The sequence below is a fragment of the Amycolatopsis thermalba genome (genome assembly GCF_003385215.1).
Taxonomy (GTDB): domain Bacteria; phylum Actinomycetota; class Actinomycetes; order Mycobacteriales; family Pseudonocardiaceae; genus Amycolatopsis_E; species Amycolatopsis_E thermalba.
Map to the genome: position 1 here is coordinate 56,309 of NZ_PQHW01000011.1, position 43,089 is coordinate 99,397.

Below are 43,089 nucleotides of genomic sequence, written 5' to 3' on the forward strand. Positions count from 1 at the left end.
GATCGCCTGGGCCCGGTTCACCGAGGTGTTCGCCACGCCGGTGTACTACGGCAGCGACGAGCACGAGTGGGCGTTCCTGTCCGGCCGCGTGGACGAGGTGGCCGACCCGGTGGGGACGATGATCGCCCACCTGGACGGCTTCACCCCGGCGACGCTGGACGCGGACACCCTGCGCGGGTCGACCGTGGTGCCCTACTCGCTCAGAGCTTGCGCCCCGCCTGGACGCGGTGCGTGACCGACCGCTCCGCGACGAACGACAGGAACGGGATGGTGCCCGCGAGCAGCACCAGGATCGTGCCCTTGATCGACCACCGCGCCTTGAGCGCCAGGTCGACCGCGAACACCAGGTAGACCATGTAGAAGATGCCGTGGCTGACACCGGCCCAGCTCATCATCCCCGGCGAGTCGAACGCGTACTTGAGGATGAAAGCCGCCGTGAGCAGCAGCAGCGCGATACCGGTGGCGTAGGCCAGCACGCGGTAGCGCAGCAGCGGTCCCCGCAGGGCCGGCGCGGCCTTCGCGGCCGGGGCGCCTTCGCGTTCGTCCGTGTCCACCATCAGGTCTGCCTTTCTAACTCTCGCGCTGGTCGCGGGCGTGCAGCTCGGCCAGGTAGCGGTTGTAGGCGGCGAGCTCGGGGTCCTCGTCCTCGGCCGGGAGCTGCCGCCGCACCCGGGGCGCCGGCACCTCGCGCACCGGCTGGTGGCCCCACTCGGCACGCGACTCCTCCGGCCGGGCGTCCTCGTCGGCCGCCTCGCGGCGCAGCTTCCAGATCCGCCACACCAGGAACGCCGGGAACACCCCGAACAGCGGCCACTGCAGCACGTAACCGAGGTTCTGGAACGAGCCGCTCGCCGATTCGAACCGGTTCCACTGCCACCAGGCCAGCCCGCAGCACACCGCGAACGCGGCGACGCACAGGACGCCGATCGCGATCCGGCGCGGCGTGAACAGACCCGTGGGCACACCACGACGCTAGCACCCGCGGGTCAGGAGACCTTGACGACCTGGGCGGCCTTGGCGTAGGCGTCGGCCAGGCCGAACACCTTCTGCGCGTAGTCGACCGAGTTGTTGTACGACAGGATCCCCGACCACCAGCCGTTCGCGCTGGCCATGTCGCGGCTGCCGACGCACAGGTACTTGGCGGCGGCGAGCGCGGCGGCGTCGATCTGCTGCGGGTTGTAGCCGCCGCCGTAGCGGGCCCACGTGCTGGGCAGGAACTGCATCGGCCCGACCGCCCGGTCGTACACCGGATCGCCGTCGAACCGGCCGCCGTCGCTGTCGCCGATCGCCTTGATGCCGGGCGAGCCGTCCAGCGGGACGCCGACGATCGCCTTCGACGGCAGCCCGTTGGCCTGCAGCACCGCGCCGCCGTACTGGCCGTGGTTGGACTCGACCCGGCCGATGCCGGCGAGCGTGGCCCAGGACAGCCGGCACTTCGGCTGCGTGGCCCGCATCTCCAGCTCGGCGTTGCCGTAGGCGACGAGCGCGCGGGCCGGGATGCCGGTGACGTCGGCGACCTGGGCCGCCCACCGCGAGAGCAGGTCCCCGCCGCCGGACTGCTGTTGCTGCTGGGGTTGTTGCTGCGGCTGGGTCTGCGCGGCGGGCGTGCCCTCGACGGTCACGCTCACCGGGGCGGCCGAACCGGGTTCGACCTGCGCCGCGGCGTTGGCCAGGTCGGGGATCTCGGTGGTGGTCTCGGTGCGGCCGGGACGGGTGACCGCGCTGGTCGTCCAGATCCCGCCGACGGCCGCGGCCAGCACCAGCACCACGACCGCGAGCCTGCCGAGCATCGCGGGCGCGGCCCGGGCGGGCCGGGCCGCGGGATCGTCACCGGTGGACACGTCCGCAGGGTCGTGCTCGATCTGCTCCGTGTCCAAGAACCTTGCCTCCCACCTGTCGCCCGCACGCTTCGCGCGCCGACGATAGGTGCGCCGGTGTCAAGCGAGCGCTAAAGCCTCACCTGACCAACGAGGCCGCGTTTCCTGACGTTACGCGGCCACGACGGTCAGCTGGCGCGCTGGCGGGCGAGCCGGGCGACGCACCAGGCCGGGGCGCTGCCGCGGCGCAGGTGCTGCAGGACCGTCATCGGGCCGAGACGACGGGACAGGTCGGACGGGGTGAGGCCGGCGGACCGGTAGTCCAGGGCGCGCTGGTCGAGCGGGCTGATGCCGGCGTCCCACCAGGCCTTGGCCTCCTCGATGTCGCCGACCATCTGCCACCAGCCGGCGGCCGCGACGAGCAGGTCGACCGGCACATCGGGCAGCCGTTCCTGCATCGCGTCCAGGTAGTCCGGGTCGGCCGACTCGACCGGCTTCCACGTGCGGGTGCCGGTGCGGGCGCGCTGGCCGGGGATCCCTGGTGGTTGCTGCGGCAGTTCGGCGAGCCAGGCGGAGGCGATCCGGTCGGCCTCCATCTCCTCGGGCGTGCGCTCAAGCTCGGACGCCCACTGGGCAATCACCGCATCCACCCCGGGATCTCCGGTCATCCCTGCCTCCTTGTGCCCCAACTGAAAGCCACCATCGAACGGCGATGATCGAAGCGATCGACCGTTTCGCCGGTGAGAACCGGCCGGTCACGCAATGTGAGCACCGTAGGGGGAATTCGGGCCGTCGCGCCAGAGGTTCCGGGCAAGGAATTCGGCGACCAGCGCGTTAATCACGGCAATCCACCCGGATGGTCGAACAGTGCCCCTCTGATGCCAGGATTGATGACTTTGCGTAGTTGTCCGCGGAACGCGCACGGCCACGGCCGGCACCGCGGCGAGGCGGTGCCGGCCGTGGCCGGATGGGGTCAGGAGAAGAGGCTGCGGACGAAGGTCACGATGGCTTCGGCACCGTCCCGGAGCCAGCCCAGCGCGCTGCGCACCACCTCGGCGGACTCGGTGGGACGGGTGATCAGGAAGAACAACACGAGCGCGACGACGGCCACGATGACGATCTTCTTGGTGTTCGCCGACATGGCCGTGTTCCCCTCGCTGCACTGGACCCGCGGGCCTGGTTCCCCCCGATCAACGGCAATCCTGCCGTCACCGGGACGTTTTCGACACCCCTTCACACGGATGGCTGGGCGTTGTGACGCTGCGTGCCCAGCCGGGACGTGTGACCACTCTAAACGATCTGTCGCACGCGCGTCAGGAGGCGATCACCCCCGCCTGCCGCAGCGCCGCGACACCGTCGGTGTCATACCCGAGTTCGGCCAGGACATCCTCGGTGTCCGCCCCCTTTTCGTGCGGTGGTTCCGGGGTGGCGGGCGGGGTGCGGTCGAACCGCGGCGCCGGGGCGGGCTGCACCACGCCACCGATCTCGACGAACGTGCCGCGCGCCGCGTTGTGCGGGTGCGCGGCCGCCTCCCACGGGCTGAGCACCGGCGTCAGGCAGGCGTCCGTGCCCTCCGCCCGCGCCACCAGCTCGTCGCGGGTGTACTTGCCGATCGCCGCCGCCAGGATCTCGCGCAGCCGCGGCCACTGGTTCCAGTCCAGGTGCACCGGCAGCTCCGCCGGGTCCAGTTCGAGCACCTGCACCAGATCGCCCCAGAACCGCATCTCGATCGCCCCGACCGCGACGTACTTGCCGTCCGCGGTCTCGTACGTGTCGTAGAACGGCGCGCCCCCGTCGAGGACGTTGCCACCCCGCTCGTTCGGCCACATCCCGGCCGACCGCATCCCGAACAGCTGCGTCATCAGCAACGCCGCGCCGTCGACCATCGCCGCGTCCACGACCTGCCCGCGCCCCGAGGTGGTCCGCTCGTGCAGCGCGGCGAGGATGCCGAACGCCAGCAGCATCCCGCCGCCGGCGAAGTCACCCACGAGGTTGAGCGGCGGCACCGGCCGCTCCCCCGCGCGCCCGATCGGTTCGAGCGCGCCCGCGACGCTGAGGTAGTTGATGTCGTGCCCGGCCGCCGACGCCAGCGGCCCGTCCTGGCCCCACCCGGTCACCCGGCCGTAGACGATCCGCGGGTTGCGCCCCTGCACGTGCTCGGGCCCCAGACCCATGCGCTCGGCCACGCCCGGGCGGAAGCCCTCGATGAACACGTCGGCCCGCTCCGCGAGCCGCAGCACGACCTCGACGCCGTCGGGGGTCTTGGTGTCCACGCCGATGGTCCGGCGCCCGCGCGTGAGCGGGTCGCCGGGCACGCCGAGGACGTCCGCGCCCGGCTTGGCCCGGTCGACCCGCACCACGTCGGCACCGAGGTCGGCCAGCAGCGTGCCCGCGAACGGCGCCGGGGCCAGGCCGGCGAGTTCGACGACCTTCAGCCCGGCGAGTGGTCCCGCCATCACAGCGTCCGCGAGATGACTTCGCGCATGATCTCGCTGGTCCCGCCGAAGATGCGGGAGATGCGCAGATCCGTCCACGCGCGGGCGATCGGGTACTCGGTCATGTAGCCGTAGCCGCCGTGCAGCTGGACGCAGTCGTCGACGACCTTGTTGGCGCGCTCGGTGGTCCACAGCTTGACCATCGCCGCGCCCTGGACGTCCAGCTCGCCCTTGAGGTGCCGTTCGACGCACTGGTCGAGGAACGCGCGCGCGACGACCGCCTCGGTGGCCGCGTCGGCGAGCTTGAACTTGCTGTTCTGGAAGTTGTAGACCGGGCGGCCGAACGCGGTGCGGCCCTTGGTGTACTCGATGGTGAGGTCGATCGCGGCCTCCATGCCTGCCACCGCCGTGACCGCGATGATCAGCCGCTCCTGCGGGAGCTGCTGCATCATCTGGATGAAGCCCTGGCCCTCCTCGCCGAGCAGGTTCGCCGCGGGCACGCGCACGTCGTCGAAGAACAGCTCGGCGGTGTCCTGGCCCTTGAGGCCGACCTTGTCCAGCACGCGGCCGCGGCGGAAGCCCGGCCGGTCGGTCTCGACGACGATCAGCGACACCCCGGCCGCGCCGGCGTCCGGATCGGTCTTGCAGGCCAGCACGACCACGTCGGCCATGCCGCCGTTGCTGATGAAGGTCTTGGCGCCGTTGATGACGTACTCGTCGCCCTCGCGCACCGCGCGGGTCTTGATGCCCTGCAGGTCGGAGCCGGTGCCCGGCTCGGTCATCCCGATCGCGCCGACCCACTCGCCGCTGGCGAGCTTGGGCAGCCACTCCTTCTTCTTCTCTTCGGTGGCGTAGTTGAGCAGGTAGTGCGCCACGATGCCGTTGTGCACGGACACGCCCCACGAGCCGTCCCCGCTGCGGGCCTGCTCCTCGTAGAGCACGGCTTCGTGCGCGAAGGTGCCGCCACCGCCGCCGTACTCCTCGGGGATCGAGATGGCGAGCAGCCCGACCTCGCCGGCCTTCGTCCACAGCTCGCGGTCGACGGACTTCTGCTGGTTCCACCGCTCCTGGTGCGGCACGAGCTCCTTCTGGCAGAACGAGCGGGCCAGTTCGCGGAACTCGCCCAGGTCCTGCGCCCAGGAACTCTTCGGTGCGGGCAACGGCATCGGTGACCTCCAGCAGTGGAAAACATTACGGACGGAATGTAAGTTCCAGGTGGAATGTACATCCGGCGGGAGCGCCGGTAAAGGAGGCGACGTGACCGCGCGGGGGCACCGCACACAGGCGCAGCGCCGGGAGCAGACCCGGACGGCCCTGCTCGACGCGACCATCGAGTGCCTGGTCGAGCTGGGGTATGCGCGCACGTCGGTGCAGGAGATCTGCGCCAGGGCGGGGGTCTCGAAAGGCGCAGCGCAGCACCATTTCGCGGACAAGGCCGAGCTGATGGCGGCCGCTGTGGCGCATCTCACGGCCCGGCGGACGGAGGCGCTGTCGGAGTCGTTCGCGGACCTGCCGAGCGGCGAGGAGGCCATCCCGGCGGCGATCGACCTGCTGTGGGCGGGTTACTCGGGCACGCTCGCCGCGGCGGCGACGGAACTGTGGATCGCGGCGCGCACGGACCCCGTCCTGCGGGCGGCGATCCGGCCGGTCGACCGGGCGCTGGGCCGGGAGACGCTGACGCAGATCCGGAACCTCGCGCCGGACCTGCCCCGGGAACGCGTGGAAACGCTGTTCTGGCTGACGGTGAACTTCACGCGAGGACTGGCGCTGGACGCCGAACTGGGCGGCGCACCCGCACGGCGAAAGCAACTACTGGAGGAGTGGAAGCGACTCGCGGTGGCCGCCTACCGGGGCGACACGGAGGCTGACTGAAGGCGAGCGGTCGCGCCGGGCGACGCCGAATCTCCACGGAACGGACCTCCGAGATGGGCAGCCTGCCGGCACCAGGCGAAACAGGCCGCGGGCGCAGCAAGCGCCTGCCGCCCCCGCGGGGGCGGCGCCGGCCACATGCCCGCCCCCGGCGGAACGGGTCCCGCGTACCGGCCCTGCACCGCGATCAGGGGTGGGCGCCGGGGAGTGAGTGGCCGGCCCGGCCCTCGCCCGGGCCGGCCGCTCACTCTTGAGACGTGTGGATCTCCGAATGTGACGTTCGCGAACGGAAAGGGTGTGCCGCCATACCGGCGGTATGCTGTACTCGCCGGTAACGTTGCCGACCAGTGCCAGGAGGGCCGATGACCAGCACCACCGCGAGCACGGGCGAGGCTTCGACGGGGCCGAACACCGTCGGCGGCATCGTCGGTGCGCCCACCGCCGCCCGGGCCGCCCAGCTCGCCCGCCGCGCCGAAGGCGGTCAGGACTCCGCCCCGGTCGAGATCACCGCCCCGTTCACCGGGCTGCCGACCGCGACCCTGCCGCAGGCCACCGACGCCGACGTGCGTGCGGTGTTCGCCGAGGCCCGCAAGGCGCAGCGCGCCTGGGCCGCCCGTCCGGCGACCGAGCGGCAGCGCGTGCTGAAGCGGCTCGGGGACCTGATCCTCGGCCGCCAGGCGGAGATCCTGAACCTGGTGCAGCTGGAGGCGGGCAAGGCACGCATCGACGCGTTCGACGAGGTCAGCGCGACGGCGCTGGTCGCGGGCTACTACGGCAAGCACAGCGCGAAGTTCCTCGCCGCCCGGCGCGCCGCCGGGGTCATCCCGGTCGCGACGAAGGCGGGCGAGATCCGGCACCCCAAGGGCGTCGTCGGGGTCATCTCGCCGTGGAACTACCCGCTCGCGCTGACCGCCATGGACGTGCTGCCCGCGCTCGCCGCCGGGAACGCGGTCGTGCAGAAGCCGGACAACCAGACCGCGTTGTCCGCGCTGTGGCTGCACGAGCTGGCCGAGGAGGCCGGGCTGCCGTCGGGCGTGTGGCGGATCGTGCTGGGGCGGGGCTCGCGCATCGGCGACGCGCTCGTCGAGGAGTCGGACTACCTGTGCTTCACCGGGTCGACGCCGACGGGCAAGGCGCTGGCGGAGAAGGTCGCGAAGCGGCTCACCGGCTACTCGCTGGAGCTGGGCGGCAAGAACCCGATGATCGTCCTGCCGGACGCGAACGTCGCCAAGGCCGCGGCGGGCGCCGTCTCGGCGTGCTTCTCCTCGGCGGGGCAGTTGTGCGTGTCGGTGGAGCGGATCTACGTGCACGAGAACATCCGCGCGGAGTTCACCCAAGCGTTCGTGGCGCGGACGAAGGCGTTGAAGCTGGGCGCCGAGCTCGGGTTCGGCGCGGACATGGGTTCGCTGACGAGCGCCGCCCAGCTGGCGGAGGTGAGCGCCCACGTGGAGGACGCGCGCGCCAAGGGGGCGACGATCCTCACCGGCGGCCGGGCCCGCCCCGATCTGGGGCCGCTGTTCTACGAGCCGACGGTGCTGACGGACGTGACCGAGGACGTGGCGCTGTTCCGGGAGGAGACGTTCGGCCCGGTGGTGTCGATCTACGGCTACACGGACCTGGACGAGGCGATCGAGCGCGCGAACGACACCGAGTACGGCCTGAACGCGAGCGTGTGGTCCGGCAGCGCGGCGGCGGGATGGGCGGTGGCGTCCCGGTTGAAGGCCGGGACGGTCAACGTGAACGAGGGCTACGCCGCCACTTTCGGGACCGTCGGGCTGCCCATGGGAGGCATGAAGGAAAGCGGCTTCGGGCGGCGCAATGGCAAGGAAGGGCTGCTGAAGTACACGGAGGCGCAGTCGATCGCCGTGCAGCGCGGCATCCGGCTGCGGCCGCCGCGGGTGGTGCCGGGGAAGGTCTGGGCCCGGGGGATGACGGTGGGGCTTCGGTTGCTGGGCAAGCTGCCGGGCCGCTGATTCTCCTTGTGCAGAAGCGTTCGGCCGACGTGAGGCGCTTCCACCCGCGGGGCGGGGACTGTTGTCGGCTCACCTCGGGTGGGTGGTCGCTGGGGTCACCGCCGGCGCGTCAAGTCAGCAGGCCCCTGTCGTAGGCGATGGCTACCGCTTCGGCTCTCCGGCTGGCTCCCAGTTTCGCCATCACGCGGGACAGGTGAACGCTCACCGTTTTCTCGCTGATGTACAGCTCTTCGCCGACCTGTCGGTTCGTTCGGCCCAGCGCCACTCGTTCCAGGACGGCTCGTTCGCGTTCGGTCAGCGGGTCGATCGTGGGACGGGTGGCCGGTTTCGGCTCCACGCCCGGGATCTCGATGCGGGCTCGCCGCGCGACCTCCCGCACCGCGTCGCGGAGGGGTTCGGCTCGCAGGCGGTCGGCGACGTCGTGGGCGGCCAGCAGTTCCTTCGCGGCCAGGCCCGCGTCGCCCTGGGCGGCCAACAGCGCTTCCGCGTGGTGCCAGCGGCAGATCGCCTGTTCGTACACCGCCCCGTAGTCGAACGCGGCCACCGCCGCGGCCCACAGCGCCGGGTCGGCCGGGCCCTCCAGTCCGCTCGCGGCGGCTTCGGCTCGCGCCAGCCACGCTCGCGCCTCCGGGCCGAGCGTCTGGGCCCGCGGCTTGCCGTTCTCGCCGGCGTACCGGACGTGCTCGATGAGCTTCCGGCCCGCGATGACCGCCTGCTCGGCCACGCCGTGGTCACCACGCTTCCGGGCGCTCACCGCCCACGCCGTGGCCGCCTCGACCCCCAGTGCGCCGAGGCGGACGGTGCCGAGCAGGTACCCCTCGTCGAACGACAGCAGGAACTCGGTGACCTTCCGCACCCACGCGATCGCCTGCTCGTACTCGCCTTCCCACAACGCCAGTTCGGCGCCCGTCGCGCCGCTCACGACCGCCGTCAGCGGCTCGGCCCGCCAGTGCGGACGCAACTCCCCCAGGTACTTCCGCGCGGTGTCCACCCGGCCCCGCGCGACCGCGAACGGCAGCCAGGACGACGTCATCCGCGCCGCCAGCACACTCGACACACCCCGGGCCGGCGCGTTCGTGCTCGCCATCGCCGGCCAATCGCCGGTGAGATACCGCAGCGTCAGGTGCCGCGCGCGCATCTCCAGCCCGTAGATGCTCCACGTCAGCCCGGTCTGCTCGGCCCGCTCGATGCCGCGCTGGTAGATGTCCATCGCCGGGCCGTACTCGCCCAGGTCCTCGTAGCTGAACGCGAGGAAGCAGAGGGCGCGCAGCTCGACGTTCAGCGCGCCGGAGTCGCGGGCCTTGTTCTCGGCCTCGCGAAGACGCTCGCGCGCCTCGCCCGGCTTGCCCGCGCCGTCGGCCAGCGCGCCCAGCGTCACCAGGGCCGCGGCCTCCGCACCCGTGGCGCCGACAGCCTGCGCGTCGGCGACCGCGGCGTGCGCGTTCCACTGCGAGTCCTCGTGCGTGCCGGCGCTGCGCAGGATCGCGGCCCGGGTGGCCAGCACCCACGCCCGCGTCTTGCTCGGCTCGCCCTCCGCGACCAGCTCCCACGCCCGGTTGATGGCGTTCAGTGCCTCGTGCAGCGTCCCCTCGGCGTTGAGCAGCGCCTCGGCGAGCCGTCGCCACGCCTTGGCCGCCTTCTCCCGTGGCACCCCGTACAGGTTCTGCACCGACGACCGGGCGTAGGCGATCGCGCGCTCCGGCTCCCCCGAGGTGCCCGCGAAGTAGGACGCCTCCTGCAGCAGCCGCAGCTCGCTGATGTCGGCAGGCCGGTCCTCCTTCGGCACCGCGTCCCAGATCTCCAGCGCCTGCTCGGTGTGCCGCAGCGCCGCACCGGGCGCGCCCAGCCGCTCGGCCTCGTCGGCGGCCTGCAGCAACGCGGCCAGCGCCGTCTTCAGGTCCCGGCTGCGCAGGCTGTGGTACGCGAGCTTCGCGTCGTGGCCGCGGCCCTGCGGGATGCGGCGGATGCGTTCGGCGTAGGCCGCGTGCATCCGGACCCGCTCCCCGGGCAGCAGGTCCCCGTACACCGCTTCCTGCAGCAACGCGTGCCGGAACGTGTAGGCGCCCCGCTCGATGACCAGCACGTGGTGGTGCACCGCTTCACGCAGCGCCTCGTCCAGCTCCAGCTCACCCAGCCCGGTGACCTCGGCCAGCGCCGCGTGCGCCACCGAGTCACCGGCCGCCGAGATCGTCCGGACCACCCGCCGGGCCTCGGGCGAGAGCCGTTCCAGCCGGGACAGCAGCACCTCGGCCAGCCCCGCAGGCAGGTCCTCGCAGTCCACCCCCGCGGCCATCAGCTCCTCGGCGAAGAACGGGTTGCCCTCCGACCGCTCCGCGACCCATCCGACGATCTCGGGCGACACCGGCCCGTCGGCCAGCGCCTCGACGAACGCCCGTGCTTCCGCCGTGCCGAACGGCCGCAGCTCGATCTGCTCGACCGCGGGCAGGCGGACCAGCTCCACCAGCATCGCCCGCAGCGGGTGCCGCCGGTACACGTCCTCCTCCCGGTAGCTGCCGACCACCAGCAACCGCTGCCCCCGCAGCCGGTTGAGCAGGAACGACAGCAGGTTCCGGCTGGACGAATCGGCCCAGTGCAGGTCCTCCAGCACGAGCAGCACCGGCCGGTGCGCGGCGACCTGCGTCAGGACGCCCAGCACCGCGTCGAACAGCTGCAGCTGCCCGAGGTCCTGCTCCGGGCGCACCCGGTACGGCACGTCCCGCTCACCGGAGGTGTCCGGCACCAGGTGGTCACCGCTCACCAACGGCGGCGTGGCCCCCTGTGGCAGCAGCCGCGCGAGCGCCGGCCGGACCCGGACGGCCTCGGCGACCTCGGGATCGTCGTCCAGGCTCAGCGGCGACAACGCCTCGGCGAACGGCAGGTAGGGCAGGCCGCCTTCCCGCACGTCCAGGCAGCGCCCGCTGAGCACGAGCGCACCGCGGGACGCGGCGTGCTCGGCCAGCTCGGTGAGCAGCCGGGTCTTGCCCACCCCGGCGTCACCCGATACGAGGACCGCGCCCGCCTCACCCCGCTCGGCGGCGGCGAAGGCGGCACGCAGCCGTCGCATCTCGTCGGCACGGGCGACCAGTGGGATTCCGGAACCTAGGCGGGGCACGACCATCATTCTGTCGCACTCCACCGACAAAACCGGCACACTTTTCACCGTGGGCGGACCCACACCCGCCCCCTACCGGGCCTGTACCAGCTCGGCCGCGCTCGGACGGCGCTGCTCCGGCACGCGGACCCCGGCCTTGTTCCTGGCCCGCCCGAACCAGCGGGGGCCGGGCCGGCTCGCCTTCTCCAGCTGCTCCCGGCGGTAGGCCACCTCGGCCATGACTGCGTCGAACATCAACTCGTTGCGCATCGGGAGTTCCCTCTTCCGGCTCTCTCAGTTCCTCGTGTGAACCTCAGAGTCGTCCTGAGGGCCGCCTCCCGGCATCGGACGATCACCTCGTCCCGGACGCGAAACGACCCCTTACCCCGCCTCATCCCCTGCTCGGCGGCGTAAGGGGTCGTCCGTTCGGCTTACCTCAGGCGCGGTCGAGCGCGCCGACGGCGCGGAGCAGGCCGCGCCAGCTGTCGGCGGACACGTGCAGCTCGCCCGCGCCGGGATTCTTGGAATCGCGGACGCCGACACCTCCGGTGATCATCGCGACCTCGACGCAGTCGTTCCCGCCACCGCTGTGGCTGCTCTTGCGCCACACCGGGGCAAATCGCTCCACATGGGACATTTCTCCCCGCTCCTCACTTCCCAGGCACACGTTGGGTACGGCTCACCGGCAACCGTTATCCGGAAAAACGTTCGGCGGCCGCGGCGATCACCTCGACCGAGTCGTCCGGTTTCAGAGCCGTCGCACGCAAATGATCGAACATGAGGATATAGCGGCGCACATCGGGGGGCAGCTCGAGGAAAAAACCACCCGAAGTGCTGTCCACGTACACCACATCGGGGTCGGCCTGCTCCGGGAATCCGAGGATCAGGAACGGTCCCTCCATCCCCGGGTGGGCGCCCGCCCCGAACGGGACCACCTGGATGGTGACGTGCGGCAGCTGCGCGACAGCCAGCAGCCGTTCGGCCTGGTGCGCCATCACCTCCGGCCCGCCGACGACGCGGTGCAGCACCGCCTCGTCGATGACGGCCCAGTACTCGGGCGGGTTCGGGTCGGTCAGCAGCTGCTGGCGGGCGGTGCGGGCGGCGACCCGGCGCTGGATGTCGGACTCCCCGGCGTCCGGCCGCATGGCGCGGATGACCGCGCGCGCGTACGGCTCGGTCTGCAGCAGGCCGGGCACGAGCAGCGCCTGGAACGCCCGCAGCGAGCTGGCGTCGGCCTCCAGCCCGACGAAGGTGCCGGTGAAGACCTCCTTGTAGGCCTGCCACCAGCCCGGTTTGCGGGCCTCGCGGGCGAGCTGGACGAGCGCTTCCCGCTCGTCACCGGTCATGCCGTACAGCTCCAGCATGTCGCGCGCGTCGCGTGGCGTGACGCCGACGTGGCCGGTCTCGATGCGGCTGATCTTCGACGCGGAACACTCGAGCTTCTCGGCGACCTCGTCGATCGTGAGGTCCGCGGCCTCACGCAACCGGCGCAGTTCACTCGCCAGCCGCCGCCGGCGAATCGTAGGACCCTGACCCCGACTCATGTCCGCTCCTCCACTCCGGCCCGCGCATTCCCCCCGGCGGCTCGTGGACAACCCGTTCCATCTAACCAGCAGAATCCGAAAACCCAGCCGGGGCAGCTCACCCCGTTGAGGTATCTTCGGCGGTTAGCGGTCTGCAAATTGCATAATGCCGCGGTAATCTTGCCCGCGCGAACTGAACTTCCCCAGGAGGCGGCGTGCTCGACCGCGACACCATCGTCGGTCCACTGCAGACGTCCGTGCAGCGCCGGCTGGACGATCTCAGCCGATCGGTGGATCTCGCCGGCTCCGCCCACGAGGTCGACCTCGCCGCCCGGGAGATCCCGCTGCTGGTGGAAGCGTTGCGTGCCACGCTGGCCACGCACGCCCCGGACGCGCGCGGCCACTGCCCGGTCTGCCGCGGCCGCGTGTCGCGGCTGTTCTTCCGCCGCCGCGGGCGGACGCCGTGCCGCGCCTACCTCGCGGCGCAGCTCAGCCTGGGCCCGGGGATCGAGGACGTGGTGCGGCCACGGACGAAGCACCTCCGGCGCCGGCGGGCAGCTTCGCTGAGCCCACTGGGCTGAGGGGCGCGCGGCCGTCGGAGGTGGGATCGAGGCGGCCCCGCTGACCGGCCGACGCGGGAAGGATCACTTTCAGCGCGCACCAGCTCAGCGCAGCCGGGGCACCTCCGGCGATGGCCGGGTGCGCCAGCCTGGTCCGGCCCCTTCGCGGCGGCTCGGTGCGCGCTCGGTGGGGCCTCACACGCCTGCGGTGCCAGCCTCAGTCTCGCTGCGAGGATTGGCCGTCGGGCGGCACGACCCTCAGCAAACCCTCCTGCACGACCGTCGCGATGAGGTGGCCCTCCCGGCTGAAGAAGCGGCCCGTGGCCAGCCCGCGGCCGCCCGAGGCCGACGGGGACTCCGTGTCGTACAGGAACCACTCGTCGGCTCGGAAGGGGCGGTGGAACCACAGCGCGTGGTCCAGGCTGGCGCCCAGCACGCGGTCCAGGTCCCAGTACACGCCGTGCCTCGCCAGGGGCGAGTCGAGCAGGGTCATGTCCGACGCGTAGGTCAGGACGCACACGTGCAGCAGCTGGTCGTCCGGCAGCACGCCGTCCGCGCGCATCCACACCTGGTTGCGGCCCGGCCGCTCGCCGGTCTGCCGGGTCACCCACGGCGGGTCGTTGACGTACCGGATGTCGATCGGCCGGGGACGTTTGCGCACGTCCGGCAGCGCCTGCGGGAACTCGGCGAGCCGTTCGGCGTACGTCGGCAGCGTCTCCGGCTCCGGGACGTCCGGCATCGCGTCCGCGTGCTCCAGCCCCGGCTCCACCTTCTGGAACGACGCGGACAACGCGAAGATCGCCTTGCCGTGCTGCACCGCCACCACGCGGCGCGTGGTGAACGACCGTCCGTCGCGGATGCGGTCGACCTCGTACACGATCGGCACCCGCGGGTCACCCCCGCGGATGAAATACGCGTGCAGCGAGTGCACCCTCCGCTCCGGCGGCACGGTCCGCCCGGCGGCGACCAGCGCCTGCCCGGCCACCTGCCCGCCGAACACCCGAACCGGCGAGTGCGGCGGGCTGACCCCGCGGAAGATGTCCTCCTCGATGCGCTCCAGGTCGAGCAGCGCGACGAGGTTGTCGAGGACGGCCTGCCCGCCGGCGCCTTCCTGGACGTCCAGTCCCGCGGCAGCGTCCCGAGCCAGCTCAGTCATGCGGAGAAGCCTACGGGGCACCCCTCAGGCGTGGTCGTCCTCACCGAGCTTGTGCACGCGGATCAGGTTGGTCGACCCGACGGTCCCCGGCGGGGAACCGGCCACGATCACCACCAGGTCGCCGTCCTGGTAGCGCCCGGTCTCCAGCATCGCGCGGTCGACCTGCTTGATCATGCGGTCGGTCGAGTCCACCGACGGCACCAGCTCGGTGTGGGTGCCCCAGGTCAGCGCCAGCTGGCTGCGCACGCTCTCCTCCGGCGTGAACGCCAGCAGCGGCAGCCGCGTGTGCAGCCGGGCCAGACGGCGGACCGTGTCACCCGACTGGGTGAACGCGACCAGCGCCTTGGCGTTGAGCCGCTCGCCGATGTCCTTCGCCGCGTAGGAGATGACGCCCCGCTTCGTCCGCGGCACGTGCGACAGCGGCGGCACGGCCGGGGTGTCGGCCTCGACGGCCTCCACGATCCGCGACATGGTCTGCACGGTCTCGATCGGGTAGCGGCCCACGCTCGTCTCACCGGAGAGCATGACCGCGTCCGCGCCGTCGAGCACCGCGTTGGCCACGTCGGAGGCCTCGGCGCGGGTCGGGCGCGAGTTGTTGATCATCGAGTCGAGCATCTGCGTGGCGACGATGACCGGCTTGGCGTTCTCCCGGGCGATCTGGATCGCCCGCTTCTGCACCAGCGGCACCTGCTCCAGCGGCAGCTCGACGCCCAGGTCACCACGGGCGACCATGACGCCGTCGAAGGCCAGCACGATCGCCTCGAGGTTGTAGACCGCCTCGGGCTTCTCCAGCTTCGCGATGACCGGGCGGCGGCCCTTGCCCACGCGGTCCATCACCTGGTGGACCAGGTCGATGTCGGCGGGCGAGCGGACGAAGGACAGCGCGATGAAGTCGGCACCCAGTTCGAGCGCGAACTCCAGGTCCTCGACGTCCTTGTCCGACAGCGCCGGCACGGAGACGTCCATGCCGGGCAGCGAGACGCCCTTGTTGTTGCTGACCGGGCCGCCCTCGGTGACCTCGCACACCACGTCCGGGCCCTCGACGCCCTTCACGACCAGGCCGACCTTGCCGTCGTCGACGAGCAGGCGGTCGCCCGGCTTGGCGTCCTTGGCCAGGCCCTTGTAGGTGGTCGAGACCCGGTCGTGGGTGCCGGCGACGTCCTCCACGGTGATGCACACGACGTCACCGGTGCGCCATTCGACCGGGCCGCCCGCGAAGGTGCCGAGCCGGATCTTCGGGCCCTGCAGGTCGGCGAGGATGCCGACCGCGCGCCCGGTTTCGGCGGCGGCCTCCCGGATCAGGTCGTACACCTGCTTGTGGTCGCCGTGGCTGCCGTGGCTGAAGTTCAGCCGCGCCACGTCCATCCCGGCGTCGACAAGGGCTCTCACCTTGTCCGCGGTGGCGGTCGCGGGGCCCATAGTACAAACGATCTTCGCGCGTCGGCTCACGTCCCAATAGCGTAGTCGCTTACCCCGCGCACGTCTGTACCGATCTCTCGAACGGTTCAGGAAACGTTCACCAGTGAGCCGCGTCACGGCTGCTCAGAGGCCGGACAACGGGATCGGAGCCGAGTTCACCCGAACCGGGGAGGTCAGCGGCGGGGCTTCTCGCTGACGCCGACGTGGTCGCGTGCCCACTCGTTGAACGGGCGGACCTGCCGCCAGGCCTTGCGGACCCGGTCCAGGCACGCGCGCTCGTGCAGGGTGTCGTCCGGGTCCCAGGACTTCACGGCGTACAGGGAGCGGTGCTTGAGCAGCTCCAGCCGCGGGTGGTCGTCGGGGTAGCCGCGGGGCTTGGTCTTCATCGCGTCGCCGGTGACGGTCCAGCCGGCGCGGCGCAGCTTCGCCAGGATGTCCTCCAGCGCCTTGCCGTGGATGTCGGTGTCGACCGCCTGCCGGAAGCGGGCCAGCTGGTCGGACTGGAGGTGGAAGCAGCCGCCGCCGACGCGCATCCCCGCCGACGAGACCTCCACGTAGTAGGCGCCGCCGCCGCGGCCCTGCTCGATGACGCCGCCGCAGTGCGTCTTGTACGGGGTCTTGTCGTTCGAGAAGCGCACGTCGCGGTAGGGGCGGAAGACCTTGCCCTCGCCGAAGCCCGGGCCGAACTCCGGGGTGAGCTCGGCGAGCAGCGCCTCCATCGGGCCGCGCACGTCGGACCGGTAGATCTCGACGTGGTCCTCCCAGTACGGCTTGGAGTTGTCGGCGCTCAGGCCGTCGTAGAACTCGACCGCGTGCTCTCCGAATCCGGCGAACTTCGTCACCGCGCCACGATAATCCCCGGCACCGGCACCCCCGGCCGGGTCCGCCACGGGGACGGACCCGGCCGGGCGGGCTCAGGAGTTCATCGCGGTGATGAGCTCGCCGTCGGCGGTGTCGCCGGACAGCTCCCAGAAGAACGCGCCGCCCAGGCCCTGGCTCTTGGCGTAGCTCATCTTCCCGGCGATGGTCGCCGGGGTGTCGTAGCTCCACCACTCCGAGCCGCACTTGGCGTAGGCGGTTCCGGCGATCGTCCCGGTGGACGGGCAGCGCGCCTTGAGGATCTTGTAGTCCTCGACGCCCTGCTCGTACTTGCCCGGCGCCGGGCCGGTCGCGCTGCCGCCCGGGGCCGCCTGGGTGACGCCGGTCCAGCCGCGGCCGTAGAACCCGATGCCCAGCAGCAGCTTGCTCGCCGGCACCCCCTTCGACCTCAGCTTCTGGATCGCCGCGTCCGAGTGGAAGCCGGCGACCGGGATGCCGTCGTAGGAGGTCAGCGGCGAATGCGGCGCGGTCGGGCCGGCCGGGGTGAAGCCGCCGAAGTAGTCGTAGGTCATCACGTTGTACCAGTCGACGTAGCGCGCCGCGCCGCCGTAGTCCGCCGCGTCGATCTTGCCGCCGGACGACCCGTCCGCGGTGATCGCGGCTGTCACCAGCTGGCCGCCGAAGCGCGATCGCAGCGCGGACATCAGGGCCGGGAACGCGCCCGCGCCGCTGGTGTCGCAGGTGGCGCCGCAGGCGTTCGGGTACTCCCAGTCGATGTCGATGCCGTCGAACACGCCCGCCCAGCGCGGGTCGTTGACCAGGCGGTAGCAGGACTCGGCGAACGCGGCCGGGTTCCGCGCGGCCTGGCCGAACCCGCCGGACCAGTTCCAGCCGCCGAAGGACCACAGCACCTTCAGGTTCGGGTACATCTGCTTGAGCTTGCGCAGCTGCCCGAAGTTGCCGCGCAGCGCGCCGGCGTCCCACGTGTCGGCCACACCGTCGACGCTGGTGGCGGCCGAGTAGGCCATGTCGTAGGCGGCGTAGCCGTCGCCCACGGCGCACTGGCCGTTGGTGACGTTGCCGAACGAGTAGTTGATGTGGGTCAGCTTGGCCGCCGACCCGCTGGTGTGGATGTTCTTGACGTAGTACGCCCGGTCGTAGACGCCCCACTCGGCGAAGTAGCCGAGCAGCTTGCCCACGGGCGCCGCGGTCGCGGCGGGCGGTGCGGCGGTGATCGTCATCAGGACCGCGGCGAACAGTCCGCCGAGTGCGAGGCCGAGTCTGCGCATGATGCCTCCCTGAGGGCCGGAGGGGACACCTGCGACGGTAGGAGGTCTGAACCAATCCGACAATGGTTCAGACCACTGAACACGACGAAAGTAGGGGCGCGGCGGTCGTCCGCCGCGCCCCGCGCGATCAGCCGAAGAAGACCTCGGCCTCCTCGTAGCGCTCCGGCGGCACGGTCTTCAGCTCGGCGGTCGCCTCGGCGAGCTTGACCCGGACGATGTCGGTGCCGCGCAGGGCGACCATCGTGCCGAAGTCGCCGTCGGCGACCGCGTCCACGGCGTGCAGGCCGAAGCGGGTCGCCAGCACCCGGTCGTAGGCCGTCGGCGTGCCGCCGCGCTGGGTGTGCCCGAGCACCACCGCGCGCGACTCCTTGCCGGTGCGCGCCGCGATCTCGTCGGCCAGCCAGGTGCCCACGCCGCCGAGCTGAACGTGCCCGAACGCGTCCTTCTCCCCGGTCTTGAGCACCTCGGCGCCGCCCTCCGGCACCGCGCCCTCGGCCACCACGATGATCGGCGCGTACATCTTCTCGAAGCGGCGCTCGACCCACTCCACGACCTGCTCGACGGAGAACGGCCGCTCCGGCACCAGGATGACGTTGGCGCCACCGGCCAGGCCGGCGTGCAGCGCGATCCAGCCCGCGTGGCGGCCCATGACCTCGACGACCATCGCGCGGTAATGCGATTCGGCGGTGGTGCGCAGCCGGTCGATCGACTCGGTGGCGATGTGCACCGCGGTGTCGAAGCCGAACGTGTAGTCGGTGGCGGCGAGGTCGTTGTCGATCGTCTTGGGCACGCCGACCACGCCGACGCCGTCGTCGGTCAGCTTCTTGGCGACCCCGAGGGTGTCCTCGCCGCCGATCGCGATGAGCGCGTCCACGCCCTGCTCGGCGAGGACGGACTTGATCCGCTGCACGCCGTCCTCCTCCTTGTACGGGTTGGTGCGCGAGGAGCCGAGGATGGTGCCGCCGCGGTTGAGGATCTCCTCGACGTCGGCGAGGCCGAGCGGCCGGCTGTCGCCGGTCAGCGGGCCGCGCCAGCCGGAGCGGAAGCCGACGACCTCCCACCCGTGCGTCTCGATGCCCTTGCGGACCACCGCGCGGATCACCGCGTTGAGCCCGGGGCAGTCGCCGCCACCGGTCAGCACGCCGACACGCATCTGATCAGACCTCCGAAAAGTTGTGCTGGTCACACCTGGCGATCGCCAGAGTAGCGGTAGTCACCCTTGATCGGTAAAGCGGCGGGAGCGGGTGCTAGGGTGTCGGACGTGCAGCGCTATTTCTGGTTTAGCGGGCCGGCCCTGGGTGGGCCAGCCGGCGGCCTCGCTGCGCGCTGACCTTCCACCCTGGAGCCGGAGATCGACCGGCTCGTCAGGGACTCGTGCGGGCCGGTCACCGAAAGGAAACCCCCGTACATGTCTCTCAGCGCAGGCCCCGCGGACGTCACCGAAGGCCTCGACAACCAGCGCACCCTCGGCGTCAGCCCGTTGATCTCGCCCGCCCTGCTGCGGCAGGAGCTGCCGGTGGACGCGGCGATCGCCAAGACCGTCGCGCAGGGCCGGGCCGCCGCCGTCGACATCCTGAACGGCGACGACGACCGGCTGATCGTGGTCGTCGGCCCGTGCTCGGTGCACGACCCCGCGGCCGCCCTCGACTACGCCCACCGCCTGGCCGAGCACGCTGCCGGCCTGCGCGACGAGCTGCACGTGATCATGCGGGTGTACTTCGAGAAGCCGCGCACCACGCTGGGCTGGAAGGGCCTGATCAACGACCCGGACCTGGACGGCAGCTACGCCGTCAACAAGGGCCTGCGGATGGCGCGCAAGCTGCTGCTGGACATCTCGGCGCTGGGCCTGCCGGTCGGGTGCGAGTTCCTGGACCCGATCACGCCGCAGTTCATCGCCGACACCGTGAGCTGGGGGTCGATCGGCGCCCGGACCGCGGCCAGCCAGGTGCACCGCCAGCTGTGCAGCGCGCTGTCCATGCCGGTCGGGATCAAGAACTCCACCGAGGGCGACGTGCAGGTGGCGGTGGACGCGACCCGCGCGGCCGCGGCGAGCCACGTGTTCGCCGGGATCAACAACGACGGCCTGGCGGCGCTGTTCACCACGGCCGGCAACCCGGACTGCCACGTCATCCTGCGCGGCGGCTCCGCCGGGCCGAACTACGACGCGGCGACGGTGGCCGACACCCTCGCGCGGCAGGCGAAGGCGGGGCTGCCGGAGCGGGTGATCATCGACGCGAGCCACGGCAACAGCGGCAAGGACCACGTGCGGCAGGGCGTGGTGGCCGGGGAGATCGCGGACCGGATCGCCGCCGGGGAGCGCGGGATCGCCGGGATCATGCTGGAGAGCTTCCTCGAGGCCGGGCGGCAGGATCTCGTGCTGGGGCGGGCCGGGGAGCTGGCGTACGGGCAGTCGATCACCGATGCTTGCCTGGATTGGCGGAGCACTGGGGAGCTGCTGGACCGGCTGGCTTCCGCTGTGGCTGCGCGGCGGTAGGGCGCTACGCGGGTTTCTCAATCGCCGGCTTCGCTTCGCTACGCCCCGATTGGTGCCCTCCCGAACCCGATCTTTCAGTGTTCGGTTGCCGAGAAGTCGCGTCAAGGCGGGAAAGCATGCCTTGACCCGACTGCTCGGCAACCGATTTGGCTGGGGATCGGGTTGCGGGAGAGGGGTGGCTCGGGCGGTTGGTGCTTTGCGTTGCCGGGTGGCGGTCGGGTGGTGGGGTTGGTCAGGCGGGGTAGCCCTTGCGGCGTCGTACCTCGTCGATGATGCGCCAGCGCTCCAGGTTGAAGCGGGCGTCGGCCAGGGCGTCGTGCGCGTTTTGCGGGGGTAGGGGCAGCTTGGGCTTGCCCACGTCCTCCCACCGCTGCCTCAGGTCGCGCGTGAACCGGGGCAGCTGGCGCGGCAGCTCGGGCATCGTGCCCCACAGCTGGGCCAGCGCGACGTGATCGTAAGCCGCGTACCAGGCCCACAGCTCGATCCCGCCGGGCGGGCGCCCGAAGAACTCCAGCAGGTCTTCCCGGATCCGGGCCCGGCTGCGCCACGCCTGGTCCGCCGGCGAGGGCAGCTTCGGCAGGACGTTCTCGCGCACCCACGGGCCGGCCTTGGCGGGGTCGAAGTCGGTGGAGACGGCGTAGAACTCGCGTCCCCGCTCATCCACGACACCGATCGACACCAGGTCGATCGTCACGCCGTCCTCGATGAATTCGGTGTCGTAGAAAAACCGCACCGGAGCACCTTAGACAGGCGCCTAGCCGGCCTTGGTCTGCGGTACCCGGTCGACGTCGGGCACGCCACTCTGCGCCGGCACCACCGCGCGCACCCCGGCGGCCTCGGCGGCCATCAGTTCCTTGGCCCTGGCCGCGTAGATGTCGACGTACTCCTGGCCGGACAGCTCCATCAACGCGTACATGATCTCGTCGGTGATGGACCGCTCGACGAACCGGTCCCCGGACAGGCCCGCGTACCGCGAGAAGTCCAGCGGCTTGCCGAACCGGATCTCCAGCCGGCGCGGGATCCACATCTTGGAACCGATCGGGTTGACCTTGTCGGTGCCGATCATGGCGACCGGGATGACCGGGACACCGGCCTCCAGCGCGACGCGGGCGACACCGGTCTTGCCCTTGTAGAGGCGGCCGTCCGGCGAGCGGGTGCCCTCCGGGTAGATGCCGAGCAGGTTGCCCTCACGCAGCAGCCGGATCGCGGTGTCCAGCGCCGCCTGCGCGGCCGAGCCGCCGGAGCGGTCGATCGGGATCTGGCCCGCGCCGGTGAAGAACCACTTCTTGAGGGTGCCCTTGACGCCCTTCTCGGTGAAGTACTCCTGCTTCGCCGGGAAGGTGACGCGGCGCTTGACGCGCAGCGGCATGAAGAACGAGTCGGCGACCGCGAGGTGGTTGCTCGCGAGGATGGCGCCCCCGGTGTCGGGGACGTTCTCCACCCCGGTCACCTTCGTGGGCCACAGGAGCCGGAGCACCGGCCCGAGCAGCACGTACTTCAGCAACCGGTACAGCACGCGACGTGCCCTCCTACCTGCCCGAACAGCCTGCCGCGTCCAGGGTAGGAAACGGCGTCCAACCGCACAACGGCCGCACCCGCAGTGGGCGGGAGGTCACAGCCGGGGGACGGCGCGCGACGGGCGGTCCCGGAGCGGGCCGGGGCATGCGACGATGGGGCCGCGTTCGGAGGAGAGGGGCGGATGCCATGCCTGTGCTCGCCGGTGCGGAACCGTTCGCGCACACCGGTTCGGCCGAGGTCGGGGTGCTGCTGTGCCACGGCTTCACCGGCACGCCGCAGAGCCTGCGGGGCTGGGCCGAGCACCTGGCCGCGCGGGAGTTCACCGTGCGGCTGCCGCGCCTGCCCGGCCACGGCACGACGTGGCAGGAGATGAACAAGACCGGCTGGCCCGAGTGGTACGGCGCGGTCGAGCGCGAGTTCCTCGACCTGCGGGAGCGCTGCCGGTCGGTGTTCGTGTTCGGTCAGTCGATGGGCGGGACGCTCGCGCTGCGGCTGGCCCAGCAGCACGGGGACGCGGTCGCCGGGCTGGTGCTGGTCAACCCGTCCGTCACGCGGCTGAGCTGGGACACCAAGCTGCTGCCCGTGCTGTCGCGGGTGGTGCCGTGGTCGCGCGGCGTCGCCAACGACATCGCCAAGCCGGGCGTCACCGAGCTGGCCTACGACCGGGTTCCGGTGCGGGCGGCGGCGAGCCTGGCCCGGCTGTGGAAGCTCGTGCGGGCCGACCTGCCCCGGGTGACGCAGCCGCTCCTCCTGCTGCACTCGCTCGTTGACCACGTCGTGGAACCCGAGAACGCGCGCATCGTGCTGTCCGGCGTGCGCAGCCGGGACGTGACGGAAGTGGTGCTGGAGAAGAGTTTCCACGTCGCGACCCTGGACCACGACGCGCCGCTCATCTTCCGGCGTAGTGTCGAGTTCGTGGAAGCGGTCCGTGACCCGGGGCAGGTGGGGGCCCGATGAACTCACGCGTTCCCGATCCCGAGGACGTCGACGCCACCTTCGCGGCGATCGTCGCGGACCTGCGGGCCGAGGGGGTCGGCCTGATCGACGACGAGGCCGAGCGGACGCCCGCGCGGCCCGAAGCGGCCGAGCCGGAGAAACCCGCGGAGCCGGAGAAACCGGTCGCCGACGCGGGCTGGCGCGGTGGCGGCACCCCGTGGGAGGACACCGTGCTGGGCGACGACCCGGCCGGGGACGACGAGCACTACGTGCCGCCGGAGCCGCCGCCGTTGCCGCGGCCGGGCAAGGGCGCTTTCGTCGTGCTGCTGTTCTTCGTCGCCGGGCTGCTGTTGCTGATCGTGCCCGGGGTGGTCGGCGTGAGCACCACCGTCGCGACCCCGCTCGGGATCCTGGCGCTGGCGACCGCGATCGCGTTGCTGCTGCTGCGGGTCAAGCAGGGCCCGCCGGACGGCGACGGGGCGCAGGTGTGACGCGGGTCGTCGTCGCTCCGGACAAGTTCAAGGGCTCCCTGCCCGCCGAAGCGGTGGCCGCCGCGATCGCGGCCGGGCTGCGGCGCGGGCGTCCCGGGGCCGAGGTGCTGGAGTGCCCGATCGCCGACGGCGGCGACGGGACGGTGGCCGCCGCGGTGGCCGCGGGCTTCGAGTTCGTGCCCGTGCGGGCGAGCGGGCCGGTCGGTGAGCCGGTCTCGACGGGTTACGCGCGCCGGGACGGCACGGCGGTGATCGAGCTGGCGGCGGTGTCCGGGCTGGCTCTGCTGGACGAGCTCGCGCCGCTGACCGCGACGACGCTCGGGGTCGGGGAGCTGATGCGGGCCGCGCTGGACGCCGGCGCGTCCCGGCTGGTGCTGGGGCTGGGCGGCAGTGCGAGCACCGACGGCGGGGCCGGGTTGCTGCAGGCGCTCGGTGCGCGGCTGCTGGATTCCGCGGGCGCGGAGCTGCCGCCCGGCGGGGCAGCGTTGCGGCGTCTGGCACGGGTGGACCTGGACGGGCTGGACCCGCGGCTGCGGGACGTCGAGCTGCTGGTGGCCAGCGACGTGGACAACCCGCTGCTGGGTGAGCACGGCGCGGCCGCGGTGTACGGGCCGCAGAAGGGCGCGTCGCCGGAGGACGTCGAGCTGCTGGAGTCGGCGCTGCGGCACCTGGCGGAGGTCGTGCGGGCGTCGGGGCTCGACGTGGCGAACGTGCCGGGGGCGGGCGCGGCCGGCGGCACCGGGTACGCGCTGGCGCTGCTCGGGGCGTCGTTCCGGCCGGGGATCGACGTGGTGCTGGAGCTGACCGGGCTGACGGAGAAGCTGCCGGGCGCGGACCTGCTGATCACCGGCGAGGGCTCACTGGACGAGCAGACGCTGCGCGGCAAGGGCCCGGCGGGCATCGCGGCGGCGGCCGCCGAGCGCGGCATCCCGGTGGTGGCGCTGGCCGGGCGCAACACGCTGTCGCCGGAGGCCCTCCGGTCGGCGGGCTTCACCGCCGCCTACGGACTGACCGACATCGAGCCGGACGTGCGGCGCTGCCTCGCCGAGCCGGCGCCGCTGCTGGAGCGCCTCGCCGCGCGGGTGGCGCGGGAGCACCTCTAGCCGCCGAACAGCGTGTGCCACTCGTCCAGGTTGCGGGGGCGGTAGACGAAGTTGTTCTCCTTCACCGAGGACAACGACGCCGACGGCGCGGCCGAGTACTGGTGCCCGGGGTAGACCACCGGGTCGCCCGGCAGCTCCGCCAGCCACCGCAGGCTGTGGTACATCGCCTCGGCGTCGCCGCCCGGGAAGTCCGTCCGGCCGCAGCCCTCCAGGAACAGGGTGTCCCCCGCGACGAGACGGCCGTCGACCAGGAAGCACTGGCTGCCGGGCGTGTGGCCGGGCGTGTGCAGCAGCCGGATCGGGATGGCGCCGACCTCCACGACGTCGTCGTGGTCGTGCCCGGTCAGGTCGGTCGCCGACACGCCGGTGACCCGCTGGACCCACTCCGTCTCGTCGCGGTTGACGTGCACCGGCACGCTCTCCCGCGCCAGCAGCTCGGGCAGCCCGGCCAGCGTGAACCCCATCATGCTGCCGCCGACGTGGTCGGGGTGGTGGTGCGTGGCCAGCACCCCGGTGAGGCGCATGTCGTCGGCCGCCAGCACGTCCAGCAGGTCCCCCACGGCGTACGCGGGGTCCACGACCACCGCCTCCCGGGTCTCCCGGTCGCCGATCAGGTAGGCGAAGTTGACCATCTGGGTGGCCACCGGATCGCCCACCGCGAAGTCGCGGCCGGACAGCAGCTGGCGGAAGTACAAGCGGTCGCTCATGCTCCGCAGGGTAGGCCGTCAGGCGAACTTGGTCTTCGGGCGCTCCTGCTTCACGCCGTCCAGGTAGACGTCGACCTTTTCGTCGTAGAACGCGACCAGCCCCTGCACCTTCTGGCTCTCCGGCAGCGGCGTCCGGTAGTACCAGACCACGTCCTCGTGCAAAGCGTCCCCGACGCGCACCGAGTAGTACTCCGCCTCGCCCTTGTACGGGCAGCGGGTGATGGTGTCGCTGGGTTCGAGCAGGTCCAGCCGCACGTCGGTCTTGGGCAGGTAGTAGCGGGTCGGCAGGCCGGTCTCGAACAGCAGCCGCGGGCTGCGGGATTCGGCCACGGTCACGCCGTCGATCTCGATGCGCACGTGCCGTGAGCTGGCGAGGATGTCGACGCGCGTCCGCGGGTCGCGCGGGTGCACGAAGATCTCCTCGTCCTCCTCGAACCAGGCGTCCATCGCCGCGAAGTCGAGCCGCACGTGCCCCTTCAGCGCCTCCAGCGGCGAGTCCTGGTACTCCAGCGCCGCGCCTGCCGCCTCGCGGCCGCCCACCCGCACGGTGAACACATCGGCGTCGCCCCGGCTCGGCGAATGCGCCGTCTCGCCGGTGGCGACCAGGTAATCGCCGCGCACGTCCGCCCGCGGGACGTAGTAGGCCGGGTAGTACGGAACCTCCCACACCATGAGCGGGCGCAACGTGTCGGCGACGACCTGCCCGCCGAAGACCGCCCGTACGCGCTTGGTGCCCGGCTCGGTCCGGACCCGGCCACGACCATCGGTTGTCATACCGGTCGCAACCACGCCGGTCGCGGGCTTATTTCCGGTGCCGGGCCAGCAGGTCGCGCGCCATGTCGCGGGCCCGGAGGGCGGCATCGGTGTCACCCTCCGCGGCGGAGACGATCGCGCCCTTCATCAGCAGGTGCCAGGAGCGGGCGAGGTCCTCGGGCTCGGCCAGCCCGGCCTCACGCGCCAGCCCGGCCACGATGTCCCGGATGGTGTCCAGGTGCCGGATGCAGGCCCGGCCGAGCGGGTGGTCGGCACCCATCTCGAGCAGGACGTTGACGAACGCGCACGCGTCGAAGTCCTCGGGCGAGCGGAACCAGTCGTCGAGCACGTCGAAGATCGCCAGCAGCCGGCCCTCCGGCGTCTCGCCGCGGGCGCGGGCCTGCCGTTCGATCAGGCCGACGGTCCACAGCTGCTCGCGCCGGTCGAGGAAGGCCAGCACGAGGTCGTCCTTGGACGGGAAGTGCCGGTACAGGGTCGCCTTGGCCACCTGGGACCGCGCGATCACCTCGTCCACGCCGACGGCGCGGATGCCGCGGCGCGAGAACAGCTCGTAAGCGGTCGTCAGGATCCGCTCACGGGCACCGGCGGGCAGCGTGGTGGTCATGGCGCGCCGATGATAGCCCCGCCGGACCGGGTGCGGAACCGGCCGGACAGACCGGTCTGCCCGAGCACCCGTTTGCCGCAGTGGACGTGGGGTATCCGGCGGCCATGACCACGCCCGACCCGGAACGACTCCGCGCACTGCTGTCCGATGTGGACTTCCCGTGCGATCGGGCCGAGCTGATCCGCCAGGCCACGGCCCACGGCGCGGACGACAGCACGCTCGGGCACCTGGGCGCGATCCCCGACTCCACCTACCCCGACCTCGACGCCGTGACCAGCGCCTGCGGCGAAATCACCTGATGGCCATGCGGCTGCGCAAGAGCAAGCTCTCCGAGCCCGGCATCCGGCGGCGGCGCAGTGGCCGAGGCTTCCGCTATTTCACCCCCGAGGGGGAGCCGCTGCGCGACGAGGAGACTCTGCAGCGGATCAAGAGCCTCGCGGTGCCGCCGGCGTGGCGCGACGTGTGGATCTGCCCGTATCCGAACGGTCACATCCAGGCGGTGGGCACCGACGACGCCGGCCGCCGCCAGTACCGCTACCACGACCGCTGGCGCCAGGAGCGGGACGAGGAGAAGCACGAGCGCGTCGTCGAGCTGGCGAAGCGGCTGCCGCAGTGGCGCCGGCGGGTCGCCGAGGACCTGGTCAAGCCGGGTCTGGGCTGCGAGCGCGTGCTGGCGGCGGCGCTGCGGATGATCGACCGGGGCGTCTTCCGGGTCGGCAGCGAGGAGTACGCCGAGAACAACGGCACCTACGGGGCCGCGACCCTGCTGCGCGAGCACGTCACCGTCAAGCGGGACGAGCTGACCTTCTGCTACCCCGCCAAGGGCGGGATCGAACGCAACATCACGCTGAGCGACGCCGAGCTGGCCGCGGCGGTGAAGGCGTTGCGCCGCGCGCGGACGGGAAGCGACCGGTTGTTCGTGTACCGCACACCCAACGGCTGGCACGAGGTGCACGCCGACGAGATCAACGAGCGCTTCAAGGAGATGGTCGGGGACGACTTCACCGTGAAGGACCTGCGGACGTGGAACGCGACCGTGCTCGCCGCCACCGCGTTCGCGGCAGCCGAAGAGGTGAAGTCCCAGCGCGGGCTGAAACGCACGCAGGCCGCCGTGATGCGCGAGGTGTCCGAGGAGCTGGGCAACACCCCCGCGGTGTGCCGGAAGTCCTATGTGGACCCGCGGATCGTGGAGGCGCACGCGCGCGGCAGGACCATCGCCTCGGCGGTGCACCGGCTCGGCCACACCGGCATCCGCGGCGACGAGGACCGGGAGGTGCTGGAGCGCGCGGTCGTCCGCCTGCTGGACAACGTTTGACTTCTCCTCCTGGTGGTACCTGCAACAGGTGAAACTGCTCAGACTTCCCGGGGTGTACCGGCCACAGGCGGACACCTGGCTGCTGATGCGCGCGATGCGGGAAGCGCGCCTGCCGGCCGGCGCGCGGGTTCTCGAGGTGTGCACGGGCACCGGCGCGCTGGCGATCGCCGCGGTCCGCAATGGAGCGGCGAGCGTGACCGCGGTGGACCGGTACCTGCCCGCGGTGCTGAGCGCGCGGTTCAACGCGCGGGTGCGCGGGCTCCCCGTGGAGGTGCGGCACGGCGACCTCTCGCGGACCATCGAGGGCGCGCCGTTCGACGTGGTGCTGGCCAACCCGCCGTACGTGCCGTGCGAGTCGGGCGAGGACCCCGACGGTGCGGCGCTGGCCTGGGACGCCGGCGTGGACGGGCGCAAGCACCTGGACTGCCTGTGCGACCGGGCCTACGACCTGCTCACCCCCGGTGGGACGATGCTGGTGGTCCATTCGTCGCTGTGCGGTACCCGCCAGACGGTGGAGATGCTGCGGGACAACGGGTTGAAGACCTCCGTGGTGGCGCGGGCGATCGAGCCGTTCGGCCCGGTGCTGCGTGGCCGCGTCGACTTCCTGGAACGCTCCGGGCTCATCGCGCCGGGGCAGCGACACGAGGAACTGGTGGTGATCCGTGCCGATCGGACGGAACGCTGAGCCCCGCAAGGTGACGCTCGTCGACGGCGGGCCCGTGCTCGTGGAGGGCCCGGTGGAGCTGGAGATGCCCGACGGGACGGTCGCGCGCTCGGACCGGTTCGTGGTGGCGTTGTGCGCGTGCCGCCGCAGCAAGCGGTACCCCTTCTGCGACACGAGCCATCGCAAGCGCGTGCGGAACTGAGGTTTCCCGCCCCCAGTAGGATGCGGCCGTGAAACCGCCGCTCGCAGTCCTGCTCACCGCGATGTCGCTCTGCGGCGGGCTGGTGGCCTGGGCGGCGGTGACCGCTTTGGAGGCGAAGCGCTGCCTGGAGGGACAGGACTTCAGCGCCGCGATCAGCGCGCGGGGCTGTGAGATCGGCACGGCGGCCGGCGGGACCGTCGTGGAGCCGATCCCCGGGCCACCGTTCGAGGCGGGAGTGGCGGGAGCCGCCGGGTTCCTCGTCCTGACCGTGGTGCTGGTGCTCACCCGCCGCGCGCGGCGGGTGAGCACCGGGTAGGTCTACAACGGCTCGCGCAACGCGCTGCGGCCCTCCTGCCAGGCGCCCAGCACGTGGTCGGCGAAGCGCTGCTCCACCAGGTCGGTGGCCTGGATGCCGAACACGATGTCGCCGGCCAGTTCCGGCTCGGTCGCCAGCAGGCCGCCGAGGACGTCACGCCGCATGATCTGCTCGTGCACCGCGTCGGCCTCGATGTGCTCGGTGTAGAAGTACCGGCACCGTTCGTCGGCGTCCAGGCGCCGCAACGCCTTCTCCATGCGCTGGGCACTGGGCGCGGTGGTGATCTCGGCGGCGGCGAAGTGCCCGGCCAGCGCGGCGCGGAACCGGCGGTGCAGGCCGAACAGCGACATCATGTTGACCACCGCGAGCATGCAGGCCGGGGCGTGTTCCAGGTAGTGCAGGTAGTCGGAGTTCAGCCCGGCGCCGTCGAGCAGGTCGGCGTAGAGCTGGGCGTGCACCTGGTCGGCGCGGCCGCCGCCGTACTCGTCGAACTCCACGGCCACCAATGCCGCCTTCGGCTTGCCGCGCAGCCGCGGGATCACCCACGCGTGCGGATCGGCCTCCTTGTGGTGGTAGATCGAGCGCAGCACGAAGTACTCGCGGAGGTGGTCCCAGGTGCCCTCGGCGGCGAGGAACTGCGACAGGCCGGTGCCGTTCACCGGCTCGACGAGCAGCGGCGCGAGCGCCTCCTCGACGTCGTCGCCGCCGGGCGTGTGCGCGCGCAGGGCGGCCAGGAACACCCGCTCCATGGCGGCGCGCAGGCGCAGCAGGTCGGGGTCCCACTCCCAGTCCGGGTCGACCCCGGTGAACCCCTGGTAGTGCAGTTCGTAGCAGACGTGCAGGGCGAGCTGGAGGTCCTCGCCGAAGGGGTCGGCGGCCACCGTCTCGGGCAGTTCCGGGAAGTCCCCGCGCTCTCCGCGGCCGAGGGCCTCGATCACGGCCGCGGAGAGCGGTCCCCTGGCTGCCGGGAGGGCAGCCGAAAGCGTCATGGCAGTCGTCACGACGGACGGTTACCCCGGCCCGGTGCTGGTCAACCCTGGTGGGTGAGGGTGGCGAGCAGCGCGGGCAGGCCGGCCGCGGCGGCCTTGCGCTGCCGTCGCGCGCCGCTGCCCTCGCGGCGCAGGCGTTCCAGGGTGATCGCCACCAGCTCCCGGTCACCGGTTTCGTCGAGCGCGGGTGCGACGTGGTCGACCAGTTCGGTGACGAGCTGCCAGGCCGGCATCCGGGTGGCGCGCAGCGGGTGGACTCCCTCGCCGTCGATCCCGTCCCGGGCCGCGGCCCACAGCGCGGCCGCGGCGACCTGTTCGGACATTTCCGGCGGCGCGGTGTCCTCGGCGAGCGCGCGGCGCACCAGGGCGCGGGACAGCACGGCCTGCAGAACCGCCTCGTCCACTGTGGACGTGGCATCGGCGACGCGGAACTCCAGCGTCGGGAACGACGAGGACGGGCGGACGAGCCAGAACGACATCGACTCGTCGACCAGCGCGCCGCAGTCCACCAACCGCCGCACCTCGGCGCGGTAGGCCGCGTGATCGGGGAAGCGCGGCGGGATTCCCGCGCCGGGGAAGCGGGACTGCTGCACCATCCGCCAGCTGCCGTAGCCGGTGTCGCGGCCGCGGTCGAACGGCGAGTTCACCGACAGCGCGAGCAGCGTGGGCAGCCACGGGCGCAGGTGGTTCATGACCGCGACGGCTGCCTCCGGGCCGGGCACGCCGACGTGGACGTGGCAGCCGCACGCCTCGTAGTCGGCGACCATGCCGCGGTAGATCCGGTCGATGTCGCCGAAGCGGCCGTCCTGGTTCTCCGATGTGGACGGTCCGGACAGGACCGGGGTGCCGCAGGAGGCGACGACGGCGCCGTGCACGCGGGCCGCGTCGGTGAGGGCCGTGCGGTTCATCACGAGCTGTTCGCGCAGGCGGCCGGCCTCGGTGCACACGCCGGTCGCGGTCTCCACCTGGGTGGCGCGCAGCTCGCGGTGCAGTTTCGCGCCGGGCGGCAGGGGCGGGTCGGCGGCCAGGATCGCGGCCGCGCGTGGCAGGGTCGCGCCGGTGGCGGGGTCGAGCAGCAGGAACTCCTCCTCGACGCCGATGGTCAGGCCGGCGGCAGTGGCCGGGTCGCCGGGCCCTGGATCACCGAGCCGTCCGTGGCGAATCGCGATCCGTGACATGCGCAGTCCCAGGTCTTCTCGGCGTTGTTGAACGCGACCACGCAGCCCAGGTGGGTGCAGCGGGCGCTGACCTCCCGCAGCTGCCCGTCCTCGCCGCGGTAGGAGGCGACGACGTCGGCGCCGCGGCGGGACACCTTGGCGGTGCCCGGGGCGAGGTCGTCGGGGGTGGCGGTGAGGGCTCGGGAGTATCCGGTGACGTACTGCTTGCCGACCTTGACGCCGTCCTCGGCCAGGGTGACCGAGGACTTCAGGTCGAAGCGGTTCGGGTCGTAGAGGCTCGCGGCGGGGTGGTCGCCACCGGTGATCAGCTGGGTCAGGACGAGCCCGGCGGAGGTGCCGCCGGTCATGCCCCACTGGCCGAAGCCGGTCGCCACCCACACGTTGCGGGTGGCCGGGTGGTAGCGGCCGATGTAGGGGACGTTGTCGAGGGTGGTCATGTCGTGGGCGGACCAGCGGTGGGTGGCCTTGGTGACGCCGAAGGTCGCGGCGGCCTCGGCGAGGCGGCGGTAGCGGGCCTCGACGTCGACCGGTTCACCCGTGCGGTAGTGCTCGCCGCCGACGATGACGTAGTGGCGGTCGCCTTCGGTGTGGCCGCGGATGGAGCGGTGGGTGACCGCGTCGAGGTACACCCCGGGCGGCGCCTGCCCGTCCCCGGCGACGACGAGGTCGCGGGTGATGTCCAGGCGGGCCCAGTAGAGGCCGCGGTCGAAGATCGGGTAGTGGGTGGCCACGACGACGTCGCGGGCTTTCACCTGGCCGCGGTCGGTGTGCACGGTGGGTGTGGGCCGCTCGTCCAGCTTGCGGGCGCGGACCCGCTCGACGATGCGGCCGCCGAGCTGCTCGATCGCGTCGGCGAGGCCCAGCAGCCAGCGGCGGGGGTGGAACTGGGCCTGGTCGACGAACCGGACCGCGCCGACGGTGGTGATCGGCAGGTCGACGTGCTCGACGAAGTCCGCGGGCAACCCGGCCTCGGCGGCGGCCTCGGCCTCCTGCTGGAGCTTGCCGAGCTGGGCGCGGTCGGTGGAGTAGACGAAGCTGTCCCGCCGGACGAAGCCGCAGTCGATGCCCAGCTCGGACGACGTGCGGGCCACCCACTCGATCGCCTCCAGCTGGGCGCGCCCGTACCGCGTGGCGGCTTGCCTGCCCTTGCGGGAGGTGAGGGTGGCGTACTTGAGGGCGTGCTGGGCGGAGAGCTTGGCGGTGGTGTGGCCGGAGACGCCGGAGGCCACCTCGGCGGCCTCGAGGACGACGACTTGCCGTCCGGCGCGGGCGAGCCCGTAGGCGGTGGTGAGACCCGCGATGCCGGCCCCGATCACGACGACGTCCACCTCGGCGGGCAGATCACGCCCACCCCGGTCCGGCGCCGGAGCGGTCTCCACCCAGAGGGAACGGGGTTCAGGCAGCTCGATGCTCACGGCCCAGATTGCCCCGGAGCAACGAAACCGAAACGCACCGGAGGGCGCGCAGCGCGGATCTTCGAACCCAAGGTAGCTGGGTGGTCATCCCGTCGCCTGACACGTGACGATCACTTTGAGCCAGGCCCGCAACCCAGGCTCTCTCCGGCGGCCGAACATGCCAACCTTGCGGGCCTGGCTCAAAGTGATATGCACAAACCGGAAGGCGACGGGATGACCACACAGCGACCACCTCGCCAAGGCGAGACGAGGCACCCCTTGGTCATCCCGGAGCCTGCCCGTCCGGCGAGGACATCTTTTGATCTTTAGAGGTGACGTTGGGCAGGCGAAGAGCCCGCCCTACGGGCGGATGGCGCCTACGGCGCCAAAAGGTCACCTTACGACCACCCCCGCCCCCGATGCCTGATTGTGTTTCAGTCGCCGAGCAGGCGTGTCAAGGCGGGAAAGAGTACCTTGACACGCCTGCTCGGCGACCAAAGACCGGCTGTGGATCGGGGGCGGGGGAGGTCTGGGGCGTGGTCGGTCCACTTGCGTTGCCGGCCGCCGGTCATGCAGAAGGCTTCGGCCCTGGGCGTAGCCGGGCCGCTTGCGTTGCCGGCTTCCGGTGGTCGTGTCCCCGGTGGTGGTGGAAGTTCGGGTCTGTTCGGCGTGGCTGGCCGCGTGGAGGGGGCCATCGCGTGAGTCTCTGCAGGAACCCGCCAAGGAACCCGTAGAGAGGTATCACGCGATGGCCCTGGACCAGTCTGCCCTGCTCGAAGTTCTGGATGCACTCAAGGTCGCCGATGTTGGGGATCGTGTCCGTCAGGCGGCGGAGACGATCTATCAGGCGTTGATCGAGGCCGAGCTCACCGAGACCATCGGCGCAGCCCTGCACGAACGCACCGAGCACCGCACCGCTCAGCGCAACGGGCACCGCACCCGCACGCTGTCGACCACGGCCGGGGATCTGGAGCTGCGGATACCGAAGCTGCGCACCGGCTCGTTCTTCCCGTCGCTGCTGGAGCGGCGCCGTCGGGTGGACCAGGCCCTGTTCGCGGTGGTGATGGAGGCCTACTTGCACGGCGTCTCCACTCGCAAGGTCGATGATCTGGTCAAAGCCCTCGGCGCGGACAGCGGCATCTCCAAGTCCGAGGTGAGCAGGATCTGCGCCGACCTGGACACCGAGGTGGGCGCGTTCCGCGACCGGTCACTGGCCGAGCAGCCGTTTCCCTACGTGTTCCTCGACGCCACCTACTGCAAGGCCAGAGTCAACCATCGCGTCGTGTCCCAGGCCGTGGTGATCGCCACCGGCGTCCGCGCCGATGGATGGCGCGAAGTGTTGGGCTTCGCCGTCGGCGATTCCGAGGACGGCGCCTTCTGGACCGCCTTCCTCCGCTCGCTCAAGGCCCGCGGGCTGGGTGGGGTGCAACTGGTCATCTCCGATGCCCACACCGGCCTGACACAGGCCATCTCCGCGGTCCTGCTGGGCGCGGCCTGGCAACGCTGCCGGGTTCACTTCCTGCGCAACGTGCTGGCCCAGGTTCCCAAAGGCAGCTCCGAGATGGTCGCCGCCGCGATCCGCACCATCTTCGCCCAACCCAAAGCCGACATGGTGCGCGAGCAGCTCCACGTGATCGCCGGCATGCTCGGACGGCAATCCGCCAAGGTCGAAACCATGCTGCGCGACGCCGCGCCCGACCTGCTCGCCTTCGCCGATTTCCCCGTCGCGCACTGGAAGAAAATCTGGTCCACCAACCCGCTCGAGCGACTCAACAAGGAAGTCAAACGCCGCACCGACGTCGTCGGCGTCTTCCCCAACCCCGCCGCCCTGCTCCGCCTCGCCGGCGCTGTCCTCGTCGAGGCCCACGACGAATGGCAAACCAACGACCGCCGCTACCTCTCCGACAACACCATGGCCCTGCTCACCAACCCCACCACCCAGGACGAGGTAGCCACACACGAGTTGATGACGGCATGATCTAACCCAGCAGAGCCTCACGCACCGAGTTACACCACTCCACGGGACGCGACCCTTCCGGTTCGCAGGGCTGCCGCGCGGTCAGGTTGATTGCCGGGCCACCTGCGTTGCCGGCTTCCGGTTCGTAGGGCTGCCGCGCGGTCAGCCGGGTACCGGCCCACTCCCCGTGCCGGCCCACCACCCTACTTCGTCACGGTCCGCCAGGCCTCACTCCTTCTTCCCGGCTCATAAACCGAATCCAGCCGCTTCGCGGTCACTCCGCCGAGGCCGTTCGCCAGGCTCGCCGCCAGTACGTCCGCTCCGCCGCCCTCGTACGAATCCGGCGTTCGCCAATACTCCCCCGCCAGCTTCAGCTTTCGCAGGCGCGCGCGGCGTTTCCGGTACGGCACTTCCAGCAGCGACTTTCCATCAATGTGCAGCACGTCGAACGGCAGGAACAGCACCGGCGATCGCTCGGCCAAGCGCTTCACCGATCGTGGCTCCGCCGACACCCGCGTCTTCAGCGCCGTCCGGCTCGGGCGGCCCTCCTCCAGCACGATCAGCTCCCCGTCCAGCAGGACCTCCGTCGCCCCCAGTGACTCGCCCAGGGCGCGCAGCTCGGGGTACCGCACGGTGACGTCCTCGCCCGTCCGATCACGCACCGTGATCCGCCCGCCCTCCACCCGGACCTGCACCCGCTCGCCCTGCCAGCGGAACTCGTACGCCCATCCGTCGTCATCCGGCGGCAGCGCGCCGGACCGCGCCTGCATCGGCTTCACGAACTCCGGCAGCTCCTCCCCGCTGCCCCGGTCCACCCGCCGCACCAGCCAGTCCCGCGACTCGGAACCCTTGTGGCTGTTCACGAACACGAACCGGCCCCGCACCCGCGACCCGTGCAGGTCCACCTCGACCTTGTGGTCGTTCCAGTGCAGCACCTCGTACGTGCCGCGGTCCCAGATCAACATCTTTCCGCCGCCGTACTCGCCCTTCGGGATCTCCCCTTCGAAGGCCGCGTACTCCAGCGGGTGGTCCTCGGTGTGCACCGCCAGTCGCGGCGGTCCGGGGCGTTGCGGCAACCCCTTCGGCACCGCCCACGACACCAGCACCCCGTTCCGCTCGAACCGCACGTCCCAGTGCAGCCGGCGGGCGTGGTGCTCCTGGATGACGAACACGTCGTCGTCGCCCCGCGGCACCACCCGGTCGGGCATCGGTTCCGGCGTCCGCTTCGGATCGCGTTTGCGCCGGTACTCGCTGAGATCGGGCACGTGGCCGAGGTTACCCGCCTCACCCGGCGGTGTTTACCGAACTCCGACAACGGGGATCAGTTCGTGGTGAGTGAAACCGACATCTTCGTGCTGGGACTCGACGACGCGAACCTGCGCACCCTGCGACGCGTGCCGGGAGCGGAGAACTACCGCTACCACCAGCTCCTCACGCAGGCAGACGTGCAGGAGGGCGAGATCCCGATCGCCGACCTCATCGACAGAGCCGTGGCCGAGCTGGACGCCTTCGACGGCGAGATCGGCGCCATCGTGGGCTACTGGGACTTCCCGGTCACCACCATGGTGCCCATCCTGGGCCGCCGCTACGGCCTGCCCACCCCGAACCTCGAAGGCGTGCTCAAGTGCGAGCACAAGTACTGGAGCCGCCTGGAACAGCGGAAAGCCACCGACGCGATCCCGAACTTCGCGCTGGTCGACCTCGACGGCGACCCGAAACCACCGGCGGGACTGTCGTTCCCCATGTGGCTCAAGCCGGTCAAGTCGTTCTCCTCCGAACTGGCCTTCCACGTCAAGGACGAGGACGACTTCGTCAAGGCCGTCGAGGAGATCCGCGCCGGGATCGGGCGCGTGGGCAAGCCGTTCCAGTACATCCTGGACCAGGTGACCGGCGTCGACATCCCGCCGGAGATCGCCGAGGCGGGAGCGCTCGCCGCCCTCGCCGAGGAGGAGATGACCGGCCAGCAGGCGGCCACCGAGGGTTACGTCCACGACGGCGAGGTCGTCGTCTACGGCGCGCTGGACTCGCTGAACTACCCGGACAGCTCGTCGTTCCTGCGCCACCAGTACCCCTCGCAGCTGCCCGAGCCGATCGTGGCGAAGATGCTCGACGTCTCCAAGAAGGTCATCGAGCAGATCGGCCTGAACAACTCCACGTTCTCCATCGAGTTCTTCTGCCGGCCCGACACCGGCGAGGTGAAGCTGCTGGAGATCAACCCGCGGCACTCGCAGTCGCACGCCGAGATGTTCGAGGACGTCGACGGTGTGCCCGACCACTACAACATGATCGAGCTGGGACTGGGCCGCCGCCCGGAGATGCCGCACGACGAGGGCGAGTACAAGATCGCGGCCAAGTGGTACCACCGCCGCTTCACCGACGGTATCGTCAAACACGTCCCGACCCAGGAGGAAATGCAGCGGCTGCAGCGGGAGATCCCCGGCGTCGAGGTGGACATCGCGCCCGCCGAGGGCCAGCGTCTGTCCGATATGGACGCCCAGGACAGCTACAGCTTCGAGCTGGCGTTCGTCTACGTCGGCGCGGACAGCGAGGCCGAGCTGAAGGACAAGTACCAGCGCACGATCGACTCGCTGGAGTTCGAGTTCGAGGAGGTTTGATCGGATATGCGGGAGGTCCGCTCCCTGCCGTACGAGATCACCGAGGAAGAGCACGTCTGGATACCGGTGTCGGACGGTACCCGGCTGGCCGCGAAGATCTGGCGGCCGGTGTCCGCCGACGACGAACCGGTGCCCGGGATCCTCGAGTACATCCCGTACCGCAAGCGGGACCTGACCGCGGTCCGGGACTCCGTCCACCACCCGTACCTCGCCGGGCACGGGTACGCGTGCGTGCGCGTGGACCTGCGGGGCACGGGTGAGTCGGAGGGAGTCCTGACCGACGAGTACGTCGAGCAGGAGCAGCAGGACGCCGAGGACGTACTGGCGTGGATCGCCGAGCAGCCGTGGTGCGACGGGCGCACCGGCATGATGGGCATCTCCTGGGGCGGGTTCGCCGCGCTCCAGGTGGCCGCGCGGAAACCGCCGAGCCTGCGCGCCATCGTCATCTCGTCGTTCACCGACGACCGCTACTCCGACGACTTCCACTACATGGGCGGCTGCATGCTGTCGGACAACCTCGGCGAGGCCGGGACGATGTTCGCCTACAGCACCCTGCCGCCGGACCCGGCGCTGGTCGGCGAACGCTGGCGGGACATGTGGCTGGAACGCGCCGAGGGCGTCGGCCCGTGGGTGGACACCTGGCTGGAGCACCAGCGCCGCGACGAGTACTGGTGCCACGCCTCGGTGTGCGAGAACTACAGCGACGTGCAGGTGCCGGTGCTGGCCTCCAGCGGCTGGGCGGACGGCTATTCCAACGCGGTGACCCGCCTGCTGGCGAACCTGTCCGTGCCGCGCAAGGGCCTGATCGGCCCGTGGTCGCACAAGTACCCGCACCTGGGTGAGCCGGGCCCGGCGATCGGGTACCTGCAGGAGGTCGTGAAGTGGTGGGACCACTGGCTCAAGGACCGCGACAACGGCGTGATGGACGGGCCGATGCTGCTGACCTGGATGCAGGACAGCGTGCCGCCGTCGACGTCCTACGAGGAGCGTCCCGGCCGGTGGGTCGGTGAGCCGCAGTGGCCGTCGCCGCACATCGACTGGCGCACGTATCCCCTGGCGCGGCACCGGATCGGGCGCCCGGACGAGGACGTGCCGGACACCGCGCTGCACGTCGAGTCGCCGCTGTCGGTGGGACAGTTCGCCGGCAAGTGGGCCTCCTACAACGCGCCGCCGGACCTGCCCTACGACCAGCGCGAGGAGGACGGCGGGTCGCTGGTGTTCGACGGTGACGAGCTGACCGAGACGTGCGAGGTCCTCGGCGCGCCGAAGGTGCGGCTGGAGCTGTCGGTGGACAAGCCGGTGGCGATGGTCGCGGCGCGGCTGTCCGACGTGCACCCGGACGGGCGCGCGACCCGCGTCACCTACGGGCTGCTGAACCTGACCCACCGCGACAGCAACCACGAACCGGCCCCGCTGGAGCCGGGCAAGCGCTACCAGGTGGAGCTGGAGCTCAACGGTGTCGCGCAGGCGTTCCCGCCCGGCCACCGGATCCGGCTCGCACTGTCCACTTCGTACTGGCCGCTGGCGTGGCCGGCACCGGAGCCCGCACGGCTGACCGTCCACACGAAGGGCAGCTCCCTGGCCCTGCCGGTGCGGCCGATCCGCGAGTCCGACGAGGTGAGCGGCCAGGTGTTCGGTGAGCCGGAGGGTTCGCCGCCGAGGACCACCACCGTGCTGCGGCCGGGCGAGCAGCGCTGGACGGTGTCGCGTGACCTGGTGGAGTACCGGTCGGCGCTGGAGATCGTGAAGGACTCGGGCACCGTGCGGCTGGACGACATCGACCTGGAGGTCTCGCGGCGCGCCTACGAGCGCTACAGCTCGGTGGCCGACGACTTCGCCTCGGTGTGCGGCGAGACGAAGTGGAGCATGACGTTCGCGCGCGGCGACTGGGAAGCCCGCACGGAAACGCGCACCGTGTTGTCGTGCACGCCGGAGGAGTTCGTGCTGCACGCCACACTGGACGGTTACGAAGGCGCGCACCGCGTGTTCTCCCGCAACTGGCACCGCCGGTTCCCCCGCGACCTGGTCTAGTTTCGCCCCGGAGGAGCAGGGGTAACCGCACCCGGTGGTCGGAAAGACGAGCCTGCACGCCAGACTGCTGATCGCCGAGATGCTCCTGACCGGGCGCAAGCGCACGTTCGCCGACGTGGACGCGCTGCACGAGAGCATGGGGCCGCGGCAGCAGCGGGAGAACGCGCTGCCGCCCCCAGCGGTGCGCAAGCAGGTCGACCTCGACCGCACCGAGGTGCATGGTCACCCCGTGTACACGTTGCGGCCGCGGGCGAACGCGACCGGGCGGCACGTCCTGTACTTCCACGGCGGCGCGTACGTGCACCAGATCCAGGGCGACCACTGGAAGTTCTTCGCCCGGCTGATCGCCCGCACCGGCTGCGCGGTCACCGCGCCGCTGTACCCGCTGGCGCCCGGCAGCCACTACGACGACACGCTGTCGATGATCCACGCCACCTACAAGGAGGTGCTGGGCGACGCCGACCCGGCCGACCAGGTCCTGATGGGCGACTCGGCGGGCGGCGGGCTGTCGCTGGTGCTGGCGCAGGCATTGCGCGACGAGGGGCGGCCGCAGCCCAAGGAAGTCGTGATGCTCTCGCCGTGGCTGGACATCACGATGACCGATCCGGCGCTGCCCGAGTACGACCGGCACGACCCGTACCTGGGCGTGACCGGCCTGCGGGAGGCCGGGCGGCTCTACGCGGGCGGCCTGGATCCGGCGAACGAGCTGGTCAGCCCCATCAACGGCGACCTGCGTGGGCTGGGCGCCCTGAGCTGCTTCATCGGCACCCGGGACGTGCTGCTGGCCGACTCGCGCAACCTCTACCACAAGGCGGCCGTACAGGGCGTGCCACTGGAGTACTGGGAGTACGGCGGGATGTTCCACGCGTGGATCATCGCGAACATCCCCGAGGCGAAGCACGCGCTGGACCGGATCGCGGAGCTGGTGACCCGGTGAGCGGGCTGCCCACGGCGTCGGTGCCGGAGACGGTGAAGGTGCTGACCGGCGTCGTCGGGCCGGTCCTCGCCGGTGGCGTGATCAAGCGGCGGCCGCGGGTGATGACCCTGCTGGAGAAGATGCAGGCCGACGCCTCCGCCGTGCGGACCCTGCAGAAGCTGCGCGCCCGCCACGGTGACGGGCTGTTGCGCCTGGCGGTGCCCGGCCGGTCGTTCGCGGTGGTGCTCTCCCCCGACGACGTCGGGCGGGTGCTGGCGGAGTCGCCGGAGCCGTTCACGCCGGCGAACCTGGAGAAGCGGAAGGCGTTGGCGCAGTTCCAGCCGCACGGGGTGCTGATCTCCGCGGGGCCGGAGCGCGCCCGGCGCCGGGAGTGGACCGAGCGCGCGCTGGAGACGAGCCGGCCGACGCACCACCTGGCGCCGTCGGTGCGGGCGAAGGTCGCCGACGAGTTCGCCGCGCTGGGGCCGGGGCCGCTCGACTGGGACACGTTCGCGCCGGTGTGGTGGCGGATGGTGCGCCGGGTGGTGTTCGGCGACCACGCGCGTGACGACCAGGCGACGACGGACCTGCTGGAACGGCTGCGGCTGGCGGCGAACTGGTCGTACCTGATGCCGCGGCGCGGTCGGCTGCGGGCGGAGTTCCTCGGCCGGGTCCGGCCGTTGCTGGCCCGGGCGCCGGAGGACAGCCTCGCCGACGGCCTCGCGGCGGACGACGAGGTGGCCAGCCAGATCGGGCACTGGCTGTTCGCGTTCGACGCCGCCGGGATGGTCACCTTCCGCACGCTGGCCCTGCTGGCCACGCATCCCGCGCAGCGGCAGCAGGCCCGGCAGGACCTCGCGTCCGGTACCGATCTGGGCTACCTGCGGGCGTGCGTGCTGGACACGGTGCGGTTGTGGCCCACGACGCCGGCGATCCTGCGGGACACGACGAAGGAGCTGGACTGGCACGGCCACCGGGTGCCGGCGGGGACGGGCCTGCTGGTGTTCACCCCGCTGTTCCACCGCGACGATTCACGGTTGCCCTACGCGCACAGCTTCGCGCCGGAGATCTGGCTGGACGGGCGGGCGCAGGAGGAGCCGTCGCTGGTGCCGTTCAGCGCCGGGCCGGGTGAGTGCCCGGCGAAGAACCTGGTGCTGTTCACCGGCTCGACCGTGCTGGCCGCCCTGATCGGGGACCGGGACTACACAGTGGACTCCTCCCCCAAGCCGGGCCCGGGCCGCCCGCTGCCGGCCACGTTCGACAACTTCTCGTTGCGCCTGACCGGGCATCCGTGAGATTAGCTCCCCGATCGGGTGGGTATCGCCAGACGCATGACTGCCGCAGAGAAACCGGACCTGATCGCCGTGATCCTCTCCGATCACCGTCACATCGAACGCGTCTTCACCGAGCTGGAGTCGGGCGCGGGCACCCCGGAGCACCGCCGTGACCTGGCCGACCACGTGATCGCCGAGCTGGTGCGCCACTCGGTCGCCGAGGAGCAGTTCATGTACCCGGCGGCGCGGAAGTACCTGGACAACGGTGACGAGCTGGTCGACCACGAGCTGGAGGAGCACGCCGAGGCCGAGGAGGTCATGAAGCAGCTGGAGGACGTGCCGGCGACCGACCCCCGGTTCGACGAGCTGATGCGCAGCCTGATGGACGACATCCGGCACCACATCGAGGACGAGGAGCAGGACCTGCTGCCGAAGCTCCAGTCCGCCTGCTCCCCCGACGAGCTGCGCGACCTGGGCGACAAGGTGGTGAAGGCGAAGAAGGTGGCGCCGACCCGCCCGCACCCGAGCGCGCCGGACCGCCCGCCGATGAACCTGATCCTCGACCCGGGGGCCGGATTGATCGACCGGATCCGCGACCGCCTCTCGGGCCGCACCACCTGAGAAAAAAGGCTCTTTGTACTGATGTGTGGGTGGGTCTGCCCAGGTAGCGGAGGGGCACGTCGTTGCTGGGTCTAGGTTTCTGAGCTGTCGAGGAACAGAAACCGGATAGACGGAGAACGACGTGCCCGCTGCCAGGATATGGGGTCGGTTGCTGGGTGTGAATCCGGCGGTCGTGGAGTCGGTCGAGTTCGATGGGGCCGCGCAGGTGCTGGTGGCCGCGGTGCGGGTCCGGAGCCGGGATCGTGACCGGTGCGGGGTGTGCTCGCGGCGATGCCCGCGGTATGACGCCGGCCGGGGCCGGCGGCGATGGCGTGCACTGGACCTGGGAACTATTCAGGCGTTCGTCGAGGCGGACGCATCCCGGGTGCGGTGTCGCCAGCACGGGGTCGTGGTCAGTGCGGTGCCCTGGGCGCGGCACGGTGCTGGGCATACCCGCGCGTTCGACGACACCGTCGCCTGGCTGGCGACCGCGACGTCGAGGTCCACGGTCGCGCAGCTGATGCGGATCGCCTGGCCGACGGTCGGCTCGATCATCACCCGGGTCCGGGCCGATATCGACGCGAGGGTGGATCGCCTGGCCGGGCTGCGCAGAATCGGGGTCGATGAGATCAGCTATAAGAAGAACCATCGATATCTCACCATTGTTGTCGATCACGACACCGGCCGACTGGTATGGGCGGCGGCGGGCAACGACAAACCGACGTTGGCCGTGTTCTTCGAGTTGCTCGGAGCCGATCGATGCGCGCAGATCACGCATGTCTCGGCGGACGCGGCCGCGTGGATCGCGCGGACCGTCGAACAGTACTGCCCGGACGCGATCCGCTGCGCTGATCCGTTCCACGTGGTCAAATGGGCCACCGATGCTCTAGACCAGGTTCGGCGCCAGGTATGGAATACCGCACGCCGCCAGCCTGGCGGAAGCCACAAAGACCGGCGTGGCCGCACCGCCTCAGCCGGTCCGGCTCAAGGCATGAAACGCGCACGATGGGCGTTGTGGAAGAACCCGGACAACCTCACCGATCATCAGCGTCACAAATTG

The 43,089-nt window shown here is 71.3% G+C and carries 45 protein-coding genes (1 of these 45 running past the window's edge); 20 read left to right on the forward strand and 25 right to left on the reverse strand.

What is annotated here, in order from left to right; genetic code table 11:
• Positions 1-235, forward strand: the 3' end of a protein-coding gene (locus D0D15_RS07330) for a spermidine synthase (RefSeq protein ID WP_094008276.1). 629 nt of this gene lie to the left of the window's left edge; 235 of the gene's 864 nt are visible here — the last part of the coding sequence; its start codon lies off the left edge, out of view; it ends in the stop codon at positions 233-235.
• Here the strand turns inward: D0D15_RS07330 and D0D15_RS07335 are convergent.
• The 7 genes from D0D15_RS07335 to D0D15_RS07360 form a co-directional block, all read right to left on the reverse strand.
• Positions 201-557: a DUF3817 domain-containing protein gene (locus tag D0D15_RS07335; protein WP_094008277.1), complete on the reverse strand. Its 357-nt coding sequence runs from the start codon at positions 555-557 to the stop codon at positions 201-203. The two genes, D0D15_RS07330 and D0D15_RS07335, sit on opposite strands and share 35 nt — an antisense overlap.
• Before the next feature lie 13 nt (positions 558-570).
• Positions 571-963, reverse strand: coding sequence for a hypothetical protein (locus tag D0D15_RS07340; protein ID WP_094008278.1), 393 nt, complete (start codon positions 961-963; stop codon positions 571-573).
• A gap of 23 nt (positions 964-986) precedes the next feature.
• Positions 987-1,877, reverse strand: coding sequence for a lysozyme family protein (locus D0D15_RS07345; protein ID WP_094008279.1), 891 nt, complete (start codon positions 1,875-1,877; stop codon positions 987-989).
• A gap of 128 nt (positions 1,878-2,005) precedes the next feature.
• Positions 2,006-2,485 carry a transcriptional regulator gene (locus D0D15_RS07350; RefSeq protein WP_094008280.1) on the reverse strand — a complete coding sequence of 160 codons (480 nt, stop codon included), beginning with the start codon at positions 2,483-2,485 and terminating at the stop codon, positions 2,006-2,008.
• Between the two features lie 305 nt (positions 2,486-2,790).
• A complete protein-coding gene (locus D0D15_RS36240) occupies positions 2,791-2,958 on the reverse strand; it encodes a hypothetical protein (RefSeq protein ID WP_020418820.1) in 168 nt (55 codons plus the stop codon).
• 172 nt (positions 2,959-3,130) lie between these two features.
• The gene (locus D0D15_RS07355; RefSeq protein WP_167481464.1) at positions 3,131-4,273 is read right to left on the reverse strand and encodes a CaiB/BaiF CoA transferase family protein; all 1,143 of its coding nucleotides are present in this window, start codon (positions 4,271-4,273) and stop codon (positions 3,131-3,133) included.
• Entirely contained in the window at positions 4,273-5,418 is a 1,146-nt protein-coding gene (locus tag D0D15_RS07360; protein ID WP_094008282.1) for an acyl-CoA dehydrogenase family protein, read from the reverse strand. Before D0D15_RS07360 ends, D0D15_RS07355 begins: the two co-directional genes overlap by 1 nt.
• 91 nt (positions 5,419-5,509) lie before the next feature.
• Between D0D15_RS07360 and D0D15_RS07365 the strand changes: the two genes are divergently transcribed.
• Positions 5,510-6,124: a TetR/AcrR family transcriptional regulator gene (locus D0D15_RS07365; protein WP_094008283.1), complete on the forward strand. Its 615-nt coding sequence runs from the start codon at positions 5,510-5,512 to the stop codon at positions 6,122-6,124.
• A 359-nt stretch (positions 6,125-6,483) separates the two neighbouring features.
• Positions 6,484-8,094, forward strand: coding sequence for a succinic semialdehyde dehydrogenase (locus D0D15_RS07370; RefSeq protein ID WP_094008284.1), 1,611 nt, complete (start codon positions 6,484-6,486; stop codon positions 8,092-8,094).
• A gap of 109 nt (positions 8,095-8,203) precedes the next feature.
• Here the strand turns inward: D0D15_RS07370 and D0D15_RS07375 are convergent, their stop codons facing one another.
• From D0D15_RS07375 to D0D15_RS07385, 4 genes are all read right to left on the reverse strand, one after another.
• Positions 8,204-11,215, reverse strand: coding sequence for a helix-turn-helix transcriptional regulator (locus tag D0D15_RS07375; protein ID WP_094008285.1), 3,012 nt, complete (start codon positions 11,213-11,215; stop codon positions 8,204-8,206).
• Between the two features lie 63 nt (positions 11,216-11,278).
• A complete protein-coding gene (locus tag D0D15_RS36245; protein ID WP_167481465.1) occupies positions 11,279-11,455 on the reverse strand; it encodes a hypothetical protein in 177 nt (58 codons plus the stop codon).
• 166 nt (positions 11,456-11,621) lie between these two features.
• Positions 11,622-11,822 (reverse strand): DUF397 domain-containing protein, encoded by a 201-nt coding sequence (locus D0D15_RS07380; RefSeq protein WP_094008286.1) that lies wholly within the window; start codon positions 11,820-11,822, stop codon positions 11,622-11,624.
• A gap of 55 nt (positions 11,823-11,877) precedes the next feature.
• Positions 11,878-12,729: a helix-turn-helix domain-containing protein gene (locus D0D15_RS07385; RefSeq protein ID WP_094008287.1), complete on the reverse strand. Its 852-nt coding sequence runs from the start codon at positions 12,727-12,729 to the stop codon at positions 11,878-11,880.
• Positions 12,730-12,923: 194 nt separating this feature from the next.
• Between D0D15_RS07385 and D0D15_RS07390 the strand changes: the two genes are divergently transcribed.
• The gene (locus tag D0D15_RS07390) at positions 12,924-13,289 is read left to right on the forward strand and encodes a hypothetical protein (RefSeq protein ID WP_115944325.1); all 366 of its coding nucleotides are present in this window, start codon (positions 12,924-12,926) and stop codon (positions 13,287-13,289) included.
• 196 nt (positions 13,290-13,485) lie between these two features.
• On the opposite strand, the gene tesB is transcribed toward D0D15_RS07390, so the two are convergent.
• The 5 genes from tesB to D0D15_RS07415 all read right to left on the reverse strand — a co-directional run bounded on the left by tesB (position 13,486) and on the right by D0D15_RS07415 (position 19,104).
• Positions 13,486-14,424 (reverse strand): acyl-CoA thioesterase II, encoded by a 939-nt coding sequence (gene tesB / locus D0D15_RS07395; protein ID WP_094008289.1) that lies wholly within the window; start codon positions 14,422-14,424, stop codon positions 13,486-13,488.
• Positions 14,425-14,448: 24 nt separating this feature from the next.
• Complete coding sequence (pyk, locus tag D0D15_RS07400) at positions 14,449-15,873, reverse strand: pyruvate kinase (RefSeq protein ID WP_094008290.1); 1,425 nt, start codon at positions 15,871-15,873, stop codon at positions 14,449-14,451.
• Positions 15,874-16,016: 143 nt separating this feature from the next.
• A complete protein-coding gene (locus D0D15_RS07405) occupies positions 16,017-16,685 on the reverse strand; it encodes a DUF2461 domain-containing protein (RefSeq protein WP_094008291.1) in 669 nt (222 codons plus the stop codon).
• 72 nt (positions 16,686-16,757) lie between these two features.
• A complete protein-coding gene (locus D0D15_RS07410) occupies positions 16,758-17,951 on the reverse strand; it encodes a glycoside hydrolase family 18 protein (protein ID WP_094008292.1) in 1,194 nt (397 codons plus the stop codon).
• A gap of 127 nt (positions 17,952-18,078) precedes the next feature.
• Entirely contained in the window at positions 18,079-19,104 is a 1,026-nt protein-coding gene (locus D0D15_RS07415; RefSeq protein WP_094008293.1) for a 6-phosphofructokinase, read from the reverse strand.
• 255 nt (positions 19,105-19,359) lie between these two features.
• Between D0D15_RS07415 and D0D15_RS07420 the strand changes: the two genes are divergently transcribed.
• The gene (locus D0D15_RS07420; protein WP_094008294.1) at positions 19,360-20,445 is read left to right on the forward strand and encodes a 3-deoxy-7-phosphoheptulonate synthase; all 1,086 of its coding nucleotides are present in this window, start codon (positions 19,360-19,362) and stop codon (positions 20,443-20,445) included.
• A gap of 232 nt (positions 20,446-20,677) precedes the next feature.
• Here D0D15_RS07420 and D0D15_RS07425 read toward each other — a convergent pair whose 3' ends face one another.
• Both D0D15_RS07425 and D0D15_RS07430 read right to left on the reverse strand, forming a co-directional pair.
• On the reverse strand, positions 20,678-21,178 hold the full coding sequence (locus tag D0D15_RS07425) for a polyadenylate-specific 3'-exoribonuclease AS (RefSeq protein WP_094008295.1): 501 nt from the start codon (positions 21,176-21,178) through the stop codon (positions 20,678-20,680).
• 21 nt (positions 21,179-21,199) lie between these two features.
• Positions 21,200-21,961, reverse strand: coding sequence for a lysophospholipid acyltransferase family protein (locus D0D15_RS07430; RefSeq protein WP_094008296.1), 762 nt, complete (start codon positions 21,959-21,961; stop codon positions 21,200-21,202).
• 188 nt (positions 21,962-22,149) lie between these two features.
• Here D0D15_RS07430 and D0D15_RS07435 point away from each other — a divergent pair, with 188 nt between their 5' ends.
• Genes D0D15_RS07435 through D0D15_RS07445 form a run of 3 tightly spaced genes read left to right on the forward strand, consistent with a single transcriptional unit; the run spans position 22,150 to position 24,493 of the window.
• Entirely contained in the window at positions 22,150-22,920 is a 771-nt protein-coding gene (locus tag D0D15_RS07435) for an alpha/beta hydrolase (protein ID WP_094008297.1), read from the forward strand.
• Positions 22,917-23,390, forward strand: coding sequence for a hypothetical protein (locus D0D15_RS07440; protein ID WP_094008298.1), 474 nt, complete (start codon positions 22,917-22,919; stop codon positions 23,388-23,390). The genes D0D15_RS07435 and D0D15_RS07440 overlap by 4 nt, the downstream gene beginning before the upstream one ends.
• Positions 23,387-24,493, forward strand: coding sequence for a glycerate kinase (locus D0D15_RS07445; RefSeq protein ID WP_115944326.1), 1,107 nt, complete (start codon positions 23,387-23,389; stop codon positions 24,491-24,493). The genes D0D15_RS07440 and D0D15_RS07445 overlap by 4 nt, the downstream gene beginning before the upstream one ends.
• Here D0D15_RS07445 and D0D15_RS07450 read toward each other — a convergent pair.
• The 3 genes from D0D15_RS07450 to D0D15_RS07460 are packed head-to-tail and all read right to left on the reverse strand — an operon-like array spanning position 24,490 to position 26,578.
• The gene (locus D0D15_RS07450) at positions 24,490-25,200 is read right to left on the reverse strand and encodes an MBL fold metallo-hydrolase (RefSeq protein WP_094008300.1); all 711 of its coding nucleotides are present in this window, start codon (positions 25,198-25,200) and stop codon (positions 24,490-24,492) included. The two genes, D0D15_RS07445 and D0D15_RS07450, sit on opposite strands and share 4 nt — an antisense overlap.
• Positions 25,201-25,218: 18 nt before the next feature.
• Positions 25,219-25,974 (reverse strand): DUF427 domain-containing protein, encoded by a 756-nt coding sequence (locus tag D0D15_RS07455; RefSeq protein WP_094008301.1) that lies wholly within the window; start codon positions 25,972-25,974, stop codon positions 25,219-25,221.
• A gap of 28 nt (positions 25,975-26,002) precedes the next feature.
• Positions 26,003-26,578 (reverse strand): TetR/AcrR family transcriptional regulator, encoded by a 576-nt coding sequence (locus tag D0D15_RS07460; protein ID WP_094008302.1) that lies wholly within the window; start codon positions 26,576-26,578, stop codon positions 26,003-26,005.
• Positions 26,579-26,682: 104 nt separating this feature from the next.
• Here D0D15_RS07460 and D0D15_RS07465 point away from each other — a divergent pair, with 104 nt between their 5' ends.
• The 5 genes from D0D15_RS07465 to D0D15_RS07485 are packed head-to-tail and all read left to right on the forward strand — an operon-like array spanning position 26,683 to position 29,075.
• Complete coding sequence (locus tag D0D15_RS07465) at positions 26,683-26,877, forward strand: DUF2795 domain-containing protein (RefSeq protein ID WP_094008320.1); 195 nt, start codon at positions 26,683-26,685, stop codon at positions 26,875-26,877.
• A gap of 5 nt (positions 26,878-26,882) precedes the next feature.
• Complete coding sequence (locus D0D15_RS07470) at positions 26,883-27,893, forward strand: DNA topoisomerase IB (RefSeq protein ID WP_094008321.1); 1,011 nt, start codon at positions 26,883-26,885, stop codon at positions 27,891-27,893.
• Positions 27,894-27,921: 28 nt separating this feature from the next.
• Positions 27,922-28,578, forward strand: coding sequence for a HemK2/MTQ2 family protein methyltransferase (locus tag D0D15_RS07475; protein ID WP_094008303.1), 657 nt, complete (start codon positions 27,922-27,924; stop codon positions 28,576-28,578).
• Positions 28,556-28,759 carry a CDGSH iron-sulfur domain-containing protein gene (locus D0D15_RS07480; protein WP_094008304.1) on the forward strand — a complete coding sequence of 68 codons (204 nt, stop codon included), beginning with the start codon at positions 28,556-28,558 and terminating at the stop codon, positions 28,757-28,759. The genes D0D15_RS07475 and D0D15_RS07480 overlap by 23 nt, the downstream gene beginning before the upstream one ends.
• A gap of 28 nt (positions 28,760-28,787) precedes the next feature.
• Positions 28,788-29,075: a hypothetical protein gene (locus tag D0D15_RS07485; protein WP_094008305.1), complete on the forward strand. Its 288-nt coding sequence runs from the start codon at positions 28,788-28,790 to the stop codon at positions 29,073-29,075.
• A 2-nt stretch (positions 29,076-29,077) separates the two neighbouring features.
• Here the strand turns inward: D0D15_RS07485 and D0D15_RS07490 are convergent, their stop codons facing one another.
• From D0D15_RS07490 to D0D15_RS07500, 3 genes are read right to left on the reverse strand one after another with little or no spacing between them, the layout of a single operon-like run.
• Positions 29,078-30,064, reverse strand: coding sequence for an iron-containing redox enzyme family protein (locus tag D0D15_RS07490; RefSeq protein WP_162830521.1), 987 nt, complete (start codon positions 30,062-30,064; stop codon positions 29,078-29,080).
• A gap of 41 nt (positions 30,065-30,105) precedes the next feature.
• The gene (locus D0D15_RS07495) at positions 30,106-31,242 is read right to left on the reverse strand and encodes a carboxylate-amine ligase (protein ID WP_094008307.1); all 1,137 of its coding nucleotides are present in this window, start codon (positions 31,240-31,242) and stop codon (positions 30,106-30,108) included.
• Positions 31,167-32,657 carry an FAD-dependent oxidoreductase gene (locus D0D15_RS07500; RefSeq protein WP_094008308.1) on the reverse strand — a complete coding sequence of 497 codons (1,491 nt, stop codon included), beginning with the start codon at positions 32,655-32,657 and terminating at the stop codon, positions 31,167-31,169. Before D0D15_RS07500 ends, D0D15_RS07495 begins: the two co-directional genes overlap by 76 nt.
• 727 nt (positions 32,658-33,384) lie before the next feature.
• On the opposite strand from D0D15_RS07500, the gene D0D15_RS07505 reads away from it, so the two are divergent.
• Positions 33,385-34,614, forward strand: coding sequence for an IS256 family transposase (locus D0D15_RS07505; RefSeq protein ID WP_094008309.1), 1,230 nt, complete (start codon positions 33,385-33,387; stop codon positions 34,612-34,614).
• A 182-nt stretch (positions 34,615-34,796) separates the two neighbouring features.
• Here D0D15_RS07505 and D0D15_RS07515 read toward each other — a convergent pair whose 3' ends face one another.
• Complete coding sequence (locus tag D0D15_RS07515; protein ID WP_094008311.1) at positions 34,797-35,858, reverse strand: DNA polymerase ligase N-terminal domain-containing protein; 1,062 nt, start codon at positions 35,856-35,858, stop codon at positions 34,797-34,799.
• 66 nt (positions 35,859-35,924) lie between these two features.
• Between D0D15_RS07515 and D0D15_RS07520 the strand changes: the two genes are divergently transcribed.
• The 6 genes from D0D15_RS07520 to D0D15_RS07545 form a co-directional block, all read left to right on the forward strand.
• Entirely contained in the window at positions 35,925-37,208 is a 1,284-nt protein-coding gene (locus tag D0D15_RS07520; protein ID WP_167481467.1) for an ATP-grasp domain-containing protein, read from the forward strand.
• A 6-nt stretch (positions 37,209-37,214) separates the two neighbouring features.
• Positions 37,215-39,239: a CocE/NonD family hydrolase gene (locus tag D0D15_RS07525; protein ID WP_094008313.1), complete on the forward strand. Its 2,025-nt coding sequence runs from the start codon at positions 37,215-37,217 to the stop codon at positions 39,237-39,239.
• Positions 39,240-39,273: 34 nt separating this feature from the next.
• Positions 39,274-40,176, forward strand: a complete 903-nt coding sequence (locus tag D0D15_RS07530; RefSeq protein WP_094008314.1) for an alpha/beta hydrolase fold domain-containing protein — start codon at positions 39,274-39,276, stop codon at positions 40,174-40,176.
• Positions 40,173-41,450, forward strand: coding sequence for a cytochrome P450 (locus D0D15_RS07535; protein WP_094008315.1), 1,278 nt, complete (start codon positions 40,173-40,175; stop codon positions 41,448-41,450). Before D0D15_RS07530 ends, D0D15_RS07535 begins: the two co-directional genes overlap by 4 nt.
• Positions 41,451-41,486: 36 nt before the next feature.
• Positions 41,487-42,050 carry a hemerythrin domain-containing protein gene (locus tag D0D15_RS07540; protein ID WP_094008316.1) on the forward strand — a complete coding sequence of 188 codons (564 nt, stop codon included), beginning with the start codon at positions 41,487-41,489 and terminating at the stop codon, positions 42,048-42,050.
• Between the two features lie 121 nt (positions 42,051-42,171).
• Positions 42,172-43,089, forward strand: a 918-nt coding sequence (locus D0D15_RS07545; protein ID WP_162830519.1) for a transposase, incomplete at its 3' end; no start/stop codon positions are given.

What these genes read in the sequence shown, in the direction of transcription:
- D0D15_RS07335 (WP_094008277.1), bottom strand. Translation starts at nt 557, where the DNA reads ATGGTGGACACGGACGAACGCGAAGGCGCCCCGGCCGCGAAGGCCGCG.
- D0D15_RS07350 (WP_094008280.1), bottom strand. Translation starts at nt 2,485, where the DNA reads ATGACCGGAGATCCCGGGGTGGATGCGGTGATTGCCCAGTGGGCGTCC.
- D0D15_RS36240 (WP_020418820.1), bottom strand. Translation starts at nt 2,958, where the DNA reads ATGTCGGCGAACACCAAGAAGATCGTCATCGTGGCCGTCGTCGCGCTC.
- D0D15_RS07355 (WP_167481464.1), bottom strand. Translation starts at nt 4,273, where the DNA reads ATGGCGGGACCACTCGCCGGGCTGAAGGTCGTCGAACTCGCCGGCCTG.
- D0D15_RS07360 (WP_094008282.1), bottom strand. Translation starts at nt 5,418, where the DNA reads ATGCCGTTGCCCGCACCGAAGAGTTCCTGGGCGCAGGACCTGGGCGAG.
- D0D15_RS07370 (WP_094008284.1), top strand. Translation starts at nt 6,484, where the DNA reads ATGACCAGCACCACCGCGAGCACGGGCGAGGCTTCGACGGGGCCGAAC.
- D0D15_RS07375 (WP_094008285.1), bottom strand. Translation starts at nt 11,215, where the DNA reads ATGATGGTCGTGCCCCGCCTAGGTTCCGGAATCCCACTGGTCGCCCGT.
- D0D15_RS36245 (WP_167481465.1), bottom strand. Translation starts at nt 11,455, where the DNA reads ATGCGCAACGAGTTGATGTTCGACGCAGTCATGGCCGAGGTGGCCTAC.
- D0D15_RS07380 (WP_094008286.1), bottom strand. Translation starts at nt 11,822, where the DNA reads ATGTCCCATGTGGAGCGATTTGCCCCGGTGTGGCGCAAGAGCAGCCAC.
- D0D15_RS07385 (WP_094008287.1), bottom strand. Translation starts at nt 12,729, where the DNA reads ATGAGTCGGGGTCAGGGTCCTACGATTCGCCGGCGGCGGCTGGCGAGT.
- tesB (WP_094008289.1), bottom strand. Translation starts at nt 14,424, where the DNA reads ATGACTGAGCTGGCTCGGGACGCTGCCGCGGGACTGGACGTCCAGGAA.
- D0D15_RS07410 (WP_094008292.1), bottom strand. Translation starts at nt 17,951, where the DNA reads ATGCGCAGACTCGGCCTCGCACTCGGCGGACTGTTCGCCGCGGTCCTG.
- D0D15_RS07415 (WP_094008293.1), bottom strand. Translation starts at nt 19,104, where the DNA reads ATGCGTGTCGGCGTGCTGACCGGTGGCGGCGACTGCCCCGGGCTCAAC.
- D0D15_RS07420 (WP_094008294.1), top strand. Translation starts at nt 19,360, where the DNA reads ATGTCTCTCAGCGCAGGCCCCGCGGACGTCACCGAAGGCCTCGACAAC.
- D0D15_RS07435 (WP_094008297.1), top strand. Translation starts at nt 22,150, where the DNA reads ATGCCTGTGCTCGCCGGTGCGGAACCGTTCGCGCACACCGGTTCGGCC.
- D0D15_RS07440 (WP_094008298.1), top strand. Translation starts at nt 22,917, where the DNA reads ATGAACTCACGCGTTCCCGATCCCGAGGACGTCGACGCCACCTTCGCG.
- D0D15_RS07450 (WP_094008300.1), bottom strand. Translation starts at nt 25,200, where the DNA reads ATGAGCGACCGCTTGTACTTCCGCCAGCTGCTGTCCGGCCGCGACTTC.
- D0D15_RS07455 (WP_094008301.1), bottom strand. Translation starts at nt 25,974, where the DNA reads ATGACAACCGATGGTCGTGGCCGGGTCCGGACCGAGCCGGGCACCAAG.
- D0D15_RS07460 (WP_094008302.1), bottom strand. Translation starts at nt 26,578, where the DNA reads ATGACCACCACGCTGCCCGCCGGTGCCCGTGAGCGGATCCTGACGACC.
- D0D15_RS07465 (WP_094008320.1), top strand. Translation starts at nt 26,683, where the DNA reads ATGACCACGCCCGACCCGGAACGACTCCGCGCACTGCTGTCCGATGTG.
- D0D15_RS07470 (WP_094008321.1), top strand. Translation starts at nt 26,883, where the DNA reads ATGCGGCTGCGCAAGAGCAAGCTCTCCGAGCCCGGCATCCGGCGGCGG.
- D0D15_RS07490 (WP_162830521.1), bottom strand. Translation starts at nt 30,064, where the DNA reads ATGACGCTTTCGGCTGCCCTCCCGGCAGCCAGGGGACCGCTCTCCGCG.
- D0D15_RS07495 (WP_094008307.1), bottom strand. Translation starts at nt 31,242, where the DNA reads ATGTCACGGATCGCGATTCGCCACGGACGGCTCGGTGATCCAGGGCCC.
- D0D15_RS07505 (WP_094008309.1), top strand. Translation starts at nt 33,385, where the DNA reads ATGGCCCTGGACCAGTCTGCCCTGCTCGAAGTTCTGGATGCACTCAAG.
- D0D15_RS07525 (WP_094008313.1), top strand. Translation starts at nt 37,215, where the DNA reads ATGCGGGAGGTCCGCTCCCTGCCGTACGAGATCACCGAGGAAGAGCAC.
- D0D15_RS07540 (WP_094008316.1), top strand. Translation starts at nt 41,487, where the DNA reads ATGACTGCCGCAGAGAAACCGGACCTGATCGCCGTGATCCTCTCCGAT.